The sequence below is a fragment of the Amycolatopsis azurea DSM 43854 genome, from assembly GCF_001995215.1.
Taxonomy (GTDB): domain Bacteria; phylum Actinomycetota; class Actinomycetes; order Mycobacteriales; family Pseudonocardiaceae; genus Amycolatopsis; species Amycolatopsis azurea.
The window spans coordinates 277,336-333,986 of the sequence record NZ_MUXN01000020.1 but is presented as its reverse complement, the minus strand read 5'-3'; the positions used below and the strand labels follow the sequence as shown (position 1 = coordinate 333,986).

54 protein-coding genes (1 of these 54 running past the window's edge) are annotated in these 56,651 nt (G+C 69.5%); 29 read left to right on the top strand and 25 right to left on the bottom strand.

Features of this window, described 5'->3' with window-relative positions; genetic code table 11:
* Positions 1-30: the beginning of a 4-hydroxy-3-methylbut-2-enyl diphosphate reductase gene (locus B0293_RS26845; protein WP_005168136.1), read on the bottom strand. It extends 984 nt beyond the left edge of the window; the window shows 30 of its 1,014 coding nt (coding positions 1-30); the start codon lies at positions 28-30; its stop codon lies off the left edge, out of view.
* Between the two features lie 151 nt (positions 31-181).
* On the opposite strand from B0293_RS26845, the gene B0293_RS26840 reads away from it, so the two are divergent.
* The 6 genes from B0293_RS26840 (at position 182) to B0293_RS26815 (ending at position 4,679) form a co-directional block, all read left to right on the top strand.
* A complete protein-coding gene (locus tag B0293_RS26840; RefSeq protein ID WP_005168137.1) occupies positions 182-847 on the top strand; it encodes a lipid droplet-associated protein in 666 nt (221 codons plus the stop codon).
* Entirely contained in the window at positions 844-2,106 is a 1,263-nt protein-coding gene (gene xseA, locus B0293_RS26835; RefSeq protein ID WP_005168139.1) for an exodeoxyribonuclease VII large subunit, read from the top strand. Before B0293_RS26840 ends, xseA begins: the two co-directional genes overlap by 4 nt.
* Complete coding sequence (locus tag B0293_RS26830) at positions 2,103-2,504, top strand: hypothetical protein (RefSeq protein WP_005168140.1); 402 nt, start codon at positions 2,103-2,105, stop codon at positions 2,502-2,504. Before xseA ends, B0293_RS26830 begins: the two co-directional genes overlap by 4 nt.
* Positions 2,501-2,734 (top strand): exodeoxyribonuclease VII small subunit, encoded by a 234-nt coding sequence (locus tag B0293_RS26825; protein WP_005168141.1) that lies wholly within the window; start codon positions 2,501-2,503, stop codon positions 2,732-2,734. The genes B0293_RS26830 and B0293_RS26825 overlap by 4 nt, the downstream gene beginning before the upstream one ends.
* 85 nt (positions 2,735-2,819) lie before the next feature.
* A complete protein-coding gene (gene glpX / locus B0293_RS26820) occupies positions 2,820-3,890 on the top strand; it encodes a class II fructose-bisphosphatase (RefSeq protein WP_005168143.1) in 1,071 nt (356 codons plus the stop codon).
* A 9-nt stretch (positions 3,891-3,899) separates the two neighbouring features.
* Positions 3,900-4,679 (top strand): S1 family peptidase, encoded by a 780-nt coding sequence (locus B0293_RS26815; RefSeq protein WP_005168145.1) that lies wholly within the window; start codon positions 3,900-3,902, stop codon positions 4,677-4,679.
* Between the two features lie 4 nt (positions 4,680-4,683).
* Here the strand turns inward: B0293_RS26815 and B0293_RS26810 are convergent, their stop codons facing one another.
* Positions 4,684-5,673, bottom strand: a complete 990-nt coding sequence (locus tag B0293_RS26810; RefSeq protein ID WP_005168146.1) for an NAD(P)/FAD-dependent oxidoreductase — start codon at positions 5,671-5,673, stop codon at positions 4,684-4,686.
* A 113-nt stretch (positions 5,674-5,786) separates the two neighbouring features.
* Between B0293_RS26810 and B0293_RS26805 the strand changes: the two genes are divergently transcribed.
* On the top strand, positions 5,787-7,184 hold the full coding sequence (locus B0293_RS26805) for a class II fumarate hydratase (RefSeq protein ID WP_005168148.1): 1,398 nt from the start codon (positions 5,787-5,789) through the stop codon (positions 7,182-7,184).
* On the opposite strand, the gene B0293_RS26800 is transcribed toward B0293_RS26805, so the two are convergent.
* Together B0293_RS26800 and B0293_RS26795 are read right to left on the bottom strand one after the other, a co-directional pair.
* A complete protein-coding gene (locus tag B0293_RS26800) occupies positions 7,181-7,762 on the bottom strand; it encodes a TetR/AcrR family transcriptional regulator (RefSeq protein ID WP_005168150.1) in 582 nt (193 codons plus the stop codon). The genes B0293_RS26805 and B0293_RS26800 overlap by 4 nt on opposite strands.
* A 232-nt stretch (positions 7,763-7,994) precedes the next feature.
* A complete protein-coding gene (locus B0293_RS26795) occupies positions 7,995-9,089 on the bottom strand; it encodes a DMT family transporter (protein WP_245192186.1) in 1,095 nt (364 codons plus the stop codon).
* Between the two features lie 642 nt (positions 9,090-9,731).
* Between B0293_RS26795 and B0293_RS26790 the strand changes: the two genes are divergently transcribed.
* Positions 9,732-10,574 (top strand): helix-turn-helix transcriptional regulator, encoded by an 843-nt coding sequence (locus tag B0293_RS26790; RefSeq protein WP_005168153.1) that lies wholly within the window; start codon positions 9,732-9,734, stop codon positions 10,572-10,574.
* Positions 10,575-10,620: 46 nt separating this feature from the next.
* Entirely contained in the window at positions 10,621-12,138 is a 1,518-nt protein-coding gene (locus B0293_RS26785; protein WP_005168155.1) for an ATP-dependent DNA ligase, read from the top strand.
* 261 nt (positions 12,139-12,399) lie between these two features.
* On the opposite strand, the gene B0293_RS26780 is transcribed toward B0293_RS26785, so the two are convergent.
* The 3 genes from B0293_RS26780 to B0293_RS26770 form a co-directional block, all read right to left on the bottom strand.
* Positions 12,400-12,777, bottom strand: a complete 378-nt coding sequence (locus B0293_RS26780) for a hypothetical protein (RefSeq protein WP_005168157.1) — start codon at positions 12,775-12,777, stop codon at positions 12,400-12,402.
* On the bottom strand, positions 12,774-13,208 hold the full coding sequence (locus tag B0293_RS26775) for a hypothetical protein (RefSeq protein WP_245192188.1): 435 nt from the start codon (positions 13,206-13,208) through the stop codon (positions 12,774-12,776). Before B0293_RS26775 ends, B0293_RS26780 begins: the two co-directional genes overlap by 4 nt.
* An 87-nt stretch (positions 13,209-13,295) precedes the next feature.
* Entirely contained in the window at positions 13,296-14,120 is an 825-nt protein-coding gene (locus B0293_RS26770) for an NBR1-Ig-like domain-containing protein (RefSeq protein WP_039920017.1), read from the bottom strand.
* A gap of 118 nt (positions 14,121-14,238) precedes the next feature.
* On the opposite strand from B0293_RS26770, the gene B0293_RS26765 reads away from it, so the two are divergent.
* The gene (locus tag B0293_RS26765; protein ID WP_039920019.1) at positions 14,239-14,940 is read left to right on the top strand and encodes a Pr6Pr family membrane protein; all 702 of its coding nucleotides are present in this window, start codon (positions 14,239-14,241) and stop codon (positions 14,938-14,940) included.
* Here the strand turns inward: B0293_RS26765 and B0293_RS26760 are convergent.
* Together B0293_RS26760 and B0293_RS26755 are read right to left on the bottom strand one after the other, a co-directional pair.
* Positions 14,884-16,113, bottom strand: coding sequence for an NADH:flavin oxidoreductase/NADH oxidase family protein (locus B0293_RS26760; RefSeq protein ID WP_005168163.1), 1,230 nt, complete (start codon positions 16,111-16,113; stop codon positions 14,884-14,886). The genes B0293_RS26765 and B0293_RS26760 overlap by 57 nt on opposite strands.
* A gap of 73 nt (positions 16,114-16,186) precedes the next feature.
* Positions 16,187-16,660: a DUF309 domain-containing protein gene (locus B0293_RS26755; protein ID WP_005168165.1), complete on the bottom strand. Its 474-nt coding sequence runs from the start codon at positions 16,658-16,660 to the stop codon at positions 16,187-16,189.
* 35 nt (positions 16,661-16,695) lie between these two features.
* Between B0293_RS26755 and guaB1 the strand changes: the two genes are divergently transcribed.
* Positions 16,696-18,135: a GMP reductase gene (gene guaB1, locus B0293_RS26750; protein WP_005168167.1), complete on the top strand. Its 1,440-nt coding sequence runs from the start codon at positions 16,696-16,698 to the stop codon at positions 18,133-18,135.
* A gap of 49 nt (positions 18,136-18,184) precedes the next feature.
* On the opposite strand, the gene B0293_RS26745 is transcribed toward guaB1, so the two are convergent.
* Positions 18,185-19,471, bottom strand: a complete 1,287-nt coding sequence (locus B0293_RS26745) for a PhoH family protein (RefSeq protein WP_085939790.1) — start codon at positions 19,469-19,471, stop codon at positions 18,185-18,187.
* Between the two features lie 727 nt (positions 19,472-20,198).
* On the opposite strand from B0293_RS26745, the gene B0293_RS26740 reads away from it, so the two are divergent.
* Complete coding sequence (locus B0293_RS26740) at positions 20,199-20,447, top strand: hypothetical protein (protein WP_005168170.1); 249 nt, start codon at positions 20,199-20,201, stop codon at positions 20,445-20,447.
* 59 nt (positions 20,448-20,506) lie between these two features.
* On the opposite strand, the gene B0293_RS26735 is transcribed toward B0293_RS26740, so the two are convergent.
* Positions 20,507-21,283 (bottom strand): isoprenyl transferase, encoded by a 777-nt coding sequence (locus B0293_RS26735; protein ID WP_039920022.1) that lies wholly within the window; start codon positions 21,281-21,283, stop codon positions 20,507-20,509.
* Positions 21,284-21,414: 131 nt separating this feature from the next.
* On the opposite strand from B0293_RS26735, the gene trhA reads away from it, so the two are divergent.
* The 3 genes from trhA (at position 21,415) to B0293_RS26720 (ending at position 23,390) form a co-directional block, all read left to right on the top strand.
* A complete protein-coding gene (gene trhA / locus B0293_RS26730) occupies positions 21,415-22,056 on the top strand; it encodes a PAQR family membrane homeostasis protein TrhA (protein WP_005168173.1) in 642 nt (213 codons plus the stop codon).
* A 177-nt stretch (positions 22,057-22,233) separates the two neighbouring features.
* On the top strand, positions 22,234-22,605 hold the full coding sequence (locus tag B0293_RS26725) for a pyridoxamine 5'-phosphate oxidase family protein (protein WP_039920026.1): 372 nt from the start codon (positions 22,234-22,236) through the stop codon (positions 22,603-22,605).
* Positions 22,606-22,643: 38 nt separating this feature from the next.
* Positions 22,644-23,390, top strand: a complete 747-nt coding sequence (locus B0293_RS26720; RefSeq protein WP_005168177.1) for a potassium channel family protein — start codon at positions 22,644-22,646, stop codon at positions 23,388-23,390.
* Here B0293_RS26720 and B0293_RS26715 read toward each other — a convergent pair.
* The 4 genes from B0293_RS26715 to B0293_RS26700 form a co-directional block, all read right to left on the bottom strand.
* On the bottom strand, positions 23,347-25,233 hold the full coding sequence (locus B0293_RS26715) for an acyl-CoA dehydrogenase family protein (protein ID WP_005168178.1): 1,887 nt from the start codon (positions 25,231-25,233) through the stop codon (positions 23,347-23,349). The two genes, B0293_RS26720 and B0293_RS26715, sit on opposite strands and share 44 nt — an antisense overlap.
* Positions 25,234-25,298: 65 nt before the next feature.
* Positions 25,299-26,654 (bottom strand): glycoside hydrolase family 28 protein, encoded by a 1,356-nt coding sequence (locus B0293_RS26710; RefSeq protein WP_005168180.1) that lies wholly within the window; start codon positions 26,652-26,654, stop codon positions 25,299-25,301.
* Between the two features lie 69 nt (positions 26,655-26,723).
* A complete protein-coding gene (locus B0293_RS26705; protein ID WP_039920024.1) occupies positions 26,724-27,284 on the bottom strand; it encodes a hypothetical protein in 561 nt (186 codons plus the stop codon).
* A 196-nt stretch (positions 27,285-27,480) separates the two neighbouring features.
* Positions 27,481-29,493 carry a thioredoxin domain-containing protein gene (locus B0293_RS26700; protein ID WP_077241391.1) on the bottom strand — a complete coding sequence of 671 codons (2,013 nt, stop codon included), beginning with the start codon at positions 29,491-29,493 and terminating at the stop codon, positions 27,481-27,483.
* A gap of 63 nt (positions 29,494-29,556) precedes the next feature.
* Between B0293_RS26700 and B0293_RS26695 the strand changes: the two genes are divergently transcribed.
* Both B0293_RS26695 and B0293_RS26690 read left to right on the top strand, forming a co-directional pair.
* On the top strand, positions 29,557-30,924 hold the full coding sequence (locus B0293_RS26695) for a 3' terminal RNA ribose 2'-O-methyltransferase Hen1 (RefSeq protein ID WP_039919965.1): 1,368 nt from the start codon (positions 29,557-29,559) through the stop codon (positions 30,922-30,924).
* Positions 30,921-33,413: a polynucleotide kinase-phosphatase gene (locus tag B0293_RS26690; protein WP_005167932.1), complete on the top strand. Its 2,493-nt coding sequence runs from the start codon at positions 30,921-30,923 to the stop codon at positions 33,411-33,413. Before B0293_RS26695 ends, B0293_RS26690 begins: the two co-directional genes overlap by 4 nt.
* Before the next feature lie 99 nt (positions 33,414-33,512).
* Here the strand turns inward: B0293_RS26690 and B0293_RS26685 are convergent, their stop codons facing one another.
* The gene (locus B0293_RS26685) at positions 33,513-33,836 is read right to left on the bottom strand and encodes a hypothetical protein (RefSeq protein WP_005167933.1); all 324 of its coding nucleotides are present in this window, start codon (positions 33,834-33,836) and stop codon (positions 33,513-33,515) included.
* Positions 33,837-34,730 (bottom strand): mycothiol conjugate amidase Mca, encoded by an 894-nt coding sequence (gene mca, locus B0293_RS26680; RefSeq protein ID WP_039919966.1) that lies wholly within the window; start codon positions 34,728-34,730, stop codon positions 33,837-33,839. It lies immediately after the preceding gene.
* Positions 34,731-34,875: 145 nt separating this feature from the next.
* Here mca and B0293_RS26675 point away from each other — a divergent pair, with 145 nt between their 5' ends.
* The 3 genes from B0293_RS26675 (at position 34,876) to B0293_RS26665 (ending at position 36,922) form a co-directional block, all read left to right on the top strand.
* Positions 34,876-35,331 carry a DUF4307 domain-containing protein gene (locus B0293_RS26675; protein ID WP_005167935.1) on the top strand — a complete coding sequence of 152 codons (456 nt, stop codon included), beginning with the start codon at positions 34,876-34,878 and terminating at the stop codon, positions 35,329-35,331.
* A gap of 199 nt (positions 35,332-35,530) precedes the next feature.
* A complete protein-coding gene (greA, locus tag B0293_RS26670; protein ID WP_016337198.1) occupies positions 35,531-36,031 on the top strand; it encodes a transcription elongation factor GreA in 501 nt (166 codons plus the stop codon).
* Between the two features lie 87 nt (positions 36,032-36,118).
* Positions 36,119-36,922 (top strand): MBL fold metallo-hydrolase, encoded by an 804-nt coding sequence (locus B0293_RS26665; protein WP_005167938.1) that lies wholly within the window; start codon positions 36,119-36,121, stop codon positions 36,920-36,922.
* Here the strand turns inward: B0293_RS26665 and B0293_RS26660 are convergent.
* Complete coding sequence (locus tag B0293_RS26660; protein ID WP_005167940.1) at positions 36,919-37,392, bottom strand: Lrp/AsnC family transcriptional regulator; 474 nt, start codon at positions 37,390-37,392, stop codon at positions 36,919-36,921. The two genes, B0293_RS26665 and B0293_RS26660, sit on opposite strands and share 4 nt — an antisense overlap.
* 122 nt (positions 37,393-37,514) lie before the next feature.
* Here B0293_RS26660 and hppD point away from each other — a divergent pair, with 122 nt between their 5' ends.
* From hppD to B0293_RS26620, 8 genes are all read left to right on the top strand, one after another.
* Positions 37,515-38,714, top strand: a complete 1,200-nt coding sequence (gene hppD / locus B0293_RS26655; protein WP_039919970.1) for a 4-hydroxyphenylpyruvate dioxygenase — start codon at positions 37,515-37,517, stop codon at positions 38,712-38,714.
* 197 nt (positions 38,715-38,911) lie between these two features.
* Positions 38,912-39,484 carry a YbaB/EbfC family nucleoid-associated protein gene (locus tag B0293_RS26650; RefSeq protein WP_005167943.1) on the top strand — a complete coding sequence of 191 codons (573 nt, stop codon included), beginning with the start codon at positions 38,912-38,914 and terminating at the stop codon, positions 39,482-39,484.
* 33 nt (positions 39,485-39,517) lie between these two features.
* On the top strand, positions 39,518-39,832 hold the full coding sequence (locus tag B0293_RS26645) for a type VII secretion target (protein ID WP_005167944.1): 315 nt from the start codon (positions 39,518-39,520) through the stop codon (positions 39,830-39,832).
* Positions 39,832-43,839, top strand: coding sequence for a hypothetical protein (locus tag B0293_RS26640; RefSeq protein ID WP_245820134.1), 4,008 nt, complete (start codon positions 39,832-39,834; stop codon positions 43,837-43,839). The genes B0293_RS26645 and B0293_RS26640 overlap by 1 nt, the downstream gene beginning before the upstream one ends.
* Positions 43,836-44,276, top strand: coding sequence for a hypothetical protein (locus B0293_RS26635; protein WP_005155859.1), 441 nt, complete (start codon positions 43,836-43,838; stop codon positions 44,274-44,276). Before B0293_RS26640 ends, B0293_RS26635 begins: the two co-directional genes overlap by 4 nt.
* A gap of 63 nt (positions 44,277-44,339) precedes the next feature.
* A complete protein-coding gene (locus tag B0293_RS26630; protein ID WP_005155858.1) occupies positions 44,340-44,792 on the top strand; it encodes a hypothetical protein in 453 nt (150 codons plus the stop codon).
* Positions 44,793-44,801: 9 nt separating this feature from the next.
* Positions 44,802-45,668: a ferredoxin gene (locus B0293_RS26625; protein ID WP_005155857.1), complete on the top strand. Its 867-nt coding sequence runs from the start codon at positions 44,802-44,804 to the stop codon at positions 45,666-45,668.
* A 131-nt stretch (positions 45,669-45,799) separates the two neighbouring features.
* Entirely contained in the window at positions 45,800-46,078 is a 279-nt protein-coding gene (locus B0293_RS26620; RefSeq protein WP_005155856.1) for a hypothetical protein, read from the top strand.
* Positions 46,079-46,209: 131 nt separating this feature from the next.
* Here the strand turns inward: B0293_RS26620 and B0293_RS26615 are convergent, their stop codons facing one another.
* From B0293_RS26615 to B0293_RS26595, 5 genes are all read right to left on the bottom strand, one after another.
* Positions 46,210-47,367 (bottom strand): cystathionine gamma-synthase, encoded by a 1,158-nt coding sequence (locus tag B0293_RS26615; protein WP_005155855.1) that lies wholly within the window; start codon positions 47,365-47,367, stop codon positions 46,210-46,212.
* A gap of 51 nt (positions 47,368-47,418) precedes the next feature.
* Complete coding sequence (locus B0293_RS26610) at positions 47,419-48,030, bottom strand: hypothetical protein (protein ID WP_005155854.1); 612 nt, start codon at positions 48,028-48,030, stop codon at positions 47,419-47,421.
* Between the two features lie 42 nt (positions 48,031-48,072).
* Complete coding sequence (locus B0293_RS26605; protein WP_005155853.1) at positions 48,073-48,621, bottom strand: hypothetical protein; 549 nt, start codon at positions 48,619-48,621, stop codon at positions 48,073-48,075.
* Positions 48,622-48,772: 151 nt separating this feature from the next.
* Complete coding sequence (locus B0293_RS26600) at positions 48,773-50,179, bottom strand: hypothetical protein (protein ID WP_005155852.1); 1,407 nt, start codon at positions 50,177-50,179, stop codon at positions 48,773-48,775.
* Positions 50,180-50,412: 233 nt separating this feature from the next.
* Positions 50,413-51,783 carry a cystathionine beta-synthase gene (locus B0293_RS26595; RefSeq protein WP_005155850.1) on the bottom strand — a complete coding sequence of 457 codons (1,371 nt, stop codon included), beginning with the start codon at positions 51,781-51,783 and terminating at the stop codon, positions 50,413-50,415.
* A gap of 182 nt (positions 51,784-51,965) precedes the next feature.
* On the opposite strand from B0293_RS26595, the gene B0293_RS26590 reads away from it, so the two are divergent.
* Positions 51,966-53,186, top strand: a complete 1,221-nt coding sequence (locus B0293_RS26590; protein WP_005155849.1) for an acetyl-CoA C-acetyltransferase — start codon at positions 51,966-51,968, stop codon at positions 53,184-53,186.
* A gap of 253 nt (positions 53,187-53,439) precedes the next feature.
* On the opposite strand, the gene B0293_RS26585 is transcribed toward B0293_RS26590, so the two are convergent.
* Positions 53,440-54,975, bottom strand: coding sequence for a DHA2 family efflux MFS transporter permease subunit (locus tag B0293_RS26585; protein ID WP_005155848.1), 1,536 nt, complete (start codon positions 54,973-54,975; stop codon positions 53,440-53,442).
* Between the two features lie 234 nt (positions 54,976-55,209).
* Entirely contained in the window at positions 55,210-56,478 is a 1,269-nt protein-coding gene (locus tag B0293_RS26580; protein ID WP_005155847.1) for a YeeE/YedE family protein, read from the bottom strand.
* Positions 56,479-56,651 lie beyond the last annotated feature (173 nt).

The window sequence follows — 56,651 nt, the reverse complement described above, 5'->3', positions numbered from 1 at the left end:
GGGCGTGATTCCGGGACTCGCAGAACTCATGCCCCCAGGGTACGGGCTGCCCCGGGGGCTCCTCGCACTCACGTTCAGGTGACCAGCGATCCCCTCTAAAGTATGTGCGTGGAGTCACGTCCTGTGAGCCGACACACCCGTTCGGTTGGGCAGGATGGACCAGATACGGCAGGCTAGACGCATGAAGCCTCTCCCGCTCCCCCTCCGGGTCGCCGCGGGCCTCGCCGTCACCACCGCCGAGCGGGTTCGCGAACTTCCCAAGCAGCTCACCGGGCTCCCCGTCACGGTGGTCAGCCAGGTGCTCCAGTTCTCCATGCGCGTCCAGCAGCACGTCACCGAACTCGCGATCAAGGGCGACGACGCGCTGTCGGGCCTCCGCCCGGTCGAGGACACCCCCAGCTGGGCGACCTTCGACGAGGACCTCCCGCCGGACCTCGGCGAACGCCGGTACGAACGTGACTCGTGCGTCATCCCGCTGCACGAGGACACCGGAAACCCCGAGGTCCCCGAGCCGCGCGCCGAGGTGAACGGTCACCTCCACGACCTCGAAGCGCTCGCCGAAGACCCGTGGGCCGAAGAGGAGCGCGCGCTCGCCGAGGACCACCCCGACGGCGAGTTCGACAGTTCCGCGGCACCCGTAGACGCGAATCCCGCCGGGCTGGAGGACTACGACACGCTCACCCTGCCGCAGCTGCGCGCCCGGCTGCGCCGGTTCGACCTCGCCCAGCTGGAAGAACTGCTGGCCTACGAGCGGGCGAACGCCGACAGGCCGTCCTTCGTCGGCATGCTCGCGCGGCGCATCGGGAACGTGAAGAAGGCCGACGGCGACGGCGCGGAAGGCCAGTGAGCGCCGAACCCACCGCGGCGGCGGGTCCGTCCACATCGGCCGAGAACCCGTGGCCGGTCCGCACGGTCGCGCGCAAGGTCGGCGAGTGGATCAACCGGCTCGGCGCGGTCTGGGTCGAGGGTCAGGTCACGCAGATCTCGGCCCGCCAAGGCACCAACACCGCGTTCCTGACACTGCGCGATCCGTCGGCGGACGTCTCGATGTCGGTGACCTGCCCGATGGGTCTCCTGCGCACGATCGAACCGCCGCTGCGCGAGGGCGCGAGCGTCGTGGTGCACGCGAAGCCGACGTTCTTCATGAACCGCGGTTCGCTGAGCCTGCGCGCCAACGAGATCCGCGCGGTCGGCATCGGCGAACTCCTCGCGCGGATCGAGCGGCTGCGGCGGCTGCTGGCCGCCGAAGGCCTGTTCGCGCCCGAACGCAAACGCAAGATCCCGTTCCTGCCCAAGGGAATCGGGCTGATCACCGGTCGCGCGTCGGCCGCCGAACGCGACGTCCTGGTGAACGCCCAGGCCCGCTGGCCGCATGTCGCGTTCAAGGTGATCAACACCGCCGTGCAGGGCTCGCTCGCCGTCCCGCAGATCCTCCAGGCACTGTCCAAACTGGACCGCGACCCGGACGTCGACGTCATCGTGATCGCGCGCGGCGGCGGCAGTGTGGAAGACCTCCTGCCGTTCTCCGACGAGGCACTGTGCCGCGCGGTGTCGGCGGCCGGGACCCCGGTGGTCAGCGCCATCGGGCACGAACCCGACACCCCGCTGCTCGACCACGTCGCCGATCTCCGCTGCTCGACGCCGACCGACGCCAGCAAGCGGATCGTGCCGGACGTGCGCGAGGAGACCCAGCGCGTCCGCCAGATGCGCGACCGCGGCCGCCGCGCCCTGCACGGCTGGGTGGACACGCAGGTCAGGCTACTGAACCAGATGCGCAGCCGTCCGGTGCTCGCCGACCCGCTCGGCCCGATCCAGCGGCGCTCGGACGACGTCGAGATCCACCGCGAACGCGGCCGCCGCGCGATGCTGACCCTGCTCGCCAAGGACCAGGCGGAGATCGCCAGCGCCCGCGCGCGGCTGACCGCGCTCGGCCCGGCGGCGACCCTCGAACGCGGCTACGCGGTGGTGCAGTACACCGACGACGAAGGCAACCTCCAGGTACTCCGGTCCGTCTCCGAGGTCGTGGACGGCGCGAAACTGCGCGTCCGCGTGGTCGACGGCGCGCTCGGCGCCGTCGTCTCGGGCGTACCGGAGGAGGAGCGTTGACGGCGAGTTTCCTGCCCTTGACCGTCGACGCCGCGCGACGCGCCGATGCCCCTGAAGTGCTGCGCAACGCCCTGCTGACCGAACGCGCCGCCGCCGAATGCTGGACGGTCCTGCTGGCGGGCTGCGAACTCGTCGGCAAACGCGGCCTCGACTCCCAGCTGCGGAAGCTCTCCGAAGCGACGGCCGAACACGTCGGCACCCGATGGTGGTTCGCGGACGGCACCATGCACCGGAGACGGGTGGCGAGAGCCCAGGAGAACCTCGTCGCGGCGATCGCGGAGGGTGACGGCCAGGAGTTCGCTCTCGCCTTCGTGGGTTACGACAACGCCATGGCCGGCGCGGTAGTGTGCGCGGGTATCGGTAAGCACCGACGTCCGGTAGAAGGAAGCACAGCGTGAGCAAACCCGGTGGCGAGACCGCCGAACTCGGCTACGAGCAGGCCCGCGACAGGCTGGTGGAGGTCGTCCGCGAACTCGAAGCGGGCGGGCTGTCCCTGGAGCAGTCGCTGGCCCTGTGGGAGAAGGGCGAGCAGCTGGCGAAGGTCTGCGAACACCACCTCGAAGGCGCCCGCGAGCGGATCGAGGCCGCGCTGTCGTCGGTCGAAGAAGAGACCGGCAACGGTCAGTGACGTTCACCATGCTCCTGAGCCACCGAACCACCGCGGGTATCTGAGAGACTGGGACCCCGCCGAGTTCCCTGACCCGGGAGGCAGCATGCCCACCCCCACCTCGTCCGCCAGCTCGTCCCGACGCCCCGAAGCGCCCGATCGCAACCTCGCGATGGAACTGGTCCGCGTGACCGAAGCCGCCGCGATGGCCGCGGGCCGCTGGGTGGGGCGCGGGGACAAGATCGGCGGTGACGGTGCCGCCGTGGACGCGATGCGCCAGCTGGTCTCGACCGTGTCGATGCGCGGTGTCGTCGTCATCGGCGAAGGCGAGAAGGACGAAGCCCCGATGCTGTTCAACGGGGAAGAGGTCGGCAACGGCGACGGGCCGGACTGCGACGTCGCGGTCGACCCGGTCGACGGGACGACCCTGATGGCCAAGGGCATGCCGAACGCGCTGGCCGTGCTCGCGGTCGCCGAACGCGGCGCGATGTTCGACCCGTCCGCGGTGTTCTACATGGAGAAGCTCGCCGTCGGCCCCGACGCCGCGGGCAAGGTCGACCTGGCCGCCCCCGTCGCGGAGAACATCCGCCGGGTCGCGAAGGCCAAGAACTCCAGCGTCTCCGACGTCACCGTCTGCATCCTCGACCGGCCGCGCCACGAACAGCTGATCAAGGAGGTCCGCGAGGCGGGCGCCCGGATCCGGTTCATCTCCGACGGCGACGTCGCCGGCGCGATCGCCGCGGCCCGGCCGAGCACCGGCGTCGACATGCTGCTCGGCATCGGCGGCACCCCCGAAGGCATCATCGCGGCCTGCGCGATGAAGTGCCTCGGCGGCGAACTGCAGGGCCGCCTCTGGCCGAAGGACGACGAGGAGCGCGAGAAGGCGCTGGCCGCGGGCCACGACCTCGACCGCGTGCTCGGCAACGACGACCTCGTCCGCGGCGACAACGTGTTCTTCTGCGCCACCGGCGTCACCGACGGCGACCTGTTGCGCGGCGTGCACTACCGCGCGGGCGGCGCGACCACCCAGTCGATCGTGATGCGGTCGAAGTCCGGCACGGTCCGGATGATCGACGGCTACCACCGGCTGACCAAGCTCCGCTCGTACTCGTCCGTCAACTTCGACGGCCACCTCGACGATTCACTGGAAGCCGACGTAGTTCCCCCGCTCCCCTAAGGAGAATCAGTGCTCAAGCGCGTGCTCGTGGTCCTGCTCACGGCGATGGTCTTCACGCCGGTCGGGCAGGCCACGGGCGCGGGCGACCTCGTCGGCGGCAGAGAGGCCGACGAGCCGTATCCGTTCATCGCATCGCTGCATTCCGCCTCCGGCAAGGCTTTCTGCGCCGGAGCGCTGATCGCGGCGGACTGGCTGGTGACGGCGGGGCACTGCGTCGAGGGCAAGAACCCGGCGAACCTGAGCGTGCGGATCGGCAGCAACGACAACACCCAGGGCGGCGAGATCGCGAAACCCGCCGAGGTCGTCGTGAACCCGTCCTACAACCCCGATCCCGAACACGCGGGCGGCGATCTCGCCCTGGTGCGGCTGGCCGCGCCGGTGAAGGCGGCGCCGGTCACGCTCGGGGCGGTCGTGGCGCCGGGCACCCCGACACGGCTGCTCGGCTGGGGCCAGACCTGCCCGACTTCGGGCTGTGGCAAGGGCCCGGCGAAACTCCAGCAACTGGACACGAAGATCGTCGAAGGCGTGCGCTGCACCGCGAAGTTCGACGGCGCCGTCGAGTTGTGCACCGACAACCCCGACGGGAAGTCGGGCTCGTGCTACGGCGATTCCGGCGGACCGGAGATCGCCAAGGTGGACGAGAAGTGGGTGCTGCTGGGCACGATCAGCCGCCCGGGCAACGCCGACCCGGTGTGCGCGACCTCGCCGTCGATTGCGACTTCGGTGGTGGCCTACGCGCAGTGGATCGCGGGGAAGATCGCTCCTCCCGCTCCCGCTCCGCCCGCCTGACGCGCTATTCGGCGTTGCTCGAATGCCCGGGGAACAAATGCGCTTCCGGGTTCAGTGCCACCGCGATGTTGTTGACCGCCGTCGCGGCTTCCCCGAACCCGGTCGCGATCAGCTTCACCTTCCCCGGATACGCGGCGACGTCGCCCGCCGCGTAGACCCGTTCCCGCGGTGTCGCCATGGTCGAGTCGACGGCGATCGCGCGGTGGTCGATCTGGAGTCCCCAGCTTTCGATCGGCCCGAGATCTGCGGTGAACCCGAGCGCGGCGACCACCGTGTCGGCCTTCAGCACTTCGGGTTCGGCGCCCTTGATCTGGATCTCGACCTCCGCCAGCGCGCCGTCGCGGTCGAGGAAGCGGGTGACCTCGGCGTCGGTGACGATCCGCACGCCGAGTTCGCGCGCCTGCCGCACGATCGACTCGGCCGCGCGGAACTTCGCGCGCCGGTGCACGAGGGTGACGCTCGCGGCGACCGGATGCAGGGCTAGCACCCAGTCGAACGCCGAGTCGCCGCCGCCGACGACGACCACGTGCTGCCCGGCGTGCGCCCGCAGCGCGGGCACGAAGTGGACCATGCCGCGGCCGAGCCAGCCGTCGCCGGCGGGCAGCGGCCGCGGGGTGAACTCGCCGATCCCGGCGGTGATCAGCACCGCGCCGGCGCGCAGGACCTCACCGCCGTCGAGCGTGATGGTGATGCCGCCTTCGACACTTTCGAGTTTCTCGGCCTTGCGCCCGAGCAGGTACGCGGGTTTCCACGGCGCGGCCTGGTCGACCAGGCCCTGCACCAGATCGCGGCCGCGGACCTCGGCGAACCCGCCGACGTCGTAGATCATCTTTTCGGGGTACATCGCGGTGACCTGACCGCCCGCCTCCGGCAGTGAATCCACGACGGCCATCGAAAGACCGCGGAATCCCGCGTAGTAGGCGGCGAAAAGACCCGTCGGACCGGCCCCGATGATGACGAGGTCGTACGACGTTTCCCCAGCGGACTCGCTCATTCTGCACTCTCCCGGGAGGTGGTGGGGGGCGTGATCGAGAACACATTCGATCCTAGCCCTCGCGTGCCGAAAGACACGGAGCGCGCCGGGAGCCGCTGCGCGAGACTTGGGGTATGGCTGAACAGGAATACCGGATCGAACACGACACCATGGGTGAGGTGCGCGTCCCCGTCGACGCCCTCTACCGCGCGCAGACGCAGCGCGCCGTCGAGAACTTCCCGATCTCCGGCCGTGGCCTGGAGCGCGCCCAGATCCGCGCGCTCGGCCTGCTGAAGGCCGCCGCCGCGCGGGTCAACGCGAAGCTCGGCGTGCTGGACGCCGACGTCGCCGAGGCCATCGCGAAGGCCGCCGACGAGGTCGCCGAAGGCAAGCACGACGCGCATTTCCCGATCGACGTGTTCCAGACCGGTTCCGGGACCTCGTCGAACATGAACGCCAACGAGGTCATCGCCACGCTCGCGTCGAAGGCGCTGGGCCGCGACGTGCACCCGAACGACCACGTCAACGCTTCGCAGTCCTCCAACGACACCTTCCCGACGACGATCCACGTCGCCGCGACGGAAGCCGTGCTGTCCGACGTGATCCCGGCGCTGGATCACCTGGCCGCCGCCATCGAGACGCGGGCGGCCGAATGGGCGGGCATCGTGAAGTCCGGCCGCACCCATCTCATGGACGCCGTGCCGATCACCTTCGGCCAGGAGGCGGGCGCGTGGGCGTCGCAGGTCCGGTTCGGGGTCGAGCGGCTGAAGTCGGGCCTGCCGAGGCTCGGCGAACTGCCGATCGGCGGGACCGCGGTCGGTTCCGGGCTGAACGCGCCCGAGGGCTTCGGCGCGGCCGTTTCCCAGGAGCTGGCTTCGGTGACCGGCCTTCCGCTGACCGAGGCGCGTGACCATTTCGAGGCGCAGGCGACGCAGGACAGCGTCGTCGAGACGTCCGGGCATCTGCGCACGGTCGCGGTGTCGCTGAACAAGATCGCGAACGACCTGCGCTGGCTGGGCTCCGGTCCGCGCACCGGGCTCGCCGAGCTGGCGCTGCCGGATCTGCAGCCGGGGTCGTCGATCATGCCGGGCAAGGTGAACCCGGTGATCCCGGAGGCGACGCTGCAGGTGGTCGCCCAGGTGATCGGGAACGACGCGGCGGTCGCCTTCGCGGGCGCGGCGGGCAACTTCCAGCTCAACGTGAACCTGCCGGTGATCGCGCGCAACGTGCTCGAATCGGCACGGTTGCTCGCGGCGGTGTCGCGGCTGCTGGCGGACAAGGTGTTCGCGGGCGTGACGGTGAACGCCGACCGCGCGCGCGAGTACGCCGAGGGTTCGCCGTCGATCGTGACGCCGCTGAACAAGTACATCGGCTACGAAGAGGCGGCCGCCATCGCGAAGCAGGCCCTCAAGGAGCTGAAGACGATCCGCGAGGTCGTGATCGAACGCGGTCACGTCGCGAACGGCAAGCTCACCGAGGCCCAGCTGGACGAAGCCCTCGACGTGCTCCGCATGGCGCGCGGAGGCCGCTAAGCACCGAGCGCGACCACGGCCGCGTGAAGCGGTGAGGCCAGCGAAGCCGCCAGCCCACCCGCAGGCGGTTCCTCGGTGAACAGGTGCAGCCAGGTCAGCACCGGGCCGAGCAGGATCGCGTGGACCAACGCCGGATCGGGCCGTCGCGAGAGTTCCCCTCTCGCGACGGCCCTTTCCAGCATCAGGACCAGATATCCGCGTTCACGTCCGAGGAAGACCTCGCCGAACCGCGCTTCCAGCGCCGGATCCGCCCGGACGTCGGCGAGCAGCGACGGCAGCGCCTGTCGCAGCTCCACACTGTCCAAAGAGGACTGGATCACTTCGAGGACCGCCGCCACGTCACCCCGCAGCGAACCGGTGTCCTCCGGCGGTTCGAGTTCGACGGGGTGGATCACCGCGGCGAACACGAGTTCCGCCTTCGACCGCCACCGCCGGTACACCGCGGCCTTGCCGACACCCGCCCGCGCCGCGACCGCGTCGATCGTGCAGCGCTGGTAACCGGTTTCGGTCAGCAACACCCGCACGGCCTCGCGGACCGCGTCGTCGATTCCCTCTTCCCTCGGCCTGCCTCTCGCCATGCCCTCAGTTTACGAGACTGGCAGTTCCGTATATCGTCCGGGTATGACCTGGACCAGAACCTCCCGCGAGATCCTCCCCTGCCCGCCGTCCGCGCTCTGGCCGTCGCTGGCCGACTTCACCCGCTGACCGGACTGGGATCCGGACCTCACCGGCGCCGAACTGCACGGCCCCGCCTCGGTGGGGACGACCGGTTTCCTCGTCCCGTCCGGGGCCGTGCGCGGCCGCGTGCACTCACGGGTCGCCGAGCCGTTCACGATCACGTCGTTCGTCCAGGACCGCGAGATCGCCATCCGCCAGCCGATTCCGCTCGGCGCCATGGATCTCGCGCTGCGCCTGACCGCGGTCGACGGCGGGACGGAGTTCGTCCAGGAGATCACCCTCGCCGGGCCGCTGCGCGCGGTCATGGTCGCGGTCATCGGCGGCGACGTCGTCAAGCACTTCGACGTCAAGTGCGCCAAGCTCATCTCGCTTGCGGCGCAGGCCGATCACGACGCCTGAAGACACCAGCGCGACGCCGATCAGCTGGGAGAACCGGAAATCCTGCATGCCGAGCAGGAGCGAGACGGCCAGTCCGGAGACCGGCATCAGCCCGACCAGCACCCCCGCCCGGTCGGCGCCCAGCACCGAAACCGCCGAGTACCACAGGAGAAACGCGATCGCGGTGACGACGACCGTCAGATAGCCGAGCGCGATCAGCTCCCGCCCGTCCGGCCACGCCCAGGCGCCGGACGGGTCGGCGACCGTGCCGACCGCCGCGCCGCCGACGCCCGCCGCGCAACAACTCCAGGTCGCGGTCGCCAACGGCCCGAGGCGTTCGAGCACGCCGATGACGAGCAAGGTGAACAGCGCTTCGCACACCATCGCCAGCGCCGCGAGCACCAGTCCCTGCCAGCGCGCGGCGCCGCCGCCGGACAGCACCGCGATCCCGAGCCCGGCGAGCACCGCCCCGGCCACCGGTGCCCACGACGGCCGTTTTCCCTTGGCCAGCGGGCCGGCGAGCGCGAGCACCAGCGGCGTACCGCCGAGGAAGGCGGCGACCAGTCCGGGTTCGGCGTAGCGCTGCGCGAACAGCAGGCACGCCTGGAAGCCGATCATCCCGGTCGCCGCGAGGGCGATCAGCGCGGGCCAGTCGCGCCGGCCCGGCAGCGGCATCGGCTGTCCGCGCAACCGCGCCCACGCCAGCAGGAGGACTCCCGCCAGCGCGTAGCGGAGTGCCTGCCCGGTGATCACCGGGTAGGCGTCGAGCATTCCCGTCACCGGCACGGACGCGCCGACGATCAGCACCCCCAGCACGCCGACCGTCACACCTCTTCGTTCGCTGTCCACGCCTCCACGATGTCGGCTCTTTGGTCCTGGGAACAGATCCAGAACACACCCTCCCGACTGGTCCATAAGTCGCGGGTGAGCGGGTTTCCCTGTGGCGGGCTGGTGAGTATGTCCCGAGCGCCACGCTTGGGACGCTCATCGTCTCGAACGTGGCGCTCGGGACGCACTGCCCCGGCGGGCGGTACAGCACAATCGCCACTCACGACCCCACGGAGCGAACAGCCACTGGCGATCCTGTCTGCTTGCTGTACATGAAGGCCCCCTTCCTTGCGCCTAGCGCAAGGAAGGGGGCCTTCACGTACAGGGGAAGGTGTGAAGGTCGAGTTTCCTCGGCTGAGCCGCGTGAAGGGGGCCTTCACGCGCAGCCGCTGTGGCTGCTGGTGCGCCTGGGGCGAAGGTGGTGATCACCAGGTAGTGAAGGCCTCCTTCGCTACCTTCAGGGTAGGCAAGGAGGCCTTCACGGACAGGGCTTGCGCTCCGCCGCGGCCAGAACCCAGCAGGTACCTGAGATACGGTCGACTCTGACCCGAATCCATCACTCACGACCACCCCGACCGAACGCCTCGCCGCCGCTCCGGCCACGACCAGCCTGGGTCCAGCAGGGCCAGGCTGGGAGTGACCGGCTGCGGGATACTTGTCGACATGACCGAGACGGCCGAACTGGGCGACTTCCTCAAGGCACGCAGGGCCGCGCTGGATCCGGCCGACCTCGGCCTCCCGACCGGGTTCAACCAGCGGCGGGTCGCCGGGCTGCGGCGTGAGGAACTCGCGCAGCTGGCCGGGATCAGCGTCGACTACTACACGCGGCTGGAGCAGGGCCGGGCGCGCAACGTGTCCGATTCTGTCCTCGAATCGCTGAGCCGGGCGCTGCGGCTGCACCGCGACGAGGAGACCTACCTGCGCAATCTGGCCGCCCCGAAACGCAAACGCGTCGCGCGGCCGCGGGCGCAGCGGATCCGGCCGGAACTCCAGCAGATGCTGAACGCGATCCAGTCCCCGGCGTTCGTCTTCGGCCGCTATCTGGACGTGCTGGCCTGGAACCCGCTCGGCGGCGCGCTGTCCTTCGACTTCAGCGCCAGGCCGCCCGGCGAACGCAACATCCCGAAGATGTTCTTCCTCGACGAGCACGCCCGCGAGCTGCATCCGGAGTGGGCGACCGTGGCGAAGGAGGTCGTGGCGAACCTTCGCTCCGAGAGCGGGAAGTACCCGGACGACCCGTACCTCGCCCAGCTCGTGGGCGAGCTCTCCCTCGGCAGCGAGGAGTTCCGGAAGCTGTGGGCGAAGCACACCGTGCGCGAGAAGGCGCACGCGTGGAAGGTGATGATCAACCCGATCGTAGGTGAACTCCGGCTGCGCTACGAGACGTTGCGGCTGCCCGACGATCCGGACCTGGCCCTGGTGATCTACACCGCCGAACCCGCCTCCGACAGCGAGCGGGCACTCGGCCTGCTCGCCAGTTGGGTCGCCGATCCCGCGCACGCCTGAACGCGTTCGGCGGGAAACTGTCGGTCCCCGGGTTCATGATGGACCCATGTTGCTCACCGCGGTGGTGACCGCGTCGGCCGAACTGGCCGCCACGAGGTCCAGGAAGGCGAAGATCGCCACCCTGGCCGCACTGCTGCGCGCCGCGGACGAACCGGAGCTTCCCGCGGTCGTCGCGTTCCTCACCGGGCAGCCGACGCAGGGCCGCATCGGCACCGGCTGGCGGACGCTGGCCGAGCTGAAGGCGGCTCCGGCCGACGAGCCGTCGTTGACCGTGGCCGAGGTCGACACGGCCTTCGGCACGGTGGGGGCGGCGTCCGGTCCGGGGTCGGTGAAGCTGCGCGCGGACACGTTGCGGGCGCTGTTCACCAGGATGACGAAGGACGAGCAGGAGTTCCTGTTCCGGCTGCTCACCGGCGAGCTGCGCCAAGGCGCGCTCGAAGGGATCATGGTGGACGCCATCGCGGCGGCGTCCGAGATCCCGGGCGAGGAGGTCCGGCGGGCGTTCATGCTGTCCGGGCAGTTGCCGGTGACGGGTCTCGTGGCGATGACCGGCGGCCGGGAGCGGCTGGCGGAGTTCAAGCTGGCCCTGGGCAGGCCGATCCGGCCGATGCTGGCGTCGCCGGCGGAGTCGCTGGAAGAAGCGGTCACCGAGCATGCCGAGGCGCTGATCGAGTACAAAATGGACGGTGCGCGGATCCAGGTCCATCGCGAAGGCGACGAGGTGCACGTCTACACCCGGACGCTGCGGGAGATCACCGGCAGCGTCGGTGAGCTGGTGGATCTCGTGCGTTCGCTGCCCTGCACGTCGGTGGTGCTCGACGGGGAGACGCTGGCCCTGACCGACGACGGCAGGCCGAGGCCGTTCCAGGACACGATGAGCCGGTTCGGCAGCTCACGCGAAGAGCAGGTCAAGGCGCTGCTGCTGCGGCCGTACTTCTTCGACTGCCTGCACCTCGACGGCGCCGACCTGCTGGACGCGCCGTTGTCCGAACGGAACGCCGCGCTGCGGAAGGTCGCCGGAGAGCACGTCATCCCCGGAGAGATCGCGCCGTCGTCCGCCGCCGACGTGCTGGAAGCGGCGATGGCCGCCGGGCACGAGGGCGTGATGGTCAAGGACCTCGCGTCGCCGTACGCGGCCGGCCGCCGCGGGCGCGCTTGGCTCAAGGTGAAACCGGTGCACACGATCGATCTGATCGTGCTCGCCGCGGAATGGGGGCACGGCAGGCGCACGGGCACGCTGTCGAACCTGCATCTCGGCGCGCGTGACCCCGACGGCGGGCCGCCGATCATGGTCGGCAAGACGTTCAAGGGCATGACGGACGAGCTGCTGTCGTGGCAGACGAAGACGTTCCAGGAGATCGAGACCCATCGCACGGACTGGGCGGTCCACGTGCGGCCGGAGCTCGTCGTCGAGATCGAACTCGACGGGGCTCAGGTCAGCACGCGGTACCCGGGCGGTCTGGCGCTGCGCTTCGCGCGGGTCGTGCGGTACCGGCCGGACAAGGAGGCCACGGACGCCGACACCATCGACACCGTCCGGGGCCTCCTCAAGCCCGGCAATTAGTCCTCTGGATGCGGTCCTTGCGCGCGCAAAGATCGCCGCAATTGGTCACCTGGTGCGGAAGGTCGGGTTCATCGGGGCATTCGCGACACGCCCGGCCCTCTGGCCAGGACATCGGCGTCGGCCCGAGTGGTCGTGAGTGGGAAATGGGGTTAGAACACGACTTGCCACTCACGACCCCTGGACCCACCACCCACCACCGCAATTAGTCCTCTGGATGCGGTCCTTGCGCGCGCAAGGACCGCATCCAGAGGACGAAACGCGTCAGTAGCAGCGGTCCGAAGAGATCTTGTAGGTGTAGTTGTTCGAGAGGTTGGAGGTCACCTCGAAGCGGATCTTGTGACCCACCGGCGGCTCTCCGAGCACGCCGTGTTTCACCGTGTGCTCCTTGCCCGGTGCGATGCCCCCGCTCCAAAGACCCTTGTCGAAGGTGTCGTCGATGATCTGGACGAGCATCCCCCGGTAGTCGTGGTTGTGCACGGTGATGTCGATGTTCTGCCCCGCGCTCACCTCGACGACCTTGGTCGACGCGCCCATCAGCGGCCCGCCCTCACAGACCTTCGACGCCGCCGAAGCGGACGGTGCCATCAGCAGGGTGCCGGCCAGCGCGACCGGGACGACGGCGAGCAGTTTCTTGTTCATCGGTTCCCCACAACGGTCTTGACGACAGTGGACTGGACGGCCAGGTCGAGGCCGATTTTCATGTTTCCCCCGCAATAGGCCTTCTCGCCGTTCTTGAAATGCACCGTCAGATCCCCGGCGCATTCGAAGACCTTGACGTCCCAGGTGCGGGTGCCCGGCTTGAGGCAGATCGCGTCCTTTCCGGCCCGGCGCATCCAGCCGTGGTAGCCGGATTCGCAGGTAATGATCGGATCACTGCCCGAAGCGGGCGCCGGAGCCGCCTGTGCGGCGGTGACCGGCAGAAGTGCCACGGTGAGCGTGGCCCCGGCCAGTGCGGCGACCTTGACGTACGGACGCATGGATTCCCTTTCCGCGAATGATGTGAGAGTGTTTCGGAAAATCCCCGTCCGGAATTCCCGGACGCCGATGACGTTAAAGGCGTCGGCGGCCACTCGGAAAGCGATTCACGGCCGCGAAATGGCCATGGCCGGAGAGACAATGTCCATGCAGGTCAGCGCTTTGACCATCGGCCCCGAAGGTCAAATGACGCGGACCGAGAAGAACACGGCACGGGTGTCCGGCAGCAGGATGTGGCCCTGTTCGTCGGCCATCTTCCAGTACACCTGGCAATGCCCCGGGCTGTCGGGCGCGTGGACCTCGACGGAGACGCGCACGTGCTCGCCGGGCGCGGTCTGCGGGACGGGTACGCGTTCGGGCGTGCCGCATTCGCCGGGATTCCCGAACGAACCGGCGCGCACCAGATAGCGGCCGACCCATCCGACCGTTCCCGCGTTCCGGAGCTCCCACGTCTTCACGAAGGTCGATCCGGCCGCGACCTCGCTGCCGTCGGGCACGGTCACGTCGGAGACGAACTCCGACGCGTCACCGGCCGGGGCGGCGGGCTCGGCACCGAACGGAGACGCGAAGACGAACACCAGCGCCGCGACGAGCACGAGCGCGACGGCCCCGGCGAGGACGAACGCCGTCCGGCGCGATCGGTCCGGAGCCGGTTCGGGCGCCGCGGGCGCCAGATCGGCGGTCAACGCGTCCCGCGCGCGTTCCCAAGCACCGCGCCATTCGTGGCGGACCTCGTCCTCGTCACCGCCGAGCACCCCGGCGGCCAGCACGCGGACGAACTCCCAGGACGTCTCCCAGCTGGGCAGACGCTCGCCGCGAGCCGCGGCCGAAAGCGCCGACTTGGAAGCGAGCGCGCCGTATTCGTCGCGCATCCGGTCGTACGACGGGTCACCGGCGGCGCGTTTCAGCTCCCACAACCGCCGCGCGAATCCGGCGACGGGTCCGCTGTCCTCCGCCGGGCCCCGCGCGACCCGCCCGCGGCGTCCGGGCCTCCGCTCGACGTCCATCGTTTCCCACGATATGACCCGGTGGCCGGGAAGGCCCGGCGGCGTCCCGCCCCCGATCGAGTGGCGACGCGCGGTGGTGACGGGACGTCGCGGCATGATCACCCATAAAGTAGGCGGAATGCAGGCTTCCAAGATCGCGCGCGCCTGGTTCGGCGCGACCGCGCTGGTGGTGATCGCCGGCCTGGCCGCCCAGATCCCGGTCTCGGCGGGCACCGAGGGCGGCACCTTCCACACCCCGGCCGGGCGGGTGGCCAACCTGCTGGCCTTCTTCACCATCGACTCGAACATCCTGGTCGGCATCGGCAGCCTGCTGCTCGCGCTCGGCGTCGCCGGCCGGTCGACCCTGTTCGGCGTGCTGCGGCTCACCGGCCTCGTCGGCATCATCGTAACCGGCGTCGTCTTCCAGGTCGCGCTCGCCGACCTCTACGAACTGCACGGCTGGGCCCAGTTCGCCGACACGATGCTGCACAAGGTGTCGCCGCTGATGTGCGTCGCGGGCTGGCTGCTGTTCGGGCCGCGCGGGCAGTTGTCGTGGCGGGTCCTGTGGTGGTCGCTGCTGTACCCGCTGATCTGGCTCGCGGTCACGCTGGTGCGCGGCGCGATCATCGGGTTCTACCCGTACCCGTTCGTCGATCCGGGTATCAACGGCTACGGCGGCGTCGCGTTCAACTGCGTGCTGATCGGCGTGCTGTTCATCGGCCTCGCGGCGGCCGCGGTCGGCTTCGACCGCACGTTCGGCCGCCGCGACGACACCGACGACTACTTAGCCCCGGACCCGGCGGAAGGCGTTGAACGGATCCGCGACGCCGGCCCGTACTAGCGTCCGCACCGCGCCGAGGCGCCGGTCCACCGGCTTCCCGGCGGCCACGCGGTGCATCTGCTGGGTGTGCCACTGGATCTCGAGCAGGCTGTCGGCCAGCCGGATCCCGGTCTTCGGGGCCGTGCGCCGCGCGCGGACGTCCTCCCCGCCCAGCAGACGGCCGGGCAGCGCCGGATCGACGACCAACGGCCTGCCGAGACCGATGACGTCCAGCGCCCCGGTGCGCAGCGCGTCCGCCATCCCCTCCGGGCTGGTGAAACCACCGGTGACCATCAGCGCGACGTCGGTCACCTGCCGCGCTTTCGCGGCGTAGTCGAGGAAGTAGGCCTCGCGGCTGGCCGTGCTGGCTTTCGCGGAGCCCATCATGGCGGCCTTCTCGTAGGTGCCACCGGAGACTTCCAGCAGGTCGATGCCCGCTTCGCCCAGTTCGCGGACGACTTCGAGCGATTCCTCCTCGCTGAAGCCGCCACGCTGGAAGTCCGCGCTGTTGAGCTTGACCGCGATCGGCACGCCGTCGCCGACCTCGGCGCGCACGCGGGCGACGACTTCGAGCAGGAAGCGGCGCCGCCGGAGAGCGTCGCCGCCCCAGCCGTCGGTGCGCTGGTTGGTCAGTGGCGAAAGGAACTGCGAGACGAGATAGCCGTGCGCGCCGTGGATCTGGACACCGGCGAATCCCGCTTCGACGACGGTTCGCGCGGCCACGCCGAATCGGTCGATGATCGCTTCGATCTCGTCGACGGTCAGTGCCCGGGGCGTCGCGAACACCGAACGGATGCCGCGGTCGCCGAACGGAACCGCCGACGGCGCGACCGGCTGACGGGAGAGGAAGCGCGGGCTCTGACGGCCGGGGTGATTGAGCTGGACCCACAACCGGGTCTCGGTCCCGTCCGCCGACCGTGCCCACGGCTTGAACCCGGTCGCGTCCGGCTCCCGGGGCACCGCGACGTTGCGCGGTTCACCGAGCGCCGTCGGATCGACCATGACGTTGCCGGTGATCAGCGTTCCGGCGCCACCTCGGGACCAGGTCCGGTACAACTCGGCCAGTTCGGCGGTCGGCCGGTTGCGGCGGTCGCCGAGCTGCTCGCTCAGCGCGGCCTTGGCCAGCCGGTTCGGCAGGGTCGCGCCGCACCGCAGTTTCAGCGGCTCGGCCAGCAGTTCCTTGGGCTCGCTCATCCGCGCCTCTCCCGCCGTTACCTACTGAGCAGTATCCCTACTCGAAGTAACATACTCGCGGTATGTCGAGTACTCAAGGCGTGCCCAGCAGGCGGGGCGCGACCGGCTCGACCCGCACACGCACCTTCACCTCGTCGGCCATCGCCCGCGCCCAGGCCTGCAGCCCCGGGATGTCGATCCCGTGCGGCCGGGCCTCGCGGAACGGCTCGATGTTGACCGCGCCGCGCTCCAGCAGCGACGCCGCGCCGTTCCCGTTCCCCCTGGCCGCGTGGGTCAGGCCGACGGCGAGCTGCGCGAGACCGCGCCACAGCTCCCGGTCCGGCCCGTCGGTCGCCTTCCAGGCGTCCTCGAACACCTCGTGCGCGTGGAACGGCCGACCCGCGTCGAGCAGGCGCTGAGCCTCGGCGATGGTGTTCTCGGGGCTGCGTTCGATGCCCTCCGGCTGCCGTTCCACCCCGTCGGCGCCGTACGGGAGCGGCCTGCCGAGACCGTCCCGAGGGCGCGCGTTGCGGGCTCGTCCGGCTTCGTCACGGTCCCGGTCGGTCATGCCGACATTGTCCCACGCGGGTATCCTGGTGACTCGTGCGCTTTCTCGACGGGCACCGGCCCGCTCACGACCTGACCTACGACGACGTGTTCCTGTTGCCGAACCGTTCGGACGTGGAGTCCCGCTTCGACGTCGACCTGTCCACAGTGGACGGAACCGGCGCGACGATCCCGATCGTGGTGGCCAACATGACCGCCGTCGCGGGCCGACGGATGGCCGAGACGGTCGCCCGGCGCGGCGGGCTCGTGGTCCTGCCGCAGGACGTCGACGCCACCGCGGTCGCCGAAATCGTCACCTGGGTCAAGAGCCGTCACACCGTGTGGGACACCCCGCTCGTGCTGACCGGCGGGGACGCGGTGGCGGACGCGCTGAACCTGGTCGGCAAACGCGCCCACGGCGCCGTCGTCGTCGTGGACGAGGACGGCAAGCCGGTCGGCGTCGTCGACGAAGCGGCCTGCGCCGGTGTCGACCGCTTCGCGCGGCTCGGCGACGTCGCGGAACCCGCGCTCGTCACGGTCGCGCTGGACACCCCGCCGCGTGAGGTGTTCGAGCGCCTGCACGACCACGGCGGCCGCCTCGCGCTCGGCATCGACGAGAACGGCAGGCTCGCGGGCGTCCTGACCGAGATCGCGGCGCTGCGCGCGGAGATCTACACCCCGGCCGTCGACGACGGCGGCAGCCTGCGCGTCGCAGCCGCGATCGGCGTGAACGGCGACGTCGCGGCGAAGGCCGAGGCCGTCCTCGCGGCGGGCGTCGACGTGCTGGTCGTCGACACCGCGCACGGCCACCAGGAGAAGATGATCTCCGCGCTCAAGGCCGTCCGGTCGGTCAGCCCGCGCGTTCCGGTGGTCGCCGGGAACGTGGTCACCGCCGAGGGCACGCGCGACCTGATCCACGCGGGCGCGGACGTCGTCAAGGTCGGCGTCGGCCCCGGCGCCATGTGCACGACGCGGATGATGACCGGCGTCGGCCGCCCGCAGTTCTCCGCCGTCGCCGAATGCGCCGCCGCGGCCAGGGAACTGGGCAAGCACGTCTGGGCGGACGGCGGCGTGCGGCATCCGCGCGACGTCGCGCTCGCGCTGGCCGCGGGCGCGTCCGCGGCGATGGTCGGCTCATGGTTCGCCGGCACCCACGAATCCCCCGGAGACCTGCGGTACGACGAGCAGGGCAGGCCGTACAAGGAATCGTTCGGCATGGCGTCGAAGCGCGCCGTCGGCGCCCGCACGCGCACGGACAACGTCTTCGAGCGCGCCAAGAAGGGCCTGTTCGAAGAAGGCATCTCGGCGTCGCGGATGGCGCTGGACCCGGCCCGCCCCGGCGTCGAGGATCTGCTCGACTCCATCGGTTCCGGCGTCCGGTCCGCCTGCACGTACGCGGGCGCCCGGACACTGGAGGAGTTCCACGAGCGCGCGCTGCTCGGCATCCAGTCCGCCGCCGGCTTCGCGGAAGGGCGTCCGCTGCCGTCCGGCTGGTGACCCCGGGGAGTCCCCTCAGGACTGTCCTAAGGGGACTCCTCCGGTTCGGCTATCCGTGGTCCTCCAGCATCTCGGTGACGAGCGCCGCGATCGGCGAGCGCTCGGACCGGGTCAGCGTGACATGCGCGAACAGCGGGTGACCCTTGAGCTTCTCGATCACCGCCGAAACGCCGTCGTGCCGTCCGACCCGCAGGTTGTCACGCTGCGCGACGTCATGTGTGAGCACGACCCGTGAGGCCGTGCCGAGCCGCGAGAGCACGGTCAGGAGCACGTTGCGCTCCAAGGACTGCGCCTCGTCGACGATGACGAACGTGTCGTGCAGCGACCGGCCGCGGATGTGGGTCAGCGGGAGCACCTCGAGCATGCCGCGGTCGAAGACCTCGTCGAGGACGTCCTGGCTGACCAGCCCGCCGAGGGTGTCGAACACCGCCTGCGCCCACGGCTGCATCTTCTCGCTCTCGGAACCGGGCAGGTAACCCAGTTCCTGGCCGCCGACCGCGTACACCGGCCGGAAGACCACGACCTTGCGGTGCTGACGGCGCTCCATCACCGATTCCAGGCCCGCGCAGAGCGCGAGCGCCGACTTGCCGGTTCCGGCGCGGCCGCCCAGCGAGACGATGCCGACGTCGGAATCCAGCAGGAGATCCAGCGCCACCCGCTGTTCGGCCGAGCGGCCGTGCAGGCCGAACGCCTCCTTGTCACCCCGCACGAGCCGGATCCGCTTGTCCGCGGTGACCCGGCCCAGCGCGCTCGAACTGCCCGCGAGCAGCCGGAGGCCCGTGTGGCAGGGCATCTCGCCGACCTCGGGCATCCCGAACTCGGCCGGATCCACGGAAGACCCGCTGAACAGCGCGTCGATCAGGGTCTGCGGGACGTCCAGGTCCGCCATCCCCGTCCAGCCCGAAGGCGTCACCTCCTGCGCGCGGTACTCGTCGGCTTCGAGACCGACGGCGCCCGCCTTGACCCGCAGGGGGATGTCCTTCGTCACCAGCGTGACCGACGCGCGTTCCGCCGCCAGGTTGAGCGCACAGGCGAGGATGCGGTGGTCGTTGGAGTCGGTGCGGAAACCGACCGGGAGCACCGTGGGATCGGAGTGGTTCAACTCCACCTGCAGGGTGCCGCCGTGCTCACCGATCGGGATCGGCGCGTCGAGCCTGCCGTGCTGACGACGCAGGTCGTCGAGCATGCGAAGCGCTTCGCGCGCGAACCACCCCAGCTCGGGGTGGTGACGTTTCGCCTCCAGTTCACTGATGACGACCAGCGGGAGCACGACCGCGTGTTCGGCGAAACGGGTCACCGACCAGGGGTCAGAGAGCAGGACCGACGTGTCGAGCACGTAAGTGGACCGCTGGGATTCGGGCGAGATCGAGGCTTTCTCCGGGCCAGAGGCACCGGTCGAAGAACGGCCAGAGGCCTTGCGGGGTGAACGCTGCGCAGTCACGACGGCATCTCCCTCGTGGGCGTGGCACCACGCCCGCACTCGCTGGGCCGGGCACCTCCCTGGCTAACCGCTCCTTCTGACGCCTTCGACGTCAGTCGGCACGGCCGCGAGGGCCGGGTGCCGGCCCCCTCGTGCATCCACTGGGCGGCTCAGCCGCCCTGTCGACAACCGCCACGACCAGGGCCTCCCGCGAGAGTCCGCATGGGACGCGAACCCTCACTTTCGGAAGGTACCTGCGTCCGGCCGATCGCGCAGGCAGCCACCACGGTGATTCGCCAAACCGTCATCTCACTGTCGGTCGCGTGACATCAACGCCTCGTCACCATCACCCTGGGTAGTGATGATCTCCATTCAGGGACGCTCGTTGACGCGACCCGGATGGATTAACGCGACAGAGGGCGTTCACCTGATGGAAGCGAAGGTTCTACCACGCTTGGTAGCGGGTCGCATTTTGTGCCCGAGACAGAGAACCGGACCGAGTGAAATGAACCTTTTTCGGCTCACACAATGGGCTTACCAGACGGTCACAGAGCTTGAATAGCGAGTAATTTTCTCACTGCGGGACACCCCCACCGGAATCGGTGCCCCCGACCCCCTGAATATCTCTACCTAGGAGTGCGAAGTGCTGAAGAAGGCTGGTTTCGTTTCCGCCGTCGCCGCGGGCATCATGATGGTCGGCGGGACCGCGTTCGCCGCCACCGGCGACACCACCGGCACCCCGGACCCGACGTTCGGCGACGCCTACAACACGTTCATCGAGGGCGGTGGCGCGCTGGGCTACGGCGCTGCCTCGCTGGTCGCCGGTGCCTACACGGGTGTCGTCCTGACCCCGTCGCTGCTGGCCCACTCGCTGGAGCACCACCACCACTGATCTTCAGTGTGGACGTCGAAGGCCCCGGAGTGCACGCCGGGGCCTTCGTCTTGCGCGGGTCAGGAACCGAAGCGCCGATGCCGCCACGCGTAATCGCGCATGGCGCGCAGGAAATCGACCCGGCGAAATGCGGGCCAATAAGCTTCGGTGAACCAGAATTCCGAATGCGCCGATTGCCAGAGCAGAAATCCGGAAAGCCGCTGCTCACCCGAGGTGCGGATAATAAGATCCGGATCCGGCTGGCCCGAGGTGTACATGTGTTCGGAGATGTGGTCGACGTCCAGGATCTTCGCGAGTTCGCGGATCGAGGTCCCCTCGTCGGCGTGCTGGAGTAGCAGTTTGCGGACCGCGTCGGCGATCTCCTGGCGTCCTCCGTAACCGACCGCGACGTTGACCTCCATCCCGGAACGCCCCTCGGTGCGTTCCGCGGCCGCGCTGAGGGCCTTCGCGACCTCCGGCGGCAGCAGGTCAAGGGCTCCCACGATGCGGAGCCGCCAGGGCGTCTGCGGCGCGGCGAGCTCGTCGGTGACGTCGGTGATGATCTTCAGCAACGGGCTCAGTTCCTCGGCCGCGCGGCCGAGGTTGTCGGTCGAGAGCAGCCACATGGTGACGACCTCGACATCGGCCTCGTTGCACCAGCTCAGGAAGTCCGCGATCTTCTTGGCGCCGGCGCGATGGCCGTCGGCGACGTCGGTGAAGCCCGCTTCGCGCGCCCAGCGGCGGTTCCCGTCCAGCATGATGGCGATGTGGCGTGGATGGCGCCCCTTGGCCTGCTGGATCAGGCGCCTGCCGTAGGCGCTGTACACGACGTCTGACAAGAAGGACCGAAGACTCACGCCAGTGGAGACTAGTCACCCCGCGAGCCCCAGTGGGACGCGCCACGGACACTGGTAAAAAACCTACGGTGCCGTAACCTGGCTGAGTGAGCGTAGAGACCGAACCCCAGCCGTCCGGCCCCACGCCCTTGGTGGACACGCGTCCTCGCCTTCGGGGCCACCTCCACTTCTGGTCCTTCTTCGGCGCTGTCGCCGGAGCCGCGGCCCTCATCAGCCTCGCGGCGTCCACTGTGTCGCCTATAGCCGCTTTATCCACTTCGGTCTACGGCCTGACCGTGCTCGGCGTCTTCGGCGTCAGCGCGCTCTACCACCGTCGCTTGTGGAGCCCACGAGCATACGAATGGATGAAGCGCGCCGACCATTCGATGATCTTCCTGTTCATCGCGGGCACTTACACGCCGTTCACCCTTCTGGCGATGTCCCAGCCGACCGGGTACATCGTGCTGGCCATCGTCTGGGGCGGCGCGATCGGCGGCGTCACCCTGAAGATGCTGTGGCCGAACGCGCCCCGCTGGCTCGGCGTGCCGATCTACATCGCACTGGGCTGGGTCGCCGTCTTCGTCCTGCCCGAACTGGGCGCGCACGCCGGCGTCGCGGCACTCGTGCTGCTCTGCGTGGGCGGCCTGTTCTACACGCTGGGCGCGGTGTTCTACGCCGTCAAGTGGCCGAACCACTTCCCGGACACCTTCGGGTATCACGAGTACTTCCACGCGTGCACGGTGCTGGCCGCGGTCTCGCACTACATCGCGATCTGGCTGGCGATGTACGCCTAGCAGGGCTTTTACCAAGTACATGAAGGCCCCCTTCCTTGCGCTAGGCGCAAGGAAGGGGGCCTTCATGTACTTCAGAGGGGTACGAAGCCGGTGACCTGGACGGACACACGCGTGTTCCCTCTGGCACAAGAAAGTGCCTTCTTCCGGCGCCCCGGAACCCCGGTCATGATCACCACCATGACCAAGAACGTTCCACCCCGCGCCCTCGACGACGCGGCCCTCAGCGCCTTCATCGCCGAGCACACCTTCGGCGCCCTCGCGACCCTCAAGCGCGACGGCCGCCCGCACCTCTCCACGGTCGTCTACACCTGGGACCCCGAGACCCGGGAGATCCGGGTCAGCACGACCGAAGACCGCCTCAAGGTCAAGCAGCTCCGTAACAACCCCACCGCTTCGCTCTACGTCTCCAGCGCCGACCACTGGAAATTCGCGGTCGTGGAAGGAAAAACGGAACTCTCCGAAGTCACGCGAACACCCGAAGGCGAGCGAAGGCTCTACATCACCCTTAAAGCCGAGAAACTCTATGGAACAGCCCTCGACATCGCTTAACGTACCCACCTGGAAAAGGCCAGGTGAGGAGTCGTCCGATGTGGGAGAAGCGGATGGAGTGGCCGCTCAACGCCGCCGCCATGCTGTTCCTGGCCGCCTACGCCTGGCCGATCCTGCAACCCTCGCTGGGGCAGACCGGCCGGGTCTGGTGCGAGGTCGTCACCTGGGTCGCCTGGGCGGTCTTCGCCCTGGACTACGGCGTCCGCCTCAAGCACGCCGAGGACAAACAGGCCTTCCTCAAGAGCAACATCTTCGACCTGGTGATCATCGTGCTCCCGCTGATCCGGCAGCTGCGGCTGCTCCGGCTGGTCACGGTGCTCAACGTCCTCAACCGCAACGCCGGCCTGTCGCTGCGCGGCCGCGTCGTGGTCTACACGGTGGGCGCGACGGCGCTGATCGTGTTCTGTTCGGCGCTCGCCGTGCTCGACGCCGAACGCACTCAGCCGGACGCGCCGATCACCGACTTCCCGGACGCGGTGTGGTGGTCCATCACGACGATCACCACGGTCGGCTACGGCGATCGCTACCCCATCAGCGGCACCGGCCGCGTCGTCGCGGTCGGGCTGATGGTGGCCGGGATCGCGCTGCTCGGTGTGGTCACCGCGACCCTGGCGTCGTGGCTGATCCGCCGGGTGACCGAGGCCGACGAGAACGCGCAGGCCGTCACCCGCGAGCATCTCGACGAGCTGACCCGCGAGGTCAAGGCGTTGCGGGCCGAGCTCGCCGAGCAGCGCGCCGGGGTCAGTCCCGAAGCATCGGAGCCGCTAGGTACTGCTCGGGGATAGCGAAGGCGTCGACGAGGGTGCGCGCGTGCGGGCGCAGGTCGGCGCACAACGCGTTCACCGCGGCGGTGACGGCCTTCGAGCGGCCGGAGGTCAGGCGCCCGTGTTCGAGGAACCAGCCCCGGTCCGCCTCGATGTTCGCGAGCGCGTAGAGGTCGCAGACCCGCTCCAGCAGCTCGCGAGCCTCAGCATCGGCACAGCGCTCGATGGCGCCGATGAACGCCTCCAGCACCACCCTGTCGACGTGTACTCGCCCGGCGCGCAGCACGTGATCCTGCGCGTCGTTGAAGACACCGAAGGGATCCGAAGCGGCCTTACGCAGACGCTGCGCGACCCCGCCGAGTACGTGCTCTTCGCGGTCTTCGAACAGCTTCAGATGCCATTCGCGCGAGTACAGCACGTCGCTGTCGTCGGCGTCGGTGAGCCGCTCGACGACCTTGCGCGCGGACGTCCGTTCGATCACGGCCTCGACGAACTGCTCCGCCACGAACCGCGCGGTCGCGAGCGGGCTCAGGTCCTCGAAATGGTCCTTGTAGCTGGTCAGCAGGCCCTTCGCGACCAGCTGCAACAGCACGGTGTTGTCACCCTCGAAGGTGGTGAAGACGTCCGTGTCGGCTTTCAGCCCGGCGAGCAGGTTCTCCGACAGATAGCCGGAGCCGCCGCACGCCTCACGAGCGGCCTGGATGGTCGCCGTCGCGTGCCAGGTCGAGACGGCCTTGATCCCGGCCGCGCGCGACTCCAGCTCCCGCTGCTCCTCCTCCGGCGCGTCCTCGGCGATGTCGTTCAGCGTCGCGACGAGGGCTTCCTGCGCGAAGTGCAGCGCGTACGACGTCGCCAGCGCGGGCAGCAGTTTCCGTTGGTGCGCGCGATAGTCGAGGATCACGACCTCGTCGCCGTCCGGCCGCGCGAACTGACGACGCTGCTCGCCGTATCGGACGGCCAGCGCCAGCGCGCGTTTCGTCGCGCTGCCGGCGCTGCCCGCGACGCTGACCCGGCCGCGGATGAGCGTGCCCAGCATCGTGAAGAACCGGCGGCCGTCGCTCTCGATCGGGCTCGTGTACGTCCCGTCCTCGGCGACGTCACCGAACCGGTTGAGCAGCGCCTCGCGCGGAACCCTCACCTGGGTGAAGGTGAGCCGCCCGTTGTCGACGCCGTTGAGACCCGCCTTGCGGCCGCAGTCCTCGATCTCGACGCCGTTCGCGTGCTCGCCGCGGATCGGCACCACGAACGCGTGCACGCCGCGCGACTCCCCGCCGGTGATCAGCTGCGCGAACACCACCGCGAGTTCGCCGTCGCGGGCGGCGTTGCCGATGTACTCCTTCATCGCGCCCCGGTCCGGTGTGTGCACGACGAACTCGCGCGTGGCCGGATCGTAGGTCGCGGTGGTGCGCAGGTGCTGGACGTCCGAGCCGTGACCGTGCTCGGTCATCGCGAAACAGCCCAGCAGGTCCAGGTCCTTGATCTCGCGCAGGTAGCGCTCGTGGTGGCGTTCGGTGCCGAGCAACTGCACCGCGCCGCCGAACAGGCCCCATTGGACACCGGCCTTGACCATCAGCGAGAGGTCGCCGAAGCCCAGCATCTCGAACGACATCACCGAGCCGCCGACGTCGCCGCCCCCGCCGTACGCCGGGTCGAAACCGAGACCCGGGCGGTCGGTTTCGGCGAGCTTGCGCAACCACTCGAGCACCTGGGCGCGGTGCGCTTCGACGTCGAGATCGACGGGATCCTTGAAGTCCTCCGCCGCCATCTGCGCGCGCACCGCGCGGCGAAGCCCGGCCCACCGTCCATCGAGGACGGTGGTCAGCGCGTCCGGGTCGATCTTCGCGGGAAGTCCTGGTGTGTCCACGATTCCTCCGATGCGGTGCGTTCTGACCTCAGCCTGCCGCACCGCATCGGCGGACGCAGCACGAATCAGACCGGCTTCCCGTTGATCGTCGTGTTCACGAACCGCAGGTCGTCGACGTGGTCCAGGGTGTTCTCCGTGCTAGCGACGCCGTCGAAGCGGCAATCGCTCACCCGCAGGCCCCGAACGTGTGAGTTGGGCAACCCCCGGACGTCGAACGCCGCCTGCCCGCATTTCGTGCTCGCGGAGTCGCTGATGGTGAACGGCCCGAACCGCGGGACGTACGCGCCGGTCTGACCGTTGTAATCCGGCAGGACGTACGCGAACGAGCGGGCGAACGTGCCGGAGACTCTGTCGAGATTGACGTTCTCGGTGAACCCGCCGCGCAGGGTGTTCGACTTGACGTACAGCGCGTACTTCGTCTCGCCGGTGACCGTGAGCTTGTACGCGTAGACGTCGCTGATGCCGCCGGTCTGCTCGCTCCCGCAGGTGATCGCGCCCCAGTTGCCGTCCATCACGCAGTTCGCGACGACGATGTTCCGGCACGGCACCCCGACCCGGCGCCCGTCGGCGTCCCTGCCCGCTTTGAGCGCGATGTTGTCGTCGTGCGCGCCGAGGTGGGAGTTCACGATCACGACGTGGTCGCAGGACTCGGGGTCACACGCGTCGGTGTTGGAGTGCGCGGTGCTCGCGTCCGTGCGGACGCCGTCGATCGTGACGTTGCGGCACAGCGTGGGGTGCAGCTGCCAGAACACCGGGTTCTTCAGTGTGACGCCCTGGATGAGCACGGTGTCGCACGCGTACGGCTCGACGAACGTGGACCGCATGGCGTGCCCGGAGCCGGGAACGATCCGTTTCTCCGGCGGGACTCCCTTGGCCACCAGGGATTCCAGGTACTCGCGGTCCTTGCCCTTGTTCCAGGAAGCCGTATCAGCGGCGTCGAGCGTGCCCCGCCCGGTCACCGCGATGTCGGATTCCTTGTACGCGTAGATCATCGGCGACCGGTTGACGCACTCGATGCCCTCGTAGCGGGTGAGCACGTTCGGGAACTTCGAGGCGTCGGAGCCGAACTTGAGCACCGCGCCCGCGTCGAGGTGCAGGTCCACGTTGCTCTTGAGGTACACCGCGCCGGTGACGAAGGTGCCTTTCGGCACGACGACGTGGCCGCCGCCACGCGCGTTGGCCGTCTCGATCGTCTTCTTGATCGCGGCCGAGTTATCGGTCTTCCCGTCGCCTTTGGCGCCGAAATCGAGCACGGAGAACGTCCGGTCCGGGAAGACCGGACGTTTCGTCCGCGCGACGATGTCGTTGGCGGCGGGCCAGGGAAGGACCGGGGCCGCCGAGGCGGTGGGCGCGAGCAAGGGGCTCGCGGCCACCACGAGACCGCCCTTGATCAGCCAACGCCGGGAGAATCTGCCGTCCATGACGCCTTCTTTCGCAAGAGGACTTCGGTGAAGACGGCGGAATCCCGACTCTAGGTGGGGCCCCTGGTGTCAGGAAAGGTCCGGTCCCTGTGAGCGGAGATCGTCGACCTTGGTCATCGCCTCCCGGAGTTCGGCGAGCCAGGTGTCCGCGTGCTCGCCGACCAGCCGGACGGCCCAGGCCAGCGCCTCCGACCGCGACCGCGCGACACCGGCGTCGACGAGGGTGTCGAGGACCAGGCGTTCGGGCTGCCGCAGCCTGGTCATGACCGGCGCCGAATGCGTGGTGAACAGGTGCCGCGTGCCGCCGAGGCTCGCGCCCCAGGCGACCTTGCGCTGATACCGGTGCTCGGCCTGGCGCGCGATCTCGATCCGCTCGTCGCGGGTCTCCTCGCGGAACCGGCTGATCCGGCCGTCCTCGGCCGCCGCACGAGCGGCGTCGTCGGCGTATTCGCCGCCGAGCGGCTGGAGCTCGCCGACGATGACGATCTCTTCGCGATCCACCGTGACCTCGGGGTCCCCGGTGAACCAGCCCTCCGGCAACCGCCCGCCGAACCACGCCGCCGCGTCGTCCGCCGACGGGATCTCCGCCTGCTGCCAGCCGCCCCGGCCCTTCCAGCCACCGCGTCCCATATGTCTCGCCGTCCTGAAGTAGGTGTGCATGCTCGCCTCCGCGATTACATGATTACAACGCTACCGACGCTACGCGCGCAATGATTGGAAGTCAGGCGTGTTCTCCCCCGGCGAAACCCCATGACCTGCGTGGACACCTTCGGTACAGCGGGTCGTGAGTGTTTTGTGTCGTTAGAACGACCCAAAACACTCACGACTACCCGGCCCTGAGCTGCGCGCGCAGGTCCTCCGCCGTCGTGACCGGCCGCTCGCACACGTACCCCCGGCACACGTAAGCGGCGGCGGCGCCCTCGACCAGCGGCCGGCCGGCGAGCAGCGGCACGCCGTCCGCGTCGGGAGCCCCGCTCACGACGACGGCGCCGTCCGGCAGCGAAGCGACGGCCGCGGCGAGCAGATCCGCACGAGAAGCGGCGTCCGGCCCGGCGACGGCCACCTGGACCGGGCCGGCGGCCGCGGCTTCGGCGACCGTCAGCCAGTGCCCGGCGAACCGCGGCGCGTGGGCGGCGAGCCGTCCCGCGCGCGCCAGCGCCTGCTCGGCCGCCTCGCGATAGCGGCCCACCTGGTCGTGCCCGGCGAGCACGGAGGCGGTCAGCAACGCGTTCGCCAGCGCCGAAGCCCCCGACGGGCTCGCGTTGTCGGTCGGGTCGGACGGCCGCTGCACCAGGACTTCCGCGTCGTCGGCCGTGTCGTAGTAGGCCCCCGGCGACTCCGGGACGTCGAAATGCGCCAAAGCCAGATCCAGCAGGGTGATCGCGTCAGCGAGCCAGCGCGGTTCCCCGGTCACCTGGTGGAGTTCGAGCAGCCCTTCGGCGAGGCACGAGTAGTCCTCCAGCACCCCGGCGGTCGTGCCGACGACGCCGTCGCGCGAGGTCCGGCGCAGCCGTCCGTCGACGAAATGGGTGTCCATCAGGAAAGCCGCGGCGCGGGCGGCCGCTTCGATCCACTGTGGACGATCAAGGCGCGAGCCCGCTTTGGCGAGCGCGCCGATCGCGAGCCCGTTCCACGCGGCGATGACCTTGTCGTCGCGGGCGGGCTGGGGACGTCCGTTCCGCGCGGCCAGCAGCGCGCGACGGACCCGTTCGTAACGCGTTTCGTCCTCTGGATGCGGTTCACGCAGCCGCAGGGTCGACGCGCCGTGCTCGAAGTTGCCCCGCTCGGTCACCTGGAACAGCTCGGCCGCCCAAGCCCCGTCTTCCTCGCCGAGCACCTCGGCGAGCTGCGCGGGAGTCCAGACATAGGTGAGCCCCTCGACGCCGTCGGTGTCCGCGTCGAGCGAAGCGGCGAACCCGCCTTCGGCTGTCCCGAGGTCGCGAAGCAGGAACTCCGCGGTCTCCTCGACCGTCCTCCGCGCGTACTCATACCCGGTCACGCCGTGGAACTGCGCGTAGAAGCGCAGGAGCAAACCGTTGTCGTACAACATCTTTTCGAAGTGCGGCACTTCCCAGCGCGCGTCGACCGAGTAGCGCGCGAAGCCACCGGCGAGCTGGTCGTTGAGCCCGCCGAGCGCCATCGCCTCGGCCGTGTGCTCGACCGACGCGAGATCGGAACCGGTGCGCTCGTGATGGCGGAGCAGGAAGTTCAACGCCATCGTCGGCGGGAACTTCGGCGCTCCCCCGAATCCGCCGCTCTCGGCGTCGTACTCCTTGCCCAATGAAGCGACCGCGGCCGCCATCGCCGCACCGTCCACAACGGACTCGGGAAGCGGGCCGCTCTTCTCCGTGAGATGCGCGATGATCTGCTGAGCGCCGGAACGCAGCTCGTCCGGGCGCTCACCCCAGGCCTCGGCGACCGCGACGAGCAGCTGCGAGAACGACGGCATCCCGGGCCGCGGCGACGGCGGGTAGTAGGTGCCGCAATGGAACGGCTCGCCTTCCGGGGTCAGGAAACACGTCATCGGCCAGCCGCCCTGACCGGTCATCGCCTGCGTGGCCGCCATGTACACCGAGTCGATGTCCGGGCGCTCTTCGCGGTCCACCTTGATGTTGACGAAGTTCGCGTTCATCAACGTCGCGGTGGCTTCGTCCTCGAAGGACTCGTGCGCCATGACATGGCACCAATGGCAGGCCGCGTAGCCGACCGAGAGCAGGATCGGCACGTTCCGTCGTTTCGCCTCGGCCAGCGCTTCCTCGCCCCAAGGCCACCAGTCCACCGGGTTCTCGGCGTGCTGCAGCAGGTACGGACTGGTCGCGGCCTTCAGGCGGTTCGACATGCCTCCAGGGTCCCACGCGGAAAAGCGGGCGCGCGGAACGGCCGTCTGCGCGACACTGACGCGGTGTTGCTGACCATGACGACCACCCGGACGCCCGCCACCGACCTGGGCTTTCTCCTGCACAAACATCCGGAGAAGGCGCAGCCGATCACGCTCTCGGCCGGGACGGCGCACGTCTTCTACCCCGAGGCGTCCGACGAGCGCTGCACCGTCGCGCTGCTGGTCGAGATCGACCCCGTCGACCTCGTGCGCGGCGGCGGGACGTCGTTGACCCAGTACGTCAACGACCGGCCGTACGCGGGTGGCTCGTATCTGGCGGTGGCGCTGCGCGCGGCCTTCACGACGGCGCTGGCTGGCCGGTGCGCGAACCGGCCGGAACTGGTCGACGAAGGCTTCCCGCTGGAGATCCGCGTCCCGTCACTGACCGCGCGCGGCGGCGCCGAGGTCGTCCACAAGCTGTTCGAACCGCTGGGCTGGCAGGTCGAAACGAAGACGATCCCGCTCGATCCCGAATTCCCGCGGTGGGGCGACTCCCGCTACGTCGACCTCCGGCTGACCGGGACCCAGCGCGTCGTCGACGCGTTGCGGCACCTGTACGTCCTGTTGCCCGCTCTCGACGGCGACAAGCACTACTGGATCGGCCAGGACGAGGCCGACAAGCTGCTGCGGGTCGGCGAGGGCTGGCTCGCGGGCCATCCGGAACGGGACCTCATCACGAGCCGGTACCTCGAACGACGTCGTCCGATCGTGTCGTACGCGCTCGCGCAGCTGGCCGAAGCGGACGACGTGCCCGCCGAGACCGAAGCGCTCGTCACCGAACTGCCGGACAGGCCCGAGCCGCTGGCCGTGCAGCGCCACGGGAGTGTGCTCGCGGCGCTCCGGGCGGCCGGCGCGCGGCGTGTGCTCGACCTCGGCTGCGGCGGTGGCGCGCTGCTGCGCGTCCTCCAGAAAGAGCCGTCGTTCACCGAGATCGTCGGTGTCGACGTGTCCGCGAGCGCGCTCGACATCGCGGAGAAGCGCCTCAAAGACAAGTCCCGGATCACGCTGCGGCAGTCGGCGCTGACCTACGCGGATCCTTCGCTGGCCGGATACGACGCGGCCGTGCTGATGGAGGTGATCGAGCACGTCGACGAGGAGCGTCTGCCCGCGCTGGAGCACGCCGTGTTCGGCGTCGCCGCACCGCGGACGGTGCTCGTCACGACGCCGAACGCCGAGTACAACCGGCACTTCGAATTCCTCGAAGACGGCAAGTTCCGGCACGCCGACCACCGTTTCGAATGGACGCGCGAGCAGTTCCGCTCATGGGCCGAGGGGGTCGCGTCCCGGCGCGGCTACGACGTCCGCCACCTGCCGGTGGGACAGGAGTCCCAGGAATCAGGACCGCCGACCCAAATGGCGGTCTTCACGTCTCGAAAGGAGGCCGTGGCATGAAACTGACCATTCCCGACATGTCCCTCGTCGTGCTCGTCGGCGCCTCCGGCTCCGGCAAATCGACCTTCGCGCGGACGCATTTCGCGCCGACCCAGGTGCTGTCCAGCGACTACTTCCGCGGCCTGGTGGCCGACGACGAGAACGACCAGAGCGCGTCGGCCGCCGCTTTCGACGTGCTCCACTACGTCGCGGCGAAGCGGCTCGAAGCGGGCCGGATCACGGTGATCGACGCGACGAACGTCCAACGTTCTTCCCGCGCGAGCCTGCTGAAGCTGGCGAGGGAGCACGACGTCATGCCGACGGCGATCGTGCTGGACCTGCCGGTGAAGGTCTGCCACGAACGCAACGAATCCCGGCCGGACCGCGACTTCGGCGAGCACGTCGTCCGCCGTCAGCGCGGCGAACTGCACCGCTCGCTGAAGTCGTTGGAGCGCGAGGGTTTCCGCCGCGTGCACGTGCTGCGCAGCGTCGCCGAGGTCGCCGAAGCGGAGATCGTCGTCGAGCCACTGCGCAACGACCGTCGCGAGCTGACCGGACCGTTCGACGTCATCGGTGACGTCCACGGCTGCCGCGAGGAACTGGACCAGTTGCTCACCGAACTGGGATACGTCGACGGCGTGCACCCGGAGGGACGGACCGCCGTGTTCGTCGGCGACCTCGTCGACCGCGGCCCCGACACGCCGGGCGTGCTGCGCCGCGTGATGGCCATGGCCGAGGCGGGCAGCGCGCTCGTCGTCTGCGGCAACCACGAACAGAAACTGGTCCGCGCACTGAACGGGCGCAACGTCAAGGTGGCGCACGGCCTCGCGGAGTCACTGGAGCAGCTTTCGGCACAGGACGACGACTTCCGCGCCAAGGCGCGAGAATTCTGTGACGGGCTCATCGCGCACTACGTCCTCGACGGTGGCAAGCTCGTCGTCGCGCACGCCGGTCTGCCCGAGAAGTTCCACGGGCGCGCGTCCGGCCGGGTGCGGAGCACCGCGCTCTACGGCGACACCACCGGCGAGACCGACGAGTACGGCCTTCCGGTGCGGCTGCCGTGGGCGCGTGACTACCGCGGTACCGCGATGGTCCTCTATGGACACACGCCGACGCTGGAACCGGAGTGGATCAACGGGACCATGTGTCTCGACACGGGCTGCGTCTTCGGCGGCAAGCTGACCGCTTTGCGTTACCCGGAGCGGGAAGTCGTCTCGGTGAAGGCGAAGAAGGTCTGGTACGAACCGGCGCGCCCGCTCGAACCCGGGCGGTCATTGGGCGGACGCGAACCCGCGGTGCTGGAGCTGGGCGACGTCACCGGGAAGCGGATCGTCGAGACCCGCCACCACGGCCGGGTCGGGGTGTCCGCCGAGCAGTCGGCCGCCGCGTTGGAGGTGATGAGCCGCTTCGCCGTCGACCCGCGCTGGCTGCCGTACCTGCCGCCGACCATGGCGCCGTGTTCGACGTCGGCCCTGGACGATTACCTCGAACACCCCGAGGAGGCCTTCGCCGAGTTCCGCGCGGCGGGAGTCGATCACGTGGTCTGCGAAGAGAAGCACATGGGATCGCGGGCCGTCGTGCTCGTGTGCCGTGACGACGACGTAGCTTCCGCGCGGTTCGGGATCCGAGGACCCGGCGCGGTCTACACCCGTACCGGGCGGCCGTTCTTCGCTCCGGAACAGAACGTGCGGCTGCTCGCCGGCGTCCGGGAGGCGTCGGCCGGGCTGTTCGAGGAACTGGACACCGGCTGGCTGCTGCTCGACGCGGAGTTGCTGCCATGGAGCGCGAAGGCGGGGTCCCTGATCTCGGGCCAGTACGCGGCCGTGGGCGCGGCCGCCCAGTCCGTGCTGCCCGCCGCCGTCGCTTCACTGGACCGGGCCGCCGCTCGCGGGATCGACGTGTCGGAACTCCTGACGCGGACGCGAACCCGTGAGTCCACTGTGGACGCGTACCGGCAGGCGTACCGGCGCTACTGCTGGCCGACCGACGGCCTCGATGGCGTCCGGCTGGCGCCGTTCCAGATTCTGGCGTCGGAAGGGCACGCGTACCACGACCGCCCGCACGAATGGCACCTCTCGCGGCTGGACCGGCTCACCGGCGACCTGTTCACCCGGACGCGGACACTCGCCGTCGACACCACCGACCCGGCGTCGGTGGCTCGCGGCGTCGAATGGTGGCTGGACCTGACCGGCGCGGGCGGCGAGGGCATGGTCGTCAAACCGGCGGCGAACCTGACGCGCGGCGCGCGCGGGCTGGCGCAACCGGGCGTGAAGGTGCGCGGGCGGGAGTACCTGCGGATCATCTACGGGCCCGACTACACGCTGCCGGAGAACCTCGAACGGCTGCGCAAGCGCGGGCTGAACCGGAAGCGGGCACTGGCGTTACGTGAGTACGCGCTGGGGCTGGAAGCACTGGAGCGGCTGGCTCGCGGGGAAGCACTGTGGCGGGTGCACGAGTGCGTGTTCGCGGTGCTGGCGCTGGAGTCGGATCCGGTCGACCCGCGCCTCTGACCCGCTTCCGTTGAATCCCAAGCCCGGTCCGTGAAGGACTCCTTGAGGGACCCAGAGTCCCTCAAGGAGTCCTTCACGGACTCGACGGTCGCGCGGGTGTCAGTCGGATTTGGCGACCGGCTTCTCCGCCTTCTCGACGGGCTCAGCGGGTTTCTCCTCGCCCGCCTTCTCCTCAGCGGGCGCCTCCAAAGAAGCGGCGGGTTCGTCGAAACTCTCCGGCAGCTTCTTCAGGTGCTTGGTCATCGACCGCACCAGCAGCGCGACGGCGATCAAGAACAGGATCAGGATCAGGAAACCCACCGGCGACGACTTGCCGAAGTCCTCACCTTGGCCGCCGTTGTCGCCGTTGCCGGGCTGCTGCGCCAGGAACTGCGACGACACCGTCACCGGGACGACGGCGAACGCCGGCACCACGAAACTCATCTAACCCTCCTTCAAACCGGCGAACAGATCGTCCTCCGGCAGGGTGCTGTCCACCAGTGAGCGGACCAGCTCGTACTCCTCGGTCGGCCAGACCTCGCGCTGCAGATCGCGCGGGACGGCGAACCAGCGGCTGTCCGGGTCGATCTGGGTGGCGTGCGCCTTGAGCGCCTCGTCACGCTGTTCGAAGTAGTCGCCGCATTCGACGCGGGTGGTCACCCGCTCCATGACGTCGGCCTTGTCCGGGTCCCACGACTTGAGCCACTCCTCGTACGGCGACTCCAGGCCGCGCGCGATCAGACCCTCGTGGAAGACGGTCATCCTGGCGCGCGAGAACCCGTGCACGTAGTACAGCTTCATCGGCTGCCACGGCTCGCCCGCGTCCGGGTAGCGCCCCGCCTCGCCGGCGGCGTCGAAGGCCGCGACCGAGATCTCGTGCGTGCGGATGTGGTCGGGGTGCGGGTACCCGCCGTTCTCGTCGTAGGTGACGATCACGTGCGGGCGGAACTCGCGGATGACCTTCACCAGCGCGCCGGTGGACTCCTCGAGCGGGATGACCGCGAACGAGCCCTCCGGGACCGGGGGCAGCGGGTCGCCCTCGGGCAGGCCCGAGTCGACGAACCCGAGCCAGGTGTGGCTCACGCCGAGGATCTTGGCCGCGCGGGCCATCTCCTCCCGGCGGATCTCGGTCATGTTGGCGAGCACTTCGGGACGGTCCATGGCCGGGTTCAGCACACTGCCCGCTTCGCCACCGGTACAGGTCACGACCATGACCTCGTGTCCTTCGGCGGCGTACTTCGCCATGGTTGCCGCGCCCTTGCTCGACTCGTCGTCGGGGTGCGCGTGCACCGCCATCAGGCGGAGGCGTGACTTCGGCGGTTCATTGGCTAGCACCATGCTCCGAACGTCCCCTTCTCGTTCCCTATTCCCCTGCCACCCTGCCTGACGGCCCGCCCGGCCGGGCGCGGATACTCGAGGGGAACCACTCGCATACGACCCCATTGTCCCTGCGAGCACGACGACACCAACCGGGAGGCCCGGGTTGAGCACGGGACAGGACGCTCCCACCGCGGAAAGCACCCGGACGGACGTGCCCGAGGACAGGTACGGGAAGACCCGCGCCGCGAAGCCCGCCCGCTGGCGACGCGTGGTGTTCGGGGCGATCGCCCTGCTGGTCAGCGGCGGCCTCGCCTACGCCATGTACCTGAACTTCGGCAGCGCGCCCATCGACGGCGAACGCGTCTCGTTCGCCGAGAAGCCGGGCGACGCGATGGAGATCACCATCAACGTGACCAGGGACGATGTGAACCGTCCCGGCGTGTGCGTCGTCCGCGTCCGCGACAAGGCGGGCGCGGAAAGCGGCCGTAAAGAGGTCCTTGTTCAACCTGGTTCGAAGAACAGCAGGGTGACTACCACCATCAAGAGCATCGGAAAGCCGGTCACGGCTGATATCTTCGGATGCTCATACGACGTACCACGGTACCTGTCAAGGCCATAGCGGCCAACGGGGTGAAACAGGCGCCCAACGCCGAGGCGCGACCGAATTCCTCCGGCGGCGATGCCTCGCGCCGTGTTACTCTGATCTACCGGCACGGCCCAAGACGGGCCGTGTTTTTCCTTTATCTCAGCCAGGCCGGCGCGCCATGTCGGCCTGGTGGCCGGCTTGTACACCCAAGCCTGGCAGGCCCTACTAGGAGATGGTGACCGTGAGCGACACAAAGGTGACCTGGCTGACCCAGGATGCCTACGACAGGCTCAAGCAGGAACTCGACCACTACATCGAGCTCCGCCCGGTCATCGCTGCGAAGATCAATGACAGCCGGGAAGAGGGCGACCTCAAGGAGAACGGCGGCTACCACGCCGCCCGTGAGGAACAGGGCCAGCACGAGGCCCGGATCCGCCACCTCCAGGAACTCCTCCGTTCGGCCAAGGTGGGCGAGCCGCCCGCCAACGACGGCAGCGCGGGACCGGGCAAGGTCCTCACCGTGCGTTACGACGGTGACGACGAGGACGAGAACTTCCTCTTGGCGACTCGCGAAGAGGGCACCGAGGGCGACCTGGACGTCTACTCGCCGGAGTCCCCCCTCGGCAAGGCGCTGCTCGGCGCCAAGGAGGGCGAGACCCGTGAGTACGAGCTGCCCAACGGCAGCATCCAGAAGGTGACTCTCGTCAAGGCCGTGCCCTACACCGGCAAGTGAGTTCTCCGCGCGCCCGGCCCGGCCCGATATGGCCGGGCGCGCATATGAGCCGTTAGCGTGACCTCCGGAGAATTCTGGAGGGAAACGATGAGCGAGCTACCGATCTGCGTCGCCTGCGGCATGCAGTACGCGGAACCCCGGTCCGACTGCCCGATCTGCGAGGACGAACGTCAGTACGTCCCGCCGGCCGGGCAACAGTGGACCGATCTGAACACCGTCCGCGCGAGCGGGACGTACACGGCTCGCATCGAGGAACAGGGACCCGGTCTCGTCGGAGTCGGGTCCACCCCCAACTTCGCCATCGGCGAGCGGGCGCTGCTGGTCAAGGCCGAATCCGGCAACTTCCTGTGGGACTGCGCGGGCTTCATCGACGACGACCTGGTCGCCAAGGTCCGCGAACTCGGCGGCATCACCGGCATCGCGATCAGCCATCCGCACTACTACACCACCATGGTCGAGTGGGCCCACACCTTCGACGTGCCCGTCTATCTGCACGAGGGCGACCAGCAGTGGATCGGCAGGCCGGATCCGGCGCTCAAGCTGTGGAGCGGAGCGACCCTCGACGTCGCCCCTGACCTGCGGCTGATCAACCTCGGCGTGCACTTCGCCGGCGGGACCGTGCTGCACTGGCCGGGCGGGGAGAACGGCCGCGGCGCGGTGCTTTCGGGCGACATCCTGCAGGTCATCCCGGACCGGCGCTTCGTCGGCATGATGTACAGCTACCCGAACCTGATCCCGGAGCGGCCGGAGATCGTCCGCCGCGCGGCCGAGATGCTCGAACCGTACGAGTTCGAGGCGATCTACGGCGCCTGGTGGGACGCCATCATCCGCACCGACGGGCACGAGGCCGTCCAGCGGTCGGCGAAGCGGTACCTGGCCCAGGTGGGCTAACTCCTCGCCAGCCGTTCCAGCAGCGGCCGTACGCGCGGCGGAACCGGCGTCGACAACGCGATCGACGTCGACGTCCGCCGCACGTACGGCGCGCCGACCACCTCGTCCACCACCCGCTGCAGGTCGTCGTTGTTGCGCGCCACCATGCGCACGAAGAGGTCGCCCTGCCCGGTCGTCGCGTGGACCTCGCACACCTCGTCGATGGCGGACAGCGCCTCCGCGACCTCGGCCCGGCGGCCCTGCGCGATCTCCAGGACGGCGAACGCGGTGAGGCCGTATCCCATCGCCGCGAGGTCGAGTTCGGGCGGGAACCCGCCGAGGATCCCGCGTTCGGTCAGCCGGTCCAGCCGGGCCTGCACGGTGCCCCGCGCGACCCCGAGCCGGCGCGCGCATTCGAGCACGCCGAGCCGGGGCGAGTCGGTGAGCAACAGCAGCAGCCGCGCGTCCAGTTCGTCGAGCGAGTCCGACATCGTGCCTACCTCCTACGCAGGTTGCCCACTTTGACTGCGCCACCTGCCCTCTCACTGGGCATAGTGCGCAGCGAAATCTTTGACCATTGCACATTTTGTCACGCCCTCGGATGCTTCAGGGCATGACGCACACAGTGGAACCCCAGGGTGCTCTTGACGACGTGAGCTACGACCAGCTGCGTCAGCTCGTCGGCCTCGTCGACCACGACTCTTCGACCGACCCCTTCCCGGTGAAGTCGATGGACGCGGTGGTGTTCATCGCGGGCAACGCCACGCAGACGGCCTGGTTCTACCAGGTCGCGTTCGGCATGCAGCTCATCGCGTACTCGGGTCCGGAGACCGGGAACTTCGAGCGCAAGTCGTTCGTGCTGAAGTCGGGCTCGGCCCGCTTCGTGATCATCGGGGGCGTCAAGCCCGACTCCGAGCTGCTCGACCACCACCGCCGTCACGGCGACGGCGTCATCGACCTCGCCCTCGAGGTCGCCGACGTCGACAAGTGCATCGCCCACGCCCGCGCGCAGGGCGCCACCGTCCTCGAAGAGCCGCACGACGTCTCCGACGAGCACGGCACCGTCCGGATCGCCGCGATCGCGACCTACGGCGAGACCCGCCACACGCTGATCGACCGGTCGAAGTACACCGGTGTCTACCTGCCCGGCTACGAGCCGCGCGAGAGCAAGATCGTCCGCCCCGAGGGCGCGCCGAAGCGCCTGTTCCAGGCTGTCGACCACTGTGTCGGCAACGTCGAACTCGGCAAGATGGACTACTGGGTCGACTGGTACCACCGCGTCATGGGCTTCGTGAACATGGCGGAGTTCGTCGGCGACGACATCGCGACCGAGTACTCGGCGCTGATGAGCAAGGTGGTCTCCAACGGCAACCACCGCGTCAAGTTCCCGCTCAACGAGCCGGCGATCGCGAAGAAGAAGTCGCAGATCGACGAGTACCTCGAGTTCTACGGCGGCGCGGGCTGCCAGCACATCGCGCTGGCCACCAACGACATCGTCGCGACGGTGAAGGCGATGCGCGCGGCGGGCGTCGAGTTCCTCGACACCCCGGACTCCTACTACGACGACCCGGAGCTGCGCGCCCGGATCGGCGAGGTCCGGGTGCCGATCGAGAAGCTCAAGGAGCACCGCATCCTGGTCGACCGCGACGAGGACGGCTACCTGCTGCAGATCTTCACCAAGCCGATCGGCGACCGCCCGACGGTGTTCTACGAGCTCATCGAGCGGCACGGTTCGCTCGGCTTCGGCAAGGGCAACTTCAAGGCCCTGTTCGAGGCCATCGAGCGTGAACAGGAACGTCGCGGCAACCTCTGACCCCGGCAGTTCGCAGGGCCGAAAGGGCTCTTCATCGCACTTGGTGCGGCGAAGGGCCCTTTCGCTGCGTGATGGGCCCGACTTCGTCGGCCCGGGGTGGTACACCGGACGGGAACTAAACTTCGGGCACACCGGAACCGGAGGCTCCTCCGGACCGTCAGTGTGAAGACGTCAGCACGCAGCTTGGAAGGGTCCCGATGCCGGACAACGTCGACGCCAGCGAACGCATGGTGGACAACTGGACGAAGCAGATCCAGGAGACCGCCGCGCGCTATCAGGCGATGGCCGCCCGCATGCAGGGCCAGACCGTGACCGAGCGGTCGAAGGACAACACCATCGAAGTGACGGTCGATGCGAAGGGCCTGCTGAAGAACCTGGTCATCTCGGAGGCCGTCAGCGGCAAGCGGATGGCCGAGGTCTCGGCGCAGGTCATGCGCCTCGTACAGCTCGCGCAGTCACGGATCCCCGAGCTGCTGCAGCAGGCGATGGCCGAGACCGTCGGCACGACCGACGAGACGGCGAACCGCGTGATCACGGAAGCGCAGAGCACCTTCCCGGAGGCGCCTCCCGAGGAGGACCTCGCCCCGCCGGAACCCGAGCGGCACCACCGCTTCGGCCCGGAGGAGGAAGAGCCCCCGCCGCCCGCGCAGGCCGGTCCGCCCCCGGCGAATCCGCCGCAGTCGGGTCCGCCGCAGCCGAAGCCGATCCCGCGCCGCCGCCGCACGCAGGACGACGATGACGACGACTTCGGCGGCAGCATCCTTTCCTAGAACGTCCATCCGGCCTGGTAGAGGGGAGAAACCATGGCAGGCAAGGGTTACGAGCTCGGCGCCGACCTCGACGCGCATTCCAAGCAGATCGACGGCATCGCCGACGGGCTGCGCGGCGCGGTCGACGCGGCGCAGCAGGTGAGCATGCCGACCGACGCGTACGGCATCATCTGCCAGCCGTTCCGGATGATGCTCGACCCGGTCGAGGAGTTCGGCATCAACGCGCTGAACAAGGCCGTCGAGGCCGCGACGGCCGTGGCGAACAACGTGCGTTCGGCGTCCAACGCCTACCGGACGCAGGACGAGAACTTCGCCGCCGAGTTCAAGAACGCGCAGGTGCCTGACTGATGCCCGAGGGAAACCCGCTCGTCGCGAAGGCCCCCACCGACGGGGACGGCCCGGGGCCGCTGACGGCGGGCAACAGCGACTACGGCTACGGGGCGGGCATCGGCGTCGCCGAGTCGGCCATGGACGCCTTCAACGGCATCTCGAACGGCGACTGGATCGGCGGCGGGCTCGGCGTGCTGAGCCTCGCGGGCGAGCTCGCCAGCGCCGCGATCGACCCGTTCGGCTACCTGATGTCGTCGGTGGCGTCGTTCCTGATGGAACACATGCAGCCGCTGAAGGACATGCTGGACGCCGTCGCGGGTGACCCGCCGGTCATCCAGTCGTACTCCGAGACCTGGGGCAACGTCGCCAAGAAGCTGGAAGACACCCAGGTCGAGTTCTCGAACGCGGTCAAGAACGGCACCACCGGCTGGACCGGTGACGCGGCCGACCAGTACCGCAAGCAGGCCGCGGAGCAGGCGGAGGCGATCAGCGGGGCGGCGACCGTCGCCGGCGCGATCAGCACCGTGGTGATGATCTTCGGTGAGATCGTCTCGTTCGTCCGCGAGTTCATCCGCCAGCTGATCGCGGACGCGGTCGGCAAGCTCATCTCCTGGGTCATGGAGACGGTGTTCTCCCTCGGCTTCGGCACGCCCGTGGTGGTCGCGCAGGCCGTCACCGCGATCGCCGAATGGGCCGCGAGGATCGCCGACAAGCTCAAGGAACTCTGCGACGCGATGCGGCGGGTCTCGCCGCTGCTGGGCAAGCTGGCCGACGTCTTCGAGAAGATCATCAAGATCTTCGGCAAGATCGCGGGCAAGGTCACCGGCCTGGACGTGATCAACACCCGGAACATCAAGACGGGCGGCTTCGTCCAGCGCGGCGGCCGTGGCGGGTCCGGCGGACCCGACGGTGGCGGCGCGGGTTCCGGGTCCGGGGACGGCCCGGACGGCGACGGTTCCGGTAGCGGCTCGGGCGACGGTTCCGGCGATGGATCCGGCAGTGGCTCGGGCGACGGCTCGAACAACTCGGGCGACGGTTCCAACGGCTCGAACGGCTCCGACGGCGACTCGGGCGGCTCCGGCGATTCCGGCCGCTCCGGTGACGGCTCCGGCGACTCGGGTTCGAACGGCGACTCCGGCGGATCGCGCCAAGGCGACTCCGGCGGCGACTCCCCGTCGAGCACCACCCGCGGCGGCGACGGCGGCGGCTCATCGTCCACAAGGGACGGTGGCGGCTCGCAGACCCGCTCGGACGGCGGTTCCCCCGGCCGAACCGGTGACGGCGACGGACCGTCCACTTCGGACAGCGGCTCCGGCGGCACGCCGGACGGAGGTGGCGGCTCCCCCAGTGCCGCACGCTCCGACACACCGGCTCCGCACACCCGGTCCGACGGCGGCTCCCCCGGCGATTCCGGCACTCCGCACCGCACGCCCGAAGGCGGCTCGCCGACCCCGAACCGCGCGGACACCGGCGGTTCGCCGAGCCACACGCCCGACGGCGGTTCTCCCGCTCCGCACACCCGTGCGGACAGCGGCGGCTCACCGAGCCACACGCCCGACGCCGGATCCCCGGCCCCACACACCCGTGCCGACACCGGCGGCTCCCCCAGCCACACGCCCGACGCCGGATCCCCGGCACCGCACACCCGTGCGGACAGCGGCGGCTCACCGAGCCACACCGGCGACGGCGGCAGCTCGCCCCGGACGCACGGCGGTGACGGCGGCGGTTCGCCCACACCGCGGTCCGACCCGTCGCCCGGCCACCACACCGGCAACGACGGCGGCAGCCCCACCAGGCCGACCGACAGCGGCACGACGACCAGCGGTACCGCGCCCACGGCACCGCGGGTCGGCGACGCCGGACCGTCACACGTCCCGTCACAGCGCGGCGGAACCGGTGGCGACGGTTCACCCGGCGTTCCTCCGCAGGGCCAGCCGGTCGCGGGCGGCATGCCGCCCCAAGGCGGCCCGGGTGGCGCTCCCGGCGGCACCCCGGGTTCACCCGGCGGCAGGCCGCAGGGCGGCGGCTGGACGGGCACGCCCGGTTCGCCGCGCACCCCGGACACGCACGGTCCGCGCACTCCCGACACCCACACCGGTCCCAGCCGCGGCCCGGGCCAGACCGGCCCCGGTGGCAGGCCGAACCAGCCGCATCAGCCGCAGCCGGTGGCCCGCGGCAACGACTTCGGCCCCGGCGCCCAGCCGCACACCGGCACGCCCGGTTCACCGGGCACGCACGGCCCCGGCAACCGGCCCGGCGGCACCGGTCCCGGCAACACCGGACCGGGCGGCCGCGGCCCCGGCGGCCACTCCGGCCCGCCGCATTCGCCGGACGGGCACGGCCCCGACGGGCACGGTCCGCGCCAGGACCCGAACGGCCACCCCGACGGTTCCCCGCACGACCGCGGTCCCGACGGCGAGCCGGACCGCCCGCTGACGCCGGACGAGGTCAACAAACGGCATTCCGAGGGCACCCCCGCGGGCAGCTCGTACCACCGCGGCGACGCGGACATGGGCGACCTGCCGCACCGGGTCCAGCCGGATCCGGACGGCCGCTACACCGTCGACGTGCACGTCACGCCGGACGGGCACGCCCGCATCGGCAACCGCACCTACACCCCGGAGGAGTTCGCGGACATCCTGCGCCGCAACGGGGACTACGACGGCCGCCCGATCCGGCTGATCGGCTGCGACGCGGGCTCGAACGACTTCGCGCGCCGTCTGTCGCGGGAACTCGACACCGAGGTCATGGCGCCGAGCAAGCCGGCGTGGACCGATTCGAACGGGCGGGTCTTCTCGTCCGACTACGAGGTCGGTCCCGACGGCCGCACCCGGCCCCGGATCCCGCCGAACGGCGAATGGGACGTCCACAGCCCCGACGGCACCGCCCGTCGGGCAAGCGACGACGGCTTCACGCCGGACACCTCGCACACGGACAAGCAGGACGTCGACGCCGACAGCGCCCAAAGCCGCGGCGACGGCGACAACGCCGGTCATCCGCCGTACGACGACGTTCCCAAGCCCCGGACGATCCGCCCGGACTCGCCGGAGTTCAACGAACGGTTCGCCGACTGGAACCGTCGGGACGACTCGGAGTTCACCGGGCCGCGAAACCGGCCGGACGGGCACGATCCGATCGACTCGCCTCGCGTCATCGACGATGTGGAACCGCGCGTCAAGAACACGAAGCTGGACTCCGAAGGGGTCCCGCAGGCCATTCGCGGGGAAAGGCCGCTGGCGCCCGACGCCGAGTACAGGGTGGAGTACAAGAACGGCGCCAGCAGCCGGTTCTTCACCGACGCCGACGGCAGGGTGACGCACATCGAAGCGACCGCCGGCACCAAGGAGCCGTTCCACAACCCCGATCTGCGTTACCCGTTGCAGCCCAACACGCAATACCGGGTCCCCAACTTCAACGATCCGGAAAAGGCTTGGACCTTCGAGGTCGGCGCCAACGGGAAGCCGACGGCCATGACCGGCGACCCGGCCTTCCGGGGACAGAACGAAGACTTCCGAGACCAGGCGTCGCAGGACCGGTCCAACGCCGAAGGCAAGAAGGCCTTCAGGAACCACCCCGACTACGGAGCCGAACACAAACCGGTCCGTTGGGCGGGCGGTCACCTCGCGGCGAACGAGATGGGCGGCCCCGGCGAGTACATCAACATGCATCCCCAGATGGCCGGCTCCAACAGCGGTAACTACAAGGACGGCTGGATCTACGACGCCTCCTGGCGGGCTCAGGAGGTCGAGCTCGGCAAGTTCGCCGACGGGCCCGGCCAGGAGATCGAGAACTACCAGGTCCGGATGGAAGGCGACAGCAACGGCGTTCCGGAGAACGTGACGATGCGCTGGCAGGAAGTCGTGTACAAGGTCGACGGGAACGGCGACATCGTCCCCGGGCCGGACGGCAAACCGATCGAAGTGTCCCGGGTGACCAGGCAACGGGACTTCCCGAATGATCCTTCCCAGGTGAACTACGGTCCGCGGACACGGTACGCGGGGAGCAACAGGACGACGACCACATGACGGACGAACTCACCGCCGACATCACGTCAGCCTTGACGAAGGCCGCTCCGGGCGGCTGGTCGCGGATCAGCCTCACGGTGTCCGCGACGGTGCTGGCCTACGACTACGCCACGGAAATCCGGCTGGCCGACGGGCGGAGCGGTGACATCGACCTGCCCGCCGAAGTGCGCGGAGGATTCCGTGAATTGCGCACCCGGATGTACGAACCAGGTCGCGGGACCTGGTTCTCGGCGAAGCTCGTGCTGACGTCCGGTGCGGCACCCGAGTTCACGTTCAACTTCGACGAAGACCCGAAATGGTGGCCGCCCTTGCATCCGGCCACCTTCACCCGCGACCTGGAAGCCTTCCCGCGCAACGAGGAACACGTCCCGGAGTGGTTGCGGAATCTGGTCGCCCAGGGCACGCAACTGGAGCAGGAACGGGACACACCGGCCTGAACCGGCACCGTGCCATGATGGGTCATCGCTACTCCAGCGGTGACCACGAGGAGGATTTACCGGATGGCTCAATGGCCTCAGCTCGACCCCATCGCGCAGAACGAGCTTCTCGGCGAGATCACCTTGTCGGTGGTCGGCGCCTTGCCGCAGGGCTGGCGTGAGGTGATGATGGACTACCGGGTGGTCGGCAAGAACATCGACGTCGCGGTCGGCGTCCTCGACCCGAACGGCACCTACCAGTTGTGGGAACCGTCCGTCGAGACCTGGCGCATGTTCCAGCGACTGCGCGGAGGCATGTACCAAGAAGGCGAAGGCACCTGGTTCTCCGCCAGGCTCGTCATCGAACCCCCGTCACGGTTCCGCGTCCAGTACAACTGGCAGAACGAACCCGACTTCCAGCCGTACCCGTCCCCGGACGAGTTCGCCCTGGAGCAAGAACGCTTCCCCCGCGGCGAGGCATACATGCCGGACTGGTTCAAACGTGGATTGGCCGCCTCCGGCGCCAAGACCGACTAAGGAAGAAACATGACCCAGCCGCCGGCGCCGTTGAACCAGCAGCAGCAACAGCAGCTCGTCTGGCAGATCGGCCATGCCCTCGCCACGCCGCTGCCGCCGGGTTGGCAGCAGATGCGCGTCGAGTACCGGGCGGCGGGCAGGCATGTCGAGGTCGACCTGCTCGTCACCGGTCAGGACGGGCTGCCGCGGCCGGTCCAGCCGAGCCCGGAAGCGGTGCAGCTGCTCGGGAACCTGCGGGCGGGGATGTACCAGCCCGGCCGCGGGACCTGGCTGAGCGCGATCGTGGTCTATGGTTCGGCGACGGTGCTCAGCACCGATTTCCTCGCCGACGTCGAGCCTCCGTGGCGGCAGGCGCCGCCGCCGATCGGCTTCCAGGACGAGCTCCGGTTCTTCCCGCGGGCCGAGCAGAGCATCCCGCCGTGGCTGCGGCAGCGAGCCGGGCTCGACGCCGCTCCGCCGGCCGAACCTTCGGTGGCGACTCCGCTCGCCGAGACCCCGGAGGCGCTGAAGTCACCTCGGGTCTACGACAGTCTCGACGAGTCGGGCCGTCCCGTGGTGGACCGCGAGCCGCTGACCCCGGAGGAACGGGACCGCGTGCTGGAGTATCTCGACGGCGCGCCGGTCGTGATGGCGTCACGGAGCTACGACGCCGACGCGTTCGAACCCGACCGGGAACCTTTGGTGCCGTTGAACTTCCGCACGGACGGCCGCTGGTACTGGCCGGGTGCGGTCGCCTACTACCTGCGCGAGCACGATGTGGCGCCCGACCCCGAACTGCTCGGCCACATCCGGGCGTTGCGGTTCACCCTGCCCGAGGTCGGTGAGCCCGAACGCGACCTCGCGGTCGCCGCCATCACCGGCCGGCCGTCCACTTAGGACATTGTGGTCCGACGGTCGGTCCCGGACCGCTGAACGGCCGGATCATGCCACCGGGCGGATACGTCACGTGACAAGTTCGGCATCCGGGTACTCTTGACAGCGGCGGCGAAGGCGACCAGGGAGCACACATGGCACGGGGGAACATCGGCAGGGTCCGGACGACCCGCTCCGCCGGGTTGCTCCCGGTCGTGCTGGCCCTCACCTCGGCCGCCCTGCTGACCGGCGCCGCCGTCTACACGGTCGATCGCGCCGGCTGCGTGGACCCGGGCCAGTACATCCGGCACGACAACCACATCGAACTCGTCGGCGGCTGCGTCGACGGTTCCGAACTGCCCGCCGCGCCGCAGGGGACCACGCACGAGGCGGACGCGAAGACCGGCGCGACACCCGGCAACTTCCGCCCGTAACCGGGCGCTTCCTCCCACCACACCGCGCTGACCAGCGCGAACGAAGCAAGGGACCTTTGCTGTCGCTTGGTTAGCGTACCTACGCTAACGACAGCAAAGGTCCCTTGCTCCCGCTCTGGGCTCGGCGGCGGTCAGCCCAGGGCTTGCGAAAGATCGGCGACCAGGTCACTGCCGTCCTCGATGCCGACGGACAGGCGCAGCAGGTTGTCCGGCACCTCCAGGGTCGACCCGGCGGTGCTCGCGTGGGTCATCCGGCCCGGGTGCTCGATGAGCGATTCGATCCCGCCCAGCGACTCGGCGAGGATGAACAGCTTCGTCTTCGACGCGACCTCGAGCGCGGCCTGCTCGCCGTCGACGTGGGTGAACGAGATCATCCCGCCGAAGCGCCGCATCTGCTTCGAAGCGACCTCGTGGCCGGGGTGCTCCGGCAGGCCCGGGTAGTAGACGCGCTCGACCTTCGGGTGCTTCAGCAGCATCCGGGCGATCAGCTCGGCGTTGTCGCTGTGCCGCTCCATTCGCAGCGCGAGCGTCTTGATCCCGCGCAGGGTCAGCCACGCGTCGAACGGGCCGGGCACCGCGCCGGCCGCGTTGCGCAGGTAGAACAGCTGCTCACGGAGTTCGTCCTCGTTCGTCAGGATCGCGCCGCCGACGACGTCGGAGTGCCCGCCGAGGTACTTGGTCGTCGAGTGCAGGACGACGTCGGCACCCAGCGAAAGCGGGTTCTGCAGGTACGGGGTGGCGAAGGTGTTGTCGACGACCAGGCGGGCGCCGGCGCCGTGCGCGACCTCGGCCAGCGCGGCGATGTCGGCGATCCCCAGCATCGGGTTCGTCGGCGACTCGCACCAGATCAGCTTCGTCTCCGGCCGGATCGCGGCGCGGACCTCGGCGATGTTCCCCAGGTCGGCGACCGTGTGCTCGACGCCCCACAGGCTGAGCACCTTGTCGATCAGCCGGAAGGTGCCGCCGTACGCGTCGTTGCCGAGCACGAGGTGGTCACCGGGCCGCAGGGTCGCCCGCAGCAGGACGTCGCTGGCCGCCATCCCGGACGCGTAGGCCAGGCCGTGCCGGGCGCCTTCGAGCGCCGCGAGCGCGACCTCCAGCGCGGTGCGCGTGGGGTTGGCGGTGCGGGAGTATTCGTAGTCGCCTTCGCGCGTTCCGCCGACGCCGTCCTGCGCGTAAGTCGAGGTCTGATAGATCGGCACGATGACCGCGCCGGTCCGGGGGTCGGGGTTCTGCCCGGCGTGGATCGCGCGCGTCTCGAAACCCAGCAGAGAGTAGTCATCGGCCATACGGTCCAGGGTACGACCACCACCTCGAGATCCCATCGACTGGGATCGAACTCACCACTGTCCGGGTGGCGGTGCCTGCTGCTGCTGCTGCTGCGGGCCGGGGGCGGGCGGGTAGCCGGGCTGCGGTGGCGGATATCCGAAGTTCGGCGGCATGGCCGTCGCGGGCTGTTTCCTGGCCGCGATCCAGCGTCCCGTCGGCGGGATCAGCGCGAGCACGAGGGTCGGGATCGCCGGTACCAGCACCAGGATGAGGACCCAGCCGAAGCCGAAACGCAGCGTCACCCCGCTGTACGAGAAGAGGAAGAACGAGCCGGACGCCCGGAACACGAAGACCAGCGCCACACAAACGATCGCGACCCCGGATCCGATCGCGGTGAGCAGTCGCCCCGCGCCTTTGCGCAGGAGCAGCAGGATCCCACCACTCAAGAGCAAGGCCGCGGTGACGAAGTCGAGCACCGCGCCGATGACAAGGAAGGCGACGGTGAAGTCGACGAACTCGATGACGTGGAAGGCGGCGCCGGCGAGGAACCAGAGCCCGCCGAGAATCGCGAAGATCGCGGCGATGATCCCGGTGGCGCCGCTCGGTCGCCGCACGGCTCCCGGCGGCGGGTAGGCACCGGGCGGCGGATATCCGCCCTGCGGCGGGTACTGCTGAAACGTCATTTCTCCCCCTGTCGAACTTCCTGCCTCATCCTGTCAGCCCCGCTACCAGCCAGGAAGCTGATTCTGCGGGCGATAGGGCTGAGCCGGAGCGGGCCGCCAGCGCAGGTACCTCAGTGTCGGCGGGATGATCGCGAAGATCAGCGTGAACGGGGCGACCGCGAACATGACCACCCGCACGATGGCGACGAACGTCTCGAACTCGAACTGCACGCGGAAGTACAGACCGTAGGAACCGTTGAACGCCAACGGTTCCGTCAAGACGGCGGCGATCACCATCAGCGAGCCGAGCACCAGCAGTACCGCGCCGGCGACCGAGCGGAAGAACGCCGACAGCGCCCCGACCAACAGGAACAGCGCGGCCAGCAGGTACAGCCCCAGCGCGGTCAGCACGAGACCGGGCAGATCGCCGATGCTGAACCCCGACGGCAGTTCGAGGAAGAAGTAGATCGGGAGGTACCCGGCGGCGACCGCGGCGACCAGTCCGAGCAACGCGGCGATGACCGCCGTCGCCCCCGAGGGCCGGGTCTGCGGTGCGGGATAGCCGAATCCGGGGGGTCCGGGCTGTGCGGGATATCCGTACGGACCGCTCACGTCGCCCCCATCGGCAGGTCTGGGTTAACGGCGCTCACCCTAGCCCGGCGAACTTGGCCGTGGCAGGGGAATCGGAAGACACGAGCGGAAACAGAACGCCCCCGGCCGACGGCCGGGGGCGTTCTGGGCGAAACCGTTCAGTGGTGGCGAATCACCACTGCTGCGGAGGCTGACCGGGCTGCTGGCCAGGCTGGCCGAAACCGCCGCTGGGCGGGCCCGGCTGGCCGGGCTGCTGCCCGAAACCGCCGGGCTGCTGCGGCGGCTGACCGAAGCCACCCTGCGGGGGCTGACCCGGCTGGGCGAAACCGCCGCTGGGCGGACCCTGCTGGCCGGGCTGCTGCCCGAAACCGCCGGGCTGACCCGGCTGCGGGAAACCACCCGAGGACGGCCCCGGCTGACCGGGCTGACCGTAGGGACCCGGCTGCGGCTGGCCGTACGGACCGGGCTGGCCAGGCTGGCCGAAGCCACCCTGCGGCGGGCCGCCGAAGCCACCGGGCTGGCCGCCCTGCGGCGCGCCGAGCACCGACCCGCCGCCACCGAGACCGACGAACTGCGCGGTCGCCGGGATCAGGCCCAGCACACCGGCGGCCAGGATCACGATGCCGAGGAGCAGGTGCAGCAGGCCGCCGCCGATACCGGCGCCTTCCTTCGCGTAAGACGGCAGCTTGGCCACGAACTCCGCCGACGGGGTCGAACCCATGAGCAGGAGCAGGCCGAACAGCGCGAGGAGCGCGCCACCGGCGGCGACCACGATCGGCGCGATCTTCTTCACCGCGCCCTGGAGCTTGCCCGCGAGGGCGAGCCCGACACCACCGGCGAGCGAGACGAGCGAGCCGACCAGAAGCATGATCACGTAGAACCACGTGGCGCCCGGGCCGACCACACCGGCCTCGTCGAGGAACTTGTCGATCTGTTCCTGGTTCGGGGCGCCGTCGAAGACCTTCGAGTAGTCGCTGGCGTCACCGAAGTAGACGAACGACACGATCAAGGCGATCAGGCCGAGCAGGGCAACGACGCCACCGGCGATGAAGCCGAACAGCGGGTTCCCGCCACCTCCGCCACCGGCGGGAGCGGGGTTGTAGCCCTGCGGTCCGCCGAAACCGGGCTGCTGGCCGAAGCCGCCCTGAGGCGGTCCGCCGAAGCCCTGCTGCGGCTGGCCGAAACCGGGCTGCTGCCCCTGCGACGGGTCGAACCCGCCCTGCGGGGGTCCGCCGAAGCCCTGCTGCTGACCGAAGCCGCCACCCTGCGCGCCGTAGGCACCGGCGGCCGGATTGTCGGCCGCGCTCGGCGGCGGGGCGTACGGGATGGCGGGCGGCTGCGAGCCCGGCGGCACGAGCTGGGTGGACTCGCTGGCGGGGGTCTCCCCGCCCGGGCTCACCGGCTGCACGACCTGGGTCGCGTTCGCGTCGCCGGAACCCGGCTGGACCGGCTGCACGACCTGAGTGGGCTCCGGCGTGTCACCGAACCCGCCGCCCTGAGGTGGTTCATAGGAGGGCTGCTGCCCGTACTGCGGTTGCCCGTAGTCGGGCTGCGCCGGCGGCTGGCCGGGCTGCACCACCTGGGTCGGTTCCGGGGAACCGAACGGGTTGTCTTGCTGCGGCTGAGGGCCACTCGGGGGTCCCTGCGGTGGCTGGGCGCCACCCCAAGGCTGATTCGGTGGCTGCGGAGCACTCATTTGGGTCTTGAACCCCCTTGACGAGGACATAAAAGTTCAACTCACCCGACACGCTATCGGATAGCCGGGTGGGCCGCTCGTAACGCCCCGGCCCGACCAGCCGATGAAATGCTTCTTTACCGTCCCGCGAGAAACGCGAGCAGGTCGTGCCGGGTGACGACGCCGGCCGGCTTGCCGTCGACCAGCACCAACGCGCCGTCCGCGCCCGAGAGCGCGTTCATCGCCGAACTCACCTGTTCACCGGCGCCGATGGTCGGCAGCGGCGGCGACATGTGCTGTTCGAGCCGGTCGGCCAGCTGCGCCTTGCCGGTGAAGAGCGCTTCGAGCAGATCGCGTTCGTTGACCGCGCCGACGACCTCGGCCGCCATGACCGGCGGTTCCGCGCTGACCACGGGCATCTGGCTGACGCCGAACTCGGAGAGGATCGCCACCGCCTCGGCGACGGTCTCGTTCGGGTGGCTGTGCACCAGGCTCGGCAGCGAGCCGCTCTTCTTCATCAGGACGTCGCCGACGGTCGCGCCGCTGGAGTCCGGCGGCAGGAAGCCGTAGGAGGACATCCAGGCGTCGTTGAACACCTTGGTGAGGTAGCCGCGGCCGCCGTCGGGCAGGAGCACGACGACGACGTCGTCCGGGCCGAGGCCCTCGGCGAGCTTGAGCGCGGCGGCGACGGCCATCCCGCACGAGCCGCCGACGAGCAGCCCCTCTTCGAGCGCGAGGCGGCGGGTGATGTCGAAGGAGTGCGCGTCCGAGACCGCGATGATCCGGTCGGCGACGTTCCGGTCGTAGGTCTCCGGCCAGAAGTCCTCGCCGACGCCCTCGACCAGGTACGGCCGCCCGGTCCCGCCGGAGTACACCGAGCCCTCGGGGTCCGCGCCGACGACCTGGACGCGGCCGTCGCTGACCTCCTTGAGGTACTTGCCGGTGCCCGAGATGGTGCCGCCGGTGCCGACGCCCGCGACGAAGTGCGTGATCTTGCCCTCGGTCTGGCGCCAGAGTTCCGGGCCGGTCGAGTGGTAGTGGCTGGCCGGGTTCTCCGGGTTGGCGTACTGGTTCGGCTTCCAGGCCCCCTCGATCTCGCGCACGAGGCGGTCGGAGACGTTGTAGTAGGAGTCCGGGTGCTCCGGCGCGACCGCGGTCGGGCAGACCACGACACGGGCGCCGTACGCCTTGAGCACGTTGCGCTTGTCCTCGCTGACCTTGTCCGGGCAGACGAACACGCACTTGTATCCCTTGCGCTGCGCCACCATGGCCAGCCCGACACCGGTGTTGCCGGAGGTCGGCTCGACGATGGTGCCGCCGGGCTTCAGCTCACCGGAACGCTCCGCGGCTTCGATCATCCGCAGCGCGATGCGGTCCTTGACGCTGCCGCCGGGGTTGACGTACTCGACCTTGGCCAGGATGAGCGGTTGCAGCCCCTCCGCCAGTGCGTTCAGCTTGACCAGAGGGGTGTTGCCCACGAGGTCCACGATGTGCTCGACGTATTCCACTGGGACAGCCTAAACGTCGCAGGTCGCGATGTGTCCACTCAACCGGGCGGCGCGGGGAACGGCAAACGAGAAGAGTGGCGTGGATCGCGTTCGCCTTTGACCCGCACCTCACTCCGGTGGAGGATGCGAGGTGAGCAACCGCTTAGCGCGTGTCTGGATCGAAAACAAGGGAGTGTCGTTCCATGCCCGAAGCCGTCATCGTCTCCACCGCCCGATCCCCGATCGGCCGCGCCGGCAAGGGATCGCTGGTGAGCATCCGCCCGGACGACCTCGCCGCGCAGATGGTCCGCGCCGCGCTCGACAAGGTCCCCGAACTCGACCCGACGCAGATCGAAGACCTCATGCTGGGCTGCGGTCTCCCCGGTGGCGAGCAGGGCTTCAACATGGGTCGCGCGGTCGCCGTCGAACTCGGCTACGACCACCTGCCCGGCTGCACGATCACGCGCTACTGCTCGTCCAGCCTCCAGACCACCCGCATGGCGCTGCACGCGATCAAGGCGGGCGAAGGCGACGTGTTCATCTCCGCCGGCGTCGAGACCGTCTCCCGCTTCGCCAACGGCAGCTCGGATTCCTGGCCGAACACGCACAACCCGCTGTTCGCCGACGCCGAGGCCCGCACCGCGCAGGTGGCGGCCGAGGGCGCCGAGAGCTGGACCGATCCGCGCGAGAACGGCGCGCTTCCCGACGTCTACATCGCGATGGGCCAGACCGCCGAGAACCTCGCGCGGCTGAAGAACGTGTCGCGTGAGGAGATGGACGAGTTCGGCGTCCGGTCGCAGAACCTCGCCGAGAAGGCCATCGCGGACGGCTTCTGGGCCAAGGACATCACGCCGGTCACCCTGCCGGACGGCACCGTGGTCTCGAAGGACGACGGCCCGCGCGCCGGCGTCACCCTCGAAGGCGTCTCCGGTCTCAAGCCGGTCTTCCGCCCCGACGGCCGGATCACCGCGGGCAACTGCTGCCCGCTCAACGACGGCGCCGCCGCGCTGATCGTCATGTCCGACACCAAGGCGAAGGAACTCGGCCTCACGCCGCTGGCCCGCGTCGTCTCGACCGGTGTTTCCGGGCTGTCGCCGGAGATCATGGGCTACGGCCCGGTCGAAGCGTCGAAGCAGGCGCTGGCGCGCGCGGGGATGTCGGCGGGCGACATCGACCTCGTCGAGATCAACGAGGCGTTCGCCGCGCAGGTCATCCCGTCGTACAAGGACCTCGGGATCGACCTCGACAAGCTGAACGTCAACGGCGGCGCCATCGCCGTCGGCCACCCGTTCGGCATGACCGGCGCGCGGATCACCTCGACGCTGATCAACTCGCTGCGGCACCACGACAAGCAGTTCGGCCTCGAGACGATGTGCGTCGGCGGCGGCCAGGGCATGGCGATGGTGCTGGAGCGCTTGTCCTAGTCTCGTCGCGCGCTGACGGAAACTCGTCGAAGGGGCGCCGTTGCACTAGTCCGCCGCGAAAGCGACGAGGCGCCCCTTCACCGAGTTTTCGGGGCCTTCGGCCAAAAGAGGCGCGCGAGGTGAAGTCTCCGTCGGGCGCTGAGCGCCCTTTGGGAGACCTCCCGGTCACCTCGAAAGAGAGCAAGGGACCTTTGCTCACGTCAGTTAGCGTGCTAACGAACGTGAGCAAAGGTCCCTTGCTTCTTCCCGGGCCCTAGTGGGTCATGATCGGCGGGGCCGCGGCGGTCTCGCCGTCGGCCACGCCCTCGGGCAGGGCCGGTTTGGTCTTCGGCAGGAACGCCGCCGGGATCAGGCACAGCGCGAGCAGGATCATCGACCACAGGAACGTCGTCGAGAACGCGTCCGCGGTCAGCCCCGAAGCCGCTTCGTGCGTCGCCGGGTTCATCACCGCGGCGGTCGCGGCCAGCTGTCCTTGCGCGGTCGGCACGCCGAACTTCGTGGCCAGCAGCGCCGCCAGGATGATCGACAGCACCGCCGAACCGATCGCCCCCGCGGTCTGCTGCAGGATGTTCGTCGCCGTCGACGCCTTCGCCATGTCCTCCGACTTGAGCGTCTGCAACGCGGCCGAGGTGATCGGCATCATCGTCGCGCCCATGCCGAGACCCATCACGAACAGCGCCGAAAGCAGCAGCCAGTACGGCGTCGCCGCGGTGATCTGGGTGAAGGCGATCAGCCCGGCGAGCATCAGCACGAGACCGGGCAGCACGATCTTCCGCGCGCCGATCTTGTCCGCGAGCCTGCCCGCGATCGGCATGGTCAGCATCGCGCCGAATCCCTGCGGGGCCAGCAGCAGACCGGCGTTCATCGCCGATTCACCGCGCGCCAGCACGAAGTACGTCGGCAGGAGCAGCATCGCGCCGAAGAACGCGACGCAGAAGAACGTCATCGTCACCATCGCGACGGAGAACGAACGGTTCTTGAACAGCTTCAGGTCGAGCAGCGGGTTCGTGACCCGGTTCGCCCGGAACACGAACGCCACCAGCAACGCGATCCCGGCCAGCGCGGGCAGCCAGACGTCCACCGCGCCGACACCACCGGCCGCCGGGATGTTCGAAACGCCGAAGATCAGCGCCGCCAGACCCGGCGAAACCATCAGCATGCCGACGAAGTCGAACCGCTCGCTGGGCTCCGGCCGGTCCTTCGGCAGCACCCGCCAGGCCAGCGCCATGGTGATCAGGCCGATCGGCACGTTGATGTAGAAGATCCAGCGCCAGCTCACCGCGTCGACCAGCCAGCCGCCGAGGATCGGGCCGCCGATCGGGCCGAGCAGCATCGGGACCCCGAGCACGCCCATCACGCGCCCGATCCGGTGCGGACCCGCGGCCCTGGTCAGGATCGTCATGCCGGCGGGCATGAGCATGCCGCCGCCGAAGCCCTGCAGGACCCGGAAGACGATCAGCGATTCGACGTCCCAGGCCATGCCGGCGAGCATCGATCCGATCAGGAACAGCCCGATCGCGGTCATGTAGAGCCGCTTCGTGCCGAACCGGTCCGAGGCCCAGCCGGTGATCGGGATGACCGTGGCCAGCGCCAGCATGTAGCCGGTCGCGATCCACTGGATGGTGTCGAACGACGTCTGGAACTCGATGGTCAGCTTCTGGAGCGCGACGTTGACGACCGTCGTGTCGAGGATCGCCATGATCGCGCCGAGGATCACGACGCCCGCGACCTTCAGCACGCCCGCGTCGAGTTTGTCGCCGCCCGGTGCGGCCGGGCTTTGCGTTGACATGAGAAATCCGTCCCCTGGTGCTCGGTGTTTCCCCGGACGCGACGACCCCCGCCGGCCGCGACTACGGAACTGACGCCCGGCGAGCGCGCCGGGCCTTCCCCAGTGAGCTTGTGCATTAATGCGCATGCTCAGGCATGTAGCCGAGGGTAGCCGAACGCGGGATTTACATGCCAATTCTTTCCCCGTATGCGGGCCGAAAGGGCAAGCCCGCATACGGGACGTCACGAAGAGTGATCAGCAGACGCTGTCCGCCGGAGCCGGGTTGCCGAGCCCGAACAGCGGACGCAGCTTGAGCCCGATCCAGGTGCCGCCGAGCGCGAAGACGCCCCACAGCCAGCCGTGCAGGCTGCCGACCGAGATACCGCCGAGGTACGCGCCGATGTTGCAGCCGCCCGCCATCCGGGCGCCGACGCCCATCAGGATCCCGCCGAGCACCGCGGCGACGGCGGTCCGCCACGGGATCGAGCTGTGGATCTTCCACGCGCCCGCCGCCGCGGCCGCGACCCCGGCGCCGATCATGATGCCGATGTCGGTGAGGCTGTTCTTGTCCTTCCAGATCGGCCCGGCCAGCGAAGCCGCGTTCGCCTTGAGCCGCCAGAACTCCCAGGTTTCGGGGTGCAGGCCGAACACCTGCAGGATCTTGGCGCCCCACAGGCTGAACGCGCTCGTGACGCCCCAGATCCCGCCGGACACCAGGAACACCGCGCCCGCGAGCACCCCGAGGACGACGGCACCGACGAGGATCGGCCAGGAACCGCGGTAGATCCGGGCGAAGCCGCGCGCGGTCGGGACGACGTCGACCGGCGGCGGGTTACGGCGCTTCTGCACGAACCGGGTGCCCAGCACGATCGCGGCGAGGACGGCGATGGTGATCGCCCACGAACCGAACCAGCCGACGTGGTCGGCGAGCAGGATCCCCTTGAACTCGGGCCAGCCCGAAAGCAGCGGATACGCCCACGTGTAGAGGACCGACCCGGTGATGAACCCGCCGAGGGTCAGCACGATCGTCGACTGCCCGGACCCCACCGCGAACAACGTTCCCGAGGCGCACGCGCCGCCCAGCTGCATGCCGATGGCGAAGATCGTCGCGCCGACGAACAGCGCGAGCCCCAGCCCGCCCGCGGTCGGATTCGGTTTGCTGCCGAACAGGCCGGATCCGGTGCCGACGATCAGCGCGATCAACGTCGCGGCCGTGCCGAGCAGCAGGGTGTGGGCCCGCAGGCCCTGGCCGTTGCCGACCGCGATCAGCTGACGCCAGGCCGAGGTGAATCCGAACCGGGAGTGGAAGAGGGCGAGGCCGAGCAGCAGGCCGAGGATGAGCAGGACACCGAACTTCGCTCCGTGCGCCGCCCAGACGTACCAGGTCAGGCCGACCGCGAGGACCCCCGCGACCGCGAGCGGCACGATCTTGACCGGCTCTTCCGGCTGCGGGATCGGGGCGGCGCAGGAGGTCGGGAAGTCGAGGAGTTTCTTCTCACCGGCTTGGGTTTCTGTCGTCGCCACCAGGACTCCAGATCGATCGGCGGGTTGGGGACGAGCAACGTTAGGGCCGGTGACCGCCCGGTCGCAGCCCGTCCCACACTGTGCGACGAACGGCGGCTCGCACACGGCCGGATGGCGGCGGCGATACCAAAGGTCCCTTGCTCCCCCGGCACGCGTGAAGGCCCCCGTCCCTC

Excerpts from the sequence above, each read along its gene's own strand:
- B0293_RS26840 (WP_005168137.1), top strand. The coding sequence starts at position 182 with ATGAAGCCTCTCCCGCTCCCCCTCCGGGTCGCCGCGGGCCTCGCCGTC.
- glpX (WP_005168143.1), top strand. The coding sequence starts at position 2,820 with ATGCCCACCCCCACCTCGTCCGCCAGCTCGTCCCGACGCCCCGAAGCG.
- B0293_RS26810 (WP_005168146.1), bottom strand. The coding sequence starts at position 5,673 with ATGAGCGAGTCCGCTGGGGAAACGTCGTACGACCTCGTCATCATCGGG.
- B0293_RS26805 (WP_005168148.1), top strand. The coding sequence starts at position 5,787 with ATGGCTGAACAGGAATACCGGATCGAACACGACACCATGGGTGAGGTG.
- B0293_RS26800 (WP_005168150.1), bottom strand. The coding sequence starts at position 7,762 with ATGGCGAGAGGCAGGCCGAGGGAAGAGGGAATCGACGACGCGGTCCGC.
- B0293_RS26790 (WP_005168153.1), top strand. The coding sequence starts at position 9,732 with ATGACCGAGACGGCCGAACTGGGCGACTTCCTCAAGGCACGCAGGGCC.
- B0293_RS26785 (WP_005168155.1), top strand. The coding sequence starts at position 10,621 with ATGTTGCTCACCGCGGTGGTGACCGCGTCGGCCGAACTGGCCGCCACG.
- B0293_RS26780 (WP_005168157.1), bottom strand. The coding sequence starts at position 12,777 with ATGAACAAGAAACTGCTCGCCGTCGTCCCGGTCGCGCTGGCCGGCACC.
- B0293_RS26770 (WP_039920017.1), bottom strand. The coding sequence starts at position 14,120 with ATGGACGTCGAGCGGAGGCCCGGACGCCGCGGGCGGGTCGCGCGGGGC.
- B0293_RS26765 (WP_039920019.1), top strand. The coding sequence starts at position 14,239 with ATGCAGGCTTCCAAGATCGCGCGCGCCTGGTTCGGCGCGACCGCGCTG.
- B0293_RS26760 (WP_005168163.1), bottom strand. The coding sequence starts at position 16,113 with ATGAGCGAGCCCAAGGAACTGCTGGCCGAGCCGCTGAAACTGCGGTGC.
- B0293_RS26755 (WP_005168165.1), bottom strand. The coding sequence starts at position 16,660 with ATGACCGACCGGGACCGTGACGAAGCCGGACGAGCCCGCAACGCGCGC.
- B0293_RS26725 (WP_039920026.1), top strand. The coding sequence starts at position 22,234 with ATGACCAAGAACGTTCCACCCCGCGCCCTCGACGACGCGGCCCTCAGC.
- B0293_RS26720 (WP_005168177.1), top strand. The coding sequence starts at position 22,644 with ATGTGGGAGAAGCGGATGGAGTGGCCGCTCAACGCCGCCGCCATGCTG.
- B0293_RS26710 (WP_005168180.1), bottom strand. The coding sequence starts at position 26,654 with ATGGACGGCAGATTCTCCCGGCGTTGGCTGATCAAGGGCGGTCTCGTG.
- B0293_RS26705 (WP_039920024.1), bottom strand. The coding sequence starts at position 27,284 with ATGGGACGCGGTGGCTGGAAGGGCCGGGGCGGCTGGCAGCAGGCGGAG.
- B0293_RS26700 (WP_077241391.1), bottom strand. The coding sequence starts at position 29,493 with ATGTCGAACCGCCTGAAGGCCGCGACCAGTCCGTACCTGCTGCAGCAC.
- B0293_RS26690 (WP_005167932.1), top strand. The coding sequence starts at position 30,921 with ATGAAACTGACCATTCCCGACATGTCCCTCGTCGTGCTCGTCGGCGCC.
- B0293_RS26685 (WP_005167933.1), bottom strand. The coding sequence starts at position 33,836 with ATGAGTTTCGTGGTGCCGGCGTTCGCCGTCGTCCCGGTGACGGTGTCG.
- mca (WP_039919966.1), bottom strand. The coding sequence starts at position 34,730 with ATGGTGCTAGCCAATGAACCGCCGAAGTCACGCCTCCGCCTGATGGCG.
- greA (WP_016337198.1), top strand. The coding sequence starts at position 35,531 with ATGGTGACCGTGAGCGACACAAAGGTGACCTGGCTGACCCAGGATGCC.
- B0293_RS26665 (WP_005167938.1), top strand. The coding sequence starts at position 36,119 with ATGAGCGAGCTACCGATCTGCGTCGCCTGCGGCATGCAGTACGCGGAA.
- B0293_RS26660 (WP_005167940.1), bottom strand. The coding sequence starts at position 37,392 with ATGTCGGACTCGCTCGACGAACTGGACGCGCGGCTGCTGCTGTTGCTC.
- hppD (WP_039919970.1), top strand. The coding sequence starts at position 37,515 with ATGACGCACACAGTGGAACCCCAGGGTGCTCTTGACGACGTGAGCTAC.
- B0293_RS26650 (WP_005167943.1), top strand. The coding sequence starts at position 38,912 with ATGCCGGACAACGTCGACGCCAGCGAACGCATGGTGGACAACTGGACG.
- B0293_RS26645 (WP_005167944.1), top strand. The coding sequence starts at position 39,518 with ATGGCAGGCAAGGGTTACGAGCTCGGCGCCGACCTCGACGCGCATTCC.
- B0293_RS26640 (WP_245820134.1), top strand. The coding sequence starts at position 39,832 with ATGCCCGAGGGAAACCCGCTCGTCGCGAAGGCCCCCACCGACGGGGAC.
- B0293_RS26635 (WP_005155859.1), top strand. The coding sequence starts at position 43,836 with ATGACGGACGAACTCACCGCCGACATCACGTCAGCCTTGACGAAGGCC.
- B0293_RS26630 (WP_005155858.1), top strand. The coding sequence starts at position 44,340 with ATGGCTCAATGGCCTCAGCTCGACCCCATCGCGCAGAACGAGCTTCTC.
- B0293_RS26625 (WP_005155857.1), top strand. The coding sequence starts at position 44,802 with ATGACCCAGCCGCCGGCGCCGTTGAACCAGCAGCAGCAACAGCAGCTC.
- B0293_RS26620 (WP_005155856.1), top strand. The coding sequence starts at position 45,800 with ATGGCACGGGGGAACATCGGCAGGGTCCGGACGACCCGCTCCGCCGGG.
- B0293_RS26615 (WP_005155855.1), bottom strand. The coding sequence starts at position 47,367 with ATGGCCGATGACTACTCTCTGCTGGGTTTCGAGACGCGCGCGATCCAC.
- B0293_RS26610 (WP_005155854.1), bottom strand. The coding sequence starts at position 48,030 with ATGACGTTTCAGCAGTACCCGCCGCAGGGCGGATATCCGCCGCCCGGT.
- B0293_RS26590 (WP_005155849.1), top strand. The coding sequence starts at position 51,966 with ATGCCCGAAGCCGTCATCGTCTCCACCGCCCGATCCCCGATCGGCCGC.
- B0293_RS26585 (WP_005155848.1), bottom strand. The coding sequence starts at position 54,975 with ATGTCAACGCAAAGCCCGGCCGCACCGGGCGGCGACAAACTCGACGCG.